The sequence below is a fragment of the Pseudoalteromonas sp. SG45-2 genome (genome assembly GCF_014164115.1).
Lineage (GTDB): Bacteria > Pseudomonadota > Gammaproteobacteria > Enterobacterales > Alteromonadaceae > Pseudoalteromonas > Pseudoalteromonas distincta.
In genome coordinates this window covers 1-57,671 of record NZ_JACJEO010000004.1, presented here as the reverse complement: position 1 = coordinate 57,671, position 57,671 = coordinate 1, and the positions used below count along the sequence as shown (strand labels likewise).

The window sequence follows — 57,671 nt, the reverse complement described above, 5'->3', positions numbered from 1 at the left end:
GGTTGAATTTAAAATAAAACTTTTATTTTATTTATATCTTACTGAATATTAACAGTAAAAATAAAACACCCTTGAGCATTAGACTAATGTCGCATTAATGACCAACTTATCAATTTAATCATAAAGCCAGCTTACAAAAACAGCCTAAGTAATTGAAATAATATAAAAATATATAAAACACGCTTGAATGATAAATACAGTTTACGTAAACGTTAACAAGCTGTTACGACTATGGTCTCAATTCAATATGTAACCAGCGTTGCTAAATTGGTAAGCGAAGATAAAAAACCACTCATCGCGATATTGCGGTGCTTAAAGGGGAAAACAAAAATGGCTTTTAAAGATGAAGAACAAGCAAAAGCTTATTGGGCAGAAAACATTTCGCTGTTATTTAAACTGTTAGCAGTGTGGTTTGTCGTGTCTTTTGGCTTTGGCATATTACTGGTTGATGTACTTAATGAAGTACGTTTTTTTGGGTTTAAACTTGGCTTCTGGTTCGCCCAGCAAGGCGCGATTTATACCTTTGTTGCTTTGATTTTTGTGTACGTTTTCAAAATGAATACGTTAGATAAAAAATACGGCGTAGACGAATAGGAGCTAAGCAATGGATGTTCAAACACTCACGTTTTTAATTGTTGGTTTAAGCTTTGCGCTTTATATCGGCATAGCAATATGGGCCCGAGCGGGTTCAACCAAAGAGTTTTATGTAGCGGGCGGCGGCGTACCTCCTCTTGCTAATGGTATGGCAACAGCTGCCGATTGGATGAGCGCCGCGTCGTTTATTTCAATGGCGGGTATTATTTCGTTTGCAGGTTACGATGGCAGTGTTTACTTAATGGGGTGGACAGGTGGTTATGTACTATTAGCCATGTGTTTAGCGCCTTACTTACGTAAATTCGGCAAGTTTACTGTGCCAGACTTTATAGGCGACCGTTACTATTCACGTACCGCGCGTTTAGTTGCTATTTTTTGTGCCATATTCATTTGTTTCACTTATATAGCAGGGCAAATGCGTGGCGTAGGCGTGGTATTTTCACGCTTTTTAGAAGTAGAAATTGAAACCGGTGTTTACATTGGCATGGTGATTGTATTCTTTTATGCGGTACTTGGCGGCATGAAAGGCATTACCTACACACAAGTAGCGCAGTATTGTGTACTTGTATTTGCATACCTTGTACCAGCCATTTTTATCTCGATGATGATGACGGGTCACTTCTTCCCACAAACCGGTTTTGGTGCCACATTAATTGGCAGCGACGGCGTATACGTACTTGATAAACTAGATGGCCTAAGTGCTGAACTTGGTTTTGCGCAATATACCGAAGGCTCTAAGAGCATGATTGACGTGTTCGCTATTACTGGTGCGTTAATGGTAGGTACTGCTGGTTTACCACATGTAATTGTACGCTTTTTCACTGTACCTCGCGTAAAAGACACACGTATTTCTGCTGCATGGACTCTTGTGTTCATCGCGATTGTTTATACTACTGCACCTGCGGTTGCAGCCTTTGCTCGCGTAAACATGGTTGATACTATTAATGGTAAAGACGGTAGCGGTACAGCTTACGCAGAAGCACCTGGATGGATTAAAAACTGGGAACGCACAGGTTTAATTACATTTGATGATAAAAACGGCGATGGCAAAATGTTCTACACGGTGGGTAAAATCACCGATCCGAACAGTGCTAACGAAGTAAATGTAGACCGCGACATTATGGTATTAGCAAATCCAGAAATTGCTAATTTACCAGCATGGGTAATTGCACTAGTAGCTGCTGGTGGTATTGCCGCTGCATTGTCTACAACAGCAGGTTTACTACTGGTTATTTCGACCTCCGTTTCGCACGATTTACTCAAGCGAACCCTCAAGCCCGATATTACCGACAAGCAAGAGTTACTTGCAGCGAGGTTGGCAGCCATGGTCGCTATTGTTATCTCCGCGTACTTTGGTATTAACCCGCCTGGATTTGTGGCATCGGTAGTGGCATTTGCCTTCGGCTTGGCGGCAGCGAGTTTCTTCCCAGCAATTATTATGGGTATATTCTCTAAAACAATGAACCGAGAGGGCGCAATTGCAGGCATGGTAACGGGTATTGGCTTTACCGCTGCTTATATTATCTTCTTCAAGTTTGTAAGCCCAGAGCTTAACAATCCTGAACATTGGTTTTTAGGTATTTCGCCTGAAGGTATTGGCTTAATTGGTATGATTATTAACTTTGTAGTAGCTGCAGTTGTTCTTAAATTTACTCAAGCTACACCTATTGAAATTCAAGAAATGGTAGAAGGTATTCGTAACCCTAAAGGGTCAGCTGAAGCGCACGATCACTAGGCAACATTTATAGATATAGTAAAAAAATATAAAGCACCCAAAGCCCGACTTTAGTCGGGCTTTTTATTTGTTTAATAAATAAGTACATTAGATTGGTACATCACCATTTAAAGAGCGAATACAATGAGTGTAGAACAACAAGGAATAGCCCAATACGTTTGTTTGCAAGCGCCTTTTACTATGCTTGATAGCAGCGCATGCGAATACTTTGTAAATCATCTTGATATTATTTACCTTACCCGCGAAAACCAAACTCAGTGGTTACAAAGTGAAAACCCTAAACTATTTTTAATTCGCTCTGGTTTGTACGACCTCGTTGATGGCAAGGGCGATGTTGTTACGCGCTTAGCGCAAGGTGACTATTTTGGTTTTCCGTCGCTATTAACCGGTGAGGCAATTCAAAATAGGTTAGAAGTACAAAAAGAGGGGATAGTGTATATGCTCTCTCAAACGCACTTTGATTTTTTACGCAGAGAATATAAATCGTTTGAGCAATACTTTGTACGCGCTCATGCTAACCGGTTGTTGTCATCGCATTATAAAAGTAAAAACGATAGCTGGTCGGAACGTAAAATATCAGAGCTGATGACGCGCACAGCAATTACGCTTACGCCCGATGCAAGTATTAGGCAAAGCGCTAAAAAAATGAAAGAGCATGGCGTATCGTCAATAATGATAACGCAGCACGCGCACTTAGTAGGGGTTGTGACCGACCGCGATTTACGCAACCGAGTACTTGCCGACGAGGTAGATCCACAAGACGCAGTAGGCAGTATTATGACCGCAAAACCTAAGTTTATATTTGAAAATAACCGGGTGTTTTCGGCGCTGCACTTAATGCTTAAATACAATATTCACCATTTGCCCGTGCTTGACGAAAACCATAACCCGATAGGGATGATAACCAGCACCGATTTACTGCGCCAACAAAAAAGTGACCCCGTACAGCTTATTGGGCGCATATATAAAGCGCACACTGTTACTGATTTGAAACGCTACGCTAAAGAAATTCCCGAACTTTTGCGTAGTTTTTCGTACAACATTGACGACATATCGCTAATTGGTAAATTACTCAGTGGTTTAACCGATGCGCTTACATCGCGCCTGATTCACTTATTTCAAGAAGAGCATGGCGCAGCGCCAACCAGCTTTAGTTTTATTTGCTTTGGCTCGCAAGCACGCGAAGAACAAACCCTGCATTCAGATCAAGATAACGGCTTATTACTCCCTAACGACTTAACCACCGAGCAACACGCTTACTTTAAAAGTATGGGGGAGTTTGTATGCGAGAATTTAGTTGAGTGCGGCATTAGGCGTTGCCCAGGTAATATTATGGCAAGCAGTGATGAGTGCCGTATGAGCGTAAACGACTGGAGCGAGCGCTTTTTTAAATGGATAAAAAGCCCCACACCCAATGCAATGCTTAACTGTAAGATATTTTTTGACCTGCGATTTATTGAAGGTTCAAACGCTTTATACACGGCTTTTTGCGAGCAACTAATTCGTATATCGCGTAACGAGTTATTCTATGCCGCAATGGCAACCGACATAAGCAGCAACAGCGTGCCAATTGGTTTATTTAATAAATTTAAAACCGAAAAAACAGATCAAAATAATAAATACATAGATTTAAAAAAACGTGGTGTCGTAATTATAAATGACATAGTGCGGTTATACGCTTTAAAAGCGGGTATTAGGCGCGCCAACACACAAGAGCGGTTGGACGCACTACTAAAACATAAACTGATCAGCAAAGAAGATATATACAACCTAAAAGACTGCTGGCGGTTCTTAACGCAGCTTCGTTTGAGTACACAAATAAACGAAGAGGGCTTACCGAGTAATTGCATTAACCCTAATAAATTAAACTCACTAGAGCGCCATCAACTAAAAGAAGCGTTTTATCTTGTTAAACAAGCGCAGCAAGCCGCCGCGTTTAAGTTTGCTCGCGGCAGTTTATAATGATGGATTACTAACATGGTAAAAAAGCTGCTCACTCGGTATTTAAAGCGCCGTAAATTACTAGGCAAAAATGCCTTACAACAACGTTACTTAGTGATTGATTTAGAGCTCACTGGGCTTGATGCAAAACAGCACGAAATTGTATCGGTAGCGTGGGTGATAATAGATAACCAATGTATAAAAATGAGCGAGTCGCAGCACCTTATAAATAAAAACGTAAAAAGCCTTGAGCAAAGCCCTGTTTTTCATGGGATTAGCGACGATGCTATAACAAAAGGACAGAGCTTGTGCAGTATATTAACGCAACTAAGCAGCCACTTTAGTGATTGTATTCTAGTGTTTCATAATGCCATGCTCGATTGGGGGTTTTTAAAAATAGCGCTTAAAAATGCCAATATAACAATACGGCCTAAACTCATAATCGACACACTGCATATTGAGCAAAAGCGCTTACTCCATCATTCAACTGAAATAAAACAAGATGATTTAACCCTTAATGCTTGCCGCACACGTTATGAGTTACCAAGCTATCATTTCCATCATGCACTGACCGATGCACAAGCCACCGCCGAGTTACTGCTAGCCCAGTGCCATCAAATAAGCCGTGGCAAAGAGTTAAAAGTAGGCGAGTTGACGTAGGTTGGCTGTAGGCGGGGCTTTATGCCGCGCGAGATAAACTCCCGCCTACAATAAAGAGCAGTTTACTTTTATTGTTATTCGTATAACTATAGGTACAGTTACGTAATCATTATTTACTAATTACTTCAAGGAACGAACATGAAACTCATCACTACTATTTTCTTAACCTTATTCCCACTTATCACTTTTGCTAATTCAAGCTTGCCTGCTAATCGCCATATTGCAGTGCAGGGTACTGCAGAGGTATTAGCAAAGCCCGATATGGCTAAGATTTCTTTTGAAGTAATAAGCTTTAAAGACAAATCACTTGATGCTAAACGTGATGTTGATGATCGAGTAAATTTGTTACTTAAAGGATTAAGCAAGTACGGTGTTAAGGAGACGGATGTTTCTGCTACAAGCCTGTTAACTTACAATGATGACGACAAGTTTAATGTCGAGAGCGGTACAGCAATTAATGCAGGATATGTAGCAACAAGAACACTTAAAGTAACATTAAGAAATATTGAAAAGTTGAATGATTTTATCGATTTTGCATTAAGTGTAAAAATTAATGAACTGACGAATATTGAGCTTATGTCTTCAAAAGCCGCGCAGTTAGAAGCTGAAGCAACACAAGGCGCAATAGATAACGCTATAGTTAAAGGGGGTAAGCTTGCTAAAGCATTTGGCGCAGAGCTTGGAAAAATTTACAGCATTAATTCAAATTCTAACCGTTCAAGTTATGGTTATGGCGCAGATAATTTTGAGAGAATAGTTGTAACCGGTTCTAAAGTTACTAGAAATCCATTTGAGCAAGGTAGATACCTGCAAGAAACTATTACATTTAAATCATCAATAAACGTGGTGTTTGATTTAGAAGTAAATGAATAAGTTAAAATTTTCATTTCAAATACATTTTCATAATGTAAGCTGGCTTTAAGTTTTTGATTAATTTGAAGGTAGCCATATTATGAGCGATGAAAGCAACACGTTAAAAGCACAAACTGAGGCAAAAGTAGCAGCAGGGCGCAAAGGTAATCCTGATTTTATGAAAGGTGTTGATGAAACGATTGCACAAGCAAAAGCGTTTCAACAAGGTGCTAATGCACTTGATTTAAACCAAATTGCACCAAGTTTTGAGTTACCAAATCAACATGGTCAATCGGTGCAGTTAACCGAGTTACTTGCTAAAGGGCCTGTGGTTGTTACTTTTTATCGTGGTAGTTGGTGTCCGTACTGTAATTTACAACTGAAAGCACTGCAGTCACGTTTACCTGAAATTCATGCTTTAGGTGCGCAGCTGGTGGCTATTAGCCCGCAAGTACCCGATGGCTCAATGAGCGAAAGCGATATAAGTAACATGGATTTTTTAGTGCTGAGTGATCAAAATGCCGATGTAGCAGCAAGCTACGGCGTAGCATGGCAAGTGCCCACATTTTTACTCGAGCATATGCGAGTAGACCGAGGCCTAGATTTAGAGTCGGTTAACAATGGCAATAGTAGTGTTTTACCGATCCCTGCCACCTTTGTTTTAGATAAACAAGGTAAAGTGACTTGGCGTTATGTTGATGTTGATTATCGTACTCGTTCTGAGCCAGAAGATATAATTAACGCTTTGAAAAATTTAGTATAAAAAACTTAATTTTAAAAGTCAGACCCCTTGAAGAGCTTGCAATGCCTAAGCTCTTCAACGTTAATTTAAAGTTTCTAATGCTTCCCTCTTATAATCAGATGCAAGGTCGATTACAATACAGACATCTAAAAGGCGTATTGCCTTTATCTGCACGCTAAAAGAGTGGATTTTATATTTCATGGCAATCAAACTTGCAATTAATGGTTTTGGTCGTATTGGTCGAAATATTGTCCGCGCGTTATACGAGTCTGGTTTGAGCAACGATATAAAAATTGTTGCGATTAACGAACTTGCTGATCCTGAAGCTATTGCTCATTTATTAAAATACGACACATCCCACGGTCGTTTTTCTTTTCCTGTAAAACTTGGTGAAGACACTATTAGTGTTGCAGGCGATACCATTGCACTTTTTTGTGAAGAAAACCCAATTGAATTACCTTGGCAAACGCTCGATGTAGACGTTGTACTTGAATGTACGGGTGTTTATCACTCGCGTGAACATGCGCAGTTACATATTACCGCAGGCGCTAAAAAGGTGTTGTTTTCGCATCCGGCCGATAACGATGTTGATGCTACGATTGTATATGGCATTAACGACGATGAGCTTAAAAGCGAGCACACAATTGTGTCTAACGGCTCGTGTACAACTAACTGTGTTGTGCCGGTTATTAAAGTATTAGATGATGCATTTGGTATTGAGTCGGGCGCTATTACAACGATTCATGCGTCGATGAACGATCAACAAGTGATTGATGGTTATCATCATGATTTACGCCGTACTCGCGCTGCAAGCCAATCAATTATTCCAGTTGATACAAAGCTCGCTCGTGGTATAGACCGTATTTTACCTAAATTTAAAGGCCGTTTTGAAGCCATCGCCGTACGTGTACCTACTATAAATGTCACGGCAATGGATTTAAGTGTAACGGTTAATACCGATGTAGATTTAAATGCAGTAAATAATGCACTTAAAGCACAAGCAAAAGACCGCTTAGAAGGTATTTTAAGTTATACCGAAGAGCCGCTTGTATCGGTTGATTTTAATCACGACCCACATTCTTGTATTATTGATGGCACACAAACACGTGTTAGTCACAAACGACTGATAAAGTTATTAGTATGGTGTGATAACGAATGGGGTTTTGCTAATCGTATGCTCGACACAGCGCGTGCTATGATGGCAGTGAATAAGTAATTTATTAATATAATAATTTTAAACGTATTTTTCAGGTTCAGTATCGTTAACTAAGGAGATGTTCATGTCGGTCATAAAAATGGCAGATTTAGATTTAAACGGCAAACGCGTATTAATTCGTGAAGATTTAAATGTACCAGTTAAAGCAGGTAAAGTGACGTCAGATGCGCGTATTCGTGCAGCACTACCTACTATTAAACTAGCCCTTGAGAAAGGCGCTAAAGTAATGGTTATGTCACACCTCGGCCGTCCTACGGAAGGGGAATACGATGAAGCGTTTTCGCTTGCACCTGTAGCTGATTACTTAAACGATGCCCTAGAGCAAACTGTACGCCTTGAAAAAGATTACCTAAACGGTGTTGATATTGCTGATAACGAAGTGGTTGTTTTTGAAAATGTGCGCTTTAACAAAGGCGAGAAGAAAAACGACGAAGCGCTATCTAAGCAACTAGCAGCACTGTGTGATGTATATGTAATGGATGCATTTGGTACGGCTCACCGTGCACAAGCGTCTACCCATGGTGTTGGCTTATTTGCCGATGTTGCATGTGCAGGTCCATTGTTATCGGCTGAGCTTGAAGCGTTAGGAAAAGCACTTGATAATCCAGCGCGTCCATTAGTAGCGATTGTTGGTGGTTCTAAAGTATCTACTAAGCTTACCGTTTTAGATTCACTTTCTAAAATTGTTGACCAATTAGTTACCGGCGGCGGTATTGCAAATACCTTTATTGCTGCATCAGGTAGCCCAGTTGGTAAATCGCTTTACGAACCTGATTTAATGGATGAAGCGAACCGTTTATGTGCAGCAGCGATTGCTAATAATGGTGAAATTCCGGTACCGACTGACGTAGTGGTTGGTAATGAGTTTTCTGAATCTGCTGTAGCTACACTTAAAGATGTAAGCGAAGTAACAAGCAATGATATGATTTTTGATATTGGCCCTGATACAGCGAGCAAGCTTGCAAAAATTATTGCAAATGCAGGCACTGTTGTATGGAATGGTCCAGTTGGCGTGTTCGAGTTTGACCAGTTTGGTAATGGTACTCGTGCTATTGCACAAGCAATTGCTAACTCAAATGCGTTTTCAATTGCGGGTGGTGGTGATACCTTAGCCGCAATCGATAAATACGGCATTGCCGATAAAGTATCTTATATTTCTACTGGTGGTGGTGCGTTCTTAGAGTTTTTAGAAGGCAAAAAACTTCCAGCAGTTGAAATGCTAGAGTCGCGCGCTAAGTAATTTTAGTGGCGTAAGGTGAGGGGGTAATAGCCCTCACCGACAATTAATTACTAAATACCTCTCACCCTAATTTAGTCGTTAATTTAGACGGAATATTACTGCAAAGCAGTGGTTTTTCGTGGCGTTGTTATAACGCCAAACTAACACATCCGTTCAAACTAGATGGTAGGGAACTACTGTCGATAAATTGGAGAATACCCAATGGCTTTAATCAGTATGCGACAACTTTTAGATCATGCAGCAGAGCATGGTTACGGCGTACCTGCTTTTAATGTTAACAATCAAGAGCAAATGCGCGCAATAATGGAAGCGGCTGACAAAACAAACAGCCCAGTAATCGTTCAGGGATCAGCTGGTGCACGTGCTTATGCTGGTGCTCCATTTATTCGTCATATGATTTTAGCAGCCGTTGAAGAATGGCCACATATCCCAGTTGTAATGCATCAAGATCACGGCACATCGCCAGGTGTGTGTCAGCGTTCAATTCAGCTTGGTTTTTCATCAGTAATGATGGATGGCTCGTTAATGAGCGACGGAAAAACCCCTTCAAGCTACGAATACAATGTAGAAGTAACGCGCGAAACTGTTGCGATGGCGCATGCCTGTGGCGTATCGGTTGAAGGCGAGCTAGGTGTACTTGGTTCACTTGAAACAGGTGAAGCTGGCGAAGAAGATGGCGTTGGCGCAGAAGGGTTATTAACAACTGATCAAATGCTAACAGACCCTGAAGAAGCGGCTGATTTTGTAAATAAAACACACGTTGATGCACTTGCAATTGCTTGCGGTACTTCACACGGTGCTTATAAATTTACTCGCCCACCAACAGATGACATTTTAGCGATTGATCGCATTAAAGCGATTCATGCCCGTATTCCTAACACGCACTTAGTGATGCATGGCTCATCTTCAGTTCCTCAAGAATGGTTAGAAATTATTAATCAGTACGGTGGCGAAATTCCAGAAACTTATGGTGTGCCAGTTGAGCAGATTGTTGAAGGCATTAAGTTTGGTGTTCGCAAGGTAAATATTGATACCGATTTACGTTTAGCATCTACCGGTGCAATTCGCCGTCATATGGCGCTTAACCCATCTAACTTTGATCCGCGTAAATACCTAGCTGAAGCTACAAAAGCAATGACAGAGATTTGCGTTGCACGCTATAACTCGTTTGGTACTTCTGGTCAGGCTAGTAAAATTAAGCCAATTTCACTTGATGAAATGCACCTTAAATACTTAAGCGGCGAACTAGACCCTAAAATTAGATAATAGATCAATTTATAATTGATCATTATTAGGGCCTGTTTATCTTTCGAGGTTGAATTTGCAGCAGTATGTTTGGTATTTAGGCAAGGCAGAGCCTATGCAGTGTGGTTATTCCCTATAAATAGGCGATAACGTGGAATAAATGCCAAACATGCGCTGCCCGAAGGGTTCTGCTTAGGGGCTATTTACTCTTTGTTGCCTACATGGATGTAGGTAAGGGGCGTGAGCAGGACGCGGAAGCTTTGCTCGGTTTTTACTTAGCCCGCTAGGTTACAAACCTCACGCCGCGATTAAATCGCCCCTAGATTGAACAAATTTTAATCATGAAAGGTCAACAGGCCCTAAGCCAGTAACTTTGTTGCTGGCTTTTTTAATGTCAGCCCTTTTTATATTACAGATTACGGTTTTTTGATCAGATCACTGCATTACCAACGCGGAATTTTGGGATCACGCATTTACTAACACAGCCTTTTTCGGATCATTACTTTACTAAGCCAAATACACTTTAATGCTATATATGGGTTCTGAGATAATTTGATCGTTATTTATTTGTACAAACAATCAACAACTTATGGCTTTGACTAGGTACAACTCTGATCTGAGGGTTGATCGGCTTGGTAAAAATCTGATCCTTTATTTGGAGCTTAGTAAAATTTAGATCTATTTTTGAACGTATTGTTTGTTACACAGGCGGGTTTGTTGATTTTAAAATGGCTTTAAAGCTACTTTTAAACGATCGATCTGTAAAAATGTCTTGGTTAGTAAAACAATGATCCCAGCTAGTTTGATATTGTTTAGTGGTTTAAATAGCGATACAAAAAAGATAATTTCAAAAAGTTAGCTATTACATAAATTTATCGTAAATCTCTTTTTATTACGTTAAATATTAAAAAGGTTTTAAAAATATGACGTTAATGAGGTTTTTTGTCACTAATTTGTGTTTTTTTTACCACCATTTTAATTTACACGTTACACTTTCATAAAAATGTCATACTTAGTCATAATAATGAAAACTAATTCGATAGCGTAAGAGATAAATTGGAATGTCACGTAAAGTACTAGTCGTAGATGACGAAGCTCCTATCAGGGAGATGTTGGTTTTTGTTTTAGAGCAAAATGGATTTCAAGCAATTGAAGCAGAAGATTACGACTCTGCTATTGCAGCTATGGTTGAACCTTACCCAGATATGGTTTTACTTGATTGGATGTTACCAGGTGGAAGCGGCATTCAAATTGCTAAAAAGTTTAAGCAAAACGAACACACCCGCCAAATCCCAATTATTATGCTTACAGCTCGCGGCGAAGAAGAAGACAAAGTACGCGGCCTTGAAGTAGGTGCAGATGATTACGTCACTAAGCCGTTTTCTCCTAAAGAGCTTATGGCACGTATTAAAGCGGTTATTCGTCGTGTATCGCCAACCTCATTAGAAGAAGCTATTGAAGTACATGGCCTGCGTTTAGACCCTATTTCGCATCGTGTTACCTCAGAAGGTAACGAGCTTGATATGGGGCCAACCGAATTTAGATTACTGCACTTTTTTATGACTCACCCAGAGCGTGTTTATAGCCGTGAACAACTGCTTGATCATGTGTGGGGAACTAACGTTTACGTAGAAGATCGCACGGTTGATGTGCACATTCGTCGCCTGCGTAAAGCAATTGGCCCACTTGGACATGACCGTTTGGTGCAAACAGTACGTGGCGCTGGGTATCGTTTTTCAAGTAAGCTGTGATCAGCTTAAAACTTAGCTAATGTGTAAAATACGCATGTATTACTACTCTAAGGTAAAGTGAGTGTATGTATCGAGTTGTTAATAAACAGGCGTTAGTTAAACGCCTGTTTATCTATTTTTTACCCTTACTATTAATTGGTGTGCTGGTTGGCGCGCCATTTTTGCTTTTATTTTTAGGATCTTTTTCCCTCCTTATTTGGCACTACCATCAACTTTATCGTTTGAGCGATTGGCTACTTAATCAACGCAGCTTTAATCCGCCAGAGGGTGAGGGGGCATGGGAGCAAGTGTTCGAAGGTATTTATCATCTCCAGCACCGTAATCGTAAAAAACGTAATGAGCTTGCAGATTTAATTCGTCGCTTTCGCGATGGGGCTGAAGCGGTACCTGATGCGGTTGTGGTATTACAAAACGATTTAAGTATTGTGTGGTGTAATCAATTAGCCCTTAAAGTGCTTGGTTTGCAGTGGCCTACCGATCATGGTCAGCGCCTTGATAATTTAATTCGCGAACCTAAGTTTGCTAAATACATGCACAAAGGCGAATTTGACGACGCGCTTGAGCTGGATAACGGTCACAGTATTGAGCAGGTGCTTGAGTTTAGGGTAATGCCATATGCAAGTACGCAACTTATGGTTGTGGTACGTGATGTAACGCGCTTAAAACAGCTTGAACAGATGCGTAAAGACTTTGTAGCCAATGTGTCGCATGAACTACGTACACCGCTTACAGTGGTTACAGGGTATCTTGAGATGATGGATGGCGACATGATGCCGCCGCCAGCAATGTGGAACAAAGCGCAAAATACCATGCTTGAACAATGTAAGCGCATGGATAGCTTAGTCAGCCAATTATTATCGCTTTCGCGTATTGAAGGTGCACGGCGCCAAGACAACGATAAAGCTATAAATGTACCGCAATTACTTGGTTATATTCACACTGAAGCAAACTCAATTAATCAAGACAAAGGCCACGAACTTATTTTTGATATTGATAAAACCCTTGATATTAAAGGCTCTGAGGATGAACTGCGTAGTGCGTTTTCTAATTTAGTATTCAACGCGATTCATTACACAAAACCAGGCGGTAAAGTAGAAGTTTGCTGGCAGCGCAAAAACAATAAAGCGTGTTTTAGTGTTACCGATAATGGTGATGGTATTGCGCCTGAGCATATTAACCGATTAACTGAGCGTTTTTATCGTGTTGATAAAGCTCGCAGTAGAACAACAGGTGGCTCAGGCTTAGGGCTCGCTATAACAAAACATGTGTTAACTCGCCATGATAGTAAATTAAATATTCGCAGTGAAGTTAACAAAGGATCGTGTTTTTCTTTTGAATTTTCAATAGATAAGATAGTTTCGCTGACTAAATAATTAAGCTAATAGGTCAAGTCATAAAAGTGTCATTTAAGAGTAATGTAACTGTCATGTACTCACTTTAGAGTGGGCAGCAGTTAGAAAATGGAACGAACAAACCGGAGAACTCTACATGAAATTTAAAAACTTAGTTGCCGCAATGGGTGTGGCTGTTACAACTTTCGTATCTGCACAAGCAGTTGCTCTAGACCAAAATATTCCTGAGTATCAAAAAATTAGTGGTGTTTCAGGCAACTTTTCATCAGTAGGTTCTGACACTTTAGCCAACATGATGACGTTTTGGGCTGAAGAGTACAAACGTATTTACCCAAATGTAAATATTCAGATTCAAGCAGCAGGTTCTTCTACTGCTCCACCGGCACTTACCGAAGGTACAGCTAACCTAGGTCCAATGAGCCGTAAAATGAAATCTAAAGAAATCGAAGCGTTCGAAAAACGTTACGGTTACAAGCCAACAGAAGTTCGCGTAGCTATTGATGCACTTGCTGTATTTGTACATAAAGATAACCCAATTGAAGGTCTTCGTATTGACCAAGTAGATGCTATCTTTTCATCTACTCGTAAATGTGGCGCACCAGAACAAGTTAACCGTTGGAGCGATGTTGGTCTAACAGGTGATTGGGCAGCTAAAGATGTGCAACTTTACGGACGCAACTCAGTATCAGGTACGTATGGTTACTTTAAAAAGAAAGCACTTTGTAAAGGTGATTTCCGTAATAACGTAAATGAGCAACCGGGTTCTGCATCAGTAGTACAGTCAATTTCATCTTCATTAAATGCAATTGGTTACTCAGGTATTGGTTATAAAACATCAGGCGTACGTACAGTACCGCTAGCTAAAAAAGGCGATAACTTTGTTGATGCAACACTTGATAACGTTGCACAAGGTAAATATCCATTATCTCGCTTTTTATACCTTTATGTGAATAAGCACCCAAACAAGCCGTTGTCTCCAATGGAAGCGCAATTCTTAAAAATGGTACTTTCAAAAGATGGTCAGCAAATTGTAGAAAAAGATGGTTATGTACCACTTTCTGCAAAGCTAGTAGAAACAGAACTTAAGAAGCTTGGTTTAAATTAATAAACTATAAGCAATAAAAAACCGCTCATTGAGCGGTTTTTTTGTGCCTAAAACTAAAAACTTTAAGGAATTAAATATTACCTAATTTTTCGGCTTGTGCTTTACATTGATTATAGCTCTCAACACATTTGCCAGAGCATACTTGTTGCTTTAAGCCCTCAGCAGTTGTTTGCTGTTCACAACTACTTTCACACTGGTAGTTTTGTTGAGCACACTGATTCATTTCAGGGTTTTCAACTTGGTTTTGACAACCTGCTAATAGTGCAAAAGTAAGGGCGACTACGCTTGTTTTTATTAAAGAGTGCATGCTTCTTATCCTTAAAATGGAGTCGCAATAATATTAAATTTCGACTTGGATATTGTCGATCAATCTAACACCACCAAAATAGGCTGCGGCTAAAATAACAAATTGAGTATCTTCGATTGTAGCAGTTTTTAATGTATCTCGTTGAGCAATCTCAAAATAGTCTGGTTTTAGGCCTGCTTGCTCTAAACTTTGTTTAGCTAAGCTTTCAAGTTTTACGAAGTCTTTCTCGCCACTTTTAAGTTGCTCAGCGCACGTATTAAGGGCTTTAAATAATACGGTTGCAGTCGCTTTTTGATCATCAGATAAGTAACCATTACGTGAGCTCATAGCAAGGCCAGAAACTTCTCGCATTGTAGGTACACCAATGACTTCAACCGGAATTGATAAGTCGCGTGCCATAGTTTTGATTACTTGTAGTTGCTGAAAATCTTTTTCACCAAAGCAGGCGTAATCTGGTTGCACTAAGTTAAATAACTTAGTTACGATTGTTGCAACACCTCTAAAGTGACCTGGACGTGAGCCACCGCAATAGCCTAATGAAATGTCAGGTACATCTACAAAGCTTTGTGCACCCAGTCCGTTAGGGTAGATTGTTTCTACACTTGGGGTAAATACAATATCAGTGCCTAGTTCAGCAAGGCCTTGTTTGTCTTCGTTTAGCGTACGAGGATAGTTATCTAAATCTTCGTTAGCACCAAATTGCATTGGGTTTACAAAAATACTTACAACGACTTTGTCGGCCAAGTTTTTTGCTTTTTCTACTAGCGAAAAATGCCCACGGTGCAAGTTGCCCATTGTTGGCACAAGCGCCACGCTAAGACCTGCTTGGCGCCATGCTTTAATTTGACTACGTAACGATCTGATTTCAGTTATTGATTGCATTATTTAAACTCATGTTCAGCGCTTGGAAATGCGCCACTTTTAACATCTGTACAATACTTTTGAACGGCTGCAGGCATATTGCCTGTTTCGAGCAAAAAGTTTTTAGAAAATTTAGGAATGTAACCTGCCGAAATACCAACCAGGTCATGCATTACCAGTATTTGGCCGTCAGTTAAGCTGCCTGCACCAATACCAATAGTTGGGATACTTAAAGCGTCTGTAATGCGTTTTGCCAGGGCACTTGGAATACACTCAAGTACTAATAATTGCGCGCCAGCAGCTTCAAGTGCTTTCGCATCATCAATCATTTTTTGTGCTTTATCTTCTTCGCGACCTTGTATTTTAAAGCCACCAAATACATGAACTGACTGTGGTGTAAGGCCTAAATGCCCGCAAACTGGGATACCTTGTTGAGTGAGTGCTTTAATGCTCTCGTAAAGCCACTCTCCGCCTTCAAGTTTAATCATGTTTGCGCCAGCGCGCATAAGCTCAGCTGCATTTTTACAGGTATCACTAACGCTTGAGTAGGTCATAAAAGGTAAGTCAGCAATTACAAATAATTCGCGGCTACCAGCGCGTACACAGCGGGTATGATATGCAATATCTTGATTTGTTACGCCAAGGGTGTCATCGCCGCCTTGTAGTACCATGCCCAATGAGTCGCCCACTAAAATAACTTCAACGCCGTTATCATGAAATAACTTTGCAAAACTAGCGTCGTAGGCTGTTAATGCAGTAATTTTGTTATTTTCTGCTTTCATTTTATTTAAAGTAGAAACGGTTATTTTAGACATAATATCCTCGCAGGCAAAAGCCTAGGTTAATTACAGAGGTAATTGTTGTAAGTCGTTGAGCGGTAAGTTATTTGCAATGGTTTTTAATGCAATGCCGCTAGGTAAAATAAGTTCAGGTGCAAGCTCTAATAGTGGGTAAACCACAAACTCGCGATCACTCAAACCATAATGAGGCACGGTTAAGCGCGCCGTATTTATAATTTGATCATCAAATAATAGGGTATCGATATCAAGTGTGCGTGGACCCCAACGCTCAGCTTTTCTTACTCGACCATGCTCAAGCTCAATACTTTGTGTTAAATCAAGTAATTGCTCTGGAGCAAGGGTCGTTTTAATACAGGCTACGGCATTGATATAGTCTGGTTGATCTTGTGGGCCCATAGGCTTACTTGCATAGTAATGCGATACGTTTACAAATTCACAATTAGGCAGCTTTTTAAGCGCAATTATCGCGTTATCAAGCTGCTCTTTTGGTGAGTTTAGGTTGGCACCTAAACCCAAATAAACACAATGCATGTTATTACTCAGTTGGCTTTTTAGTAGGGCGACGGCGCTTTCGCGGCTTAGGACCACCTTGATGACCTAAGCTTTTAACCATCTCTTTTTGGCCGTTTATATCTTTACTTAAGTATTGTGTCCACCACTGAGCAAGCTCTGTATGCTGAGTTTCGCCTGCATCTACGCGTAATAATAAAAAGTCGTAAGCGGCTTTAAAGCGAGGCTGTTGCGTTAGCCTGTATGCACGTTGGCCAGCACGTTTATCTAAGCGGTGCTGAATATGCCAAATATCGCGAGCACCTAAAGTAAAGCGCTTAGGAACAGCTATATGCTGTGAATTATCGCTTAGTACTTTATTCATTGCTTGTGCGAAAGCATCGTATTCAGATAGTTGCTCTTGGCTTTGAATTTTTTTAGTGCGCTCAAGCAGTGGGAACCAAAGTAGGGCAGCAAAAATAAACGCCGGTGTTACTTTTTTATCGGCATTAATACGCTTGTCGGTATTTTGAAACATTTGCTGAATAAGCGTGTGCTCTAAGCCACTTGGGTTTTTATCTAAAATTTTATCAAGTTCAGGAAAAAGTGAGCGGAATAAGCCGTATTTACGCAGCATTAAAAAGTTAGCTTCGGCCTTGCCGTTTAAAAACAGTTTAAGAATTTCTTCAAATAAACGTGCTGGCGGAATGTTATCAAGCAAGCTTGCAAGCTCGCTAATTGGCTTTTCACTTTTAGGCGCAATGCTCATATCAAGCTTAGTGGCAAAACGTACTGCACGTAACATACGAACAGGGTCTTCGCGGTAACGCGTTTCAGGGTCGCCAATAAGCTCGATTTGTTTAGCTTTAATTGCCGCTAAGCCGTTGGCGTAATCGTGAATACTAAAATCTTTAATTGAGTAATAAAGTGCGTTGATTGAAAAGTCGCGGCGCTCTGCATCTTCTTCAATACTGCCAAATACGTTATCACGTAGTAGTTGGCCCTCATTGCTTGATTGGCTTATTTGATTTTTGTCTTCTTGCGCTTCGTGGTGGCCACGCATTGTTGCCACTTCGATAATTTCACGGCCAAATACAATGTGTGCTAGACGAAAGCGACGACCTATCAGGCGACAGTTTCTAAATAGTTTTTTTACCTGATCTGGAGTTGCATTAGTAACTACGTCAAAATCTTTTGGCTGTTGGCCTAACAATATATCGCGAATACAACCACCAACAAGGTAGGCATCGTAGCCACCGTCTTTTAAGCGGTATAATACTTTGATTGCATTTGGGCTAAATTGTTTGCGAGAAATACCATGCTCACCACGAGTGACAACAATAGGTTCACTGCTTACAGAAGCGCTTTCGGCACTGGTATTCGGGCCGATTATTTGTCGGCAAAATTGAAAAAGCTTGGAAATAATAGTCTGTCTCCTAGAAGGTGTGATTGACTCTGCATCGCAATCAAAAGTTACAGCAAATAGGGCGGTTATAACCCAGTACAAGCTGTTTGACGTAATTAGCATATATTTAGGCGGCTATCATATACCAGCAGGGTTTAAAAATTAAGTTGATGTGTTGAAATTAAGCCGTTTTTAGCTATTTTATTTACTTAAATGTGTAAATTGGACTTTCTGGCTATGTGGATGTTGAGAAATTTGTATTTCGGATACTTGGGGGACCTGTTTTAAGCTAAAGTTTTTAATTCCCCAATCGATTAATTGTTCTATATTTAAGTCGCTTAAATCAGCTATAATAGGTAGCCCTAAAAATTCAAAAGCGCTAATTAAAGCAGGCTTTGGATTTTGCTTACAAATGGCGGGGGCATAATTTTGTTTAGATAGTTTAAAACCGGGTTTGGCAACCGCTAAAGGTAAATGAGCAAATTCAGGTACAGGGCTGTCGAGTTGTTTAAACAAACTAATTTGCCGAGCTGTTGGTTCAATTAAATCTGCGCCTCTTACAATTCGATTTATCCTTTGATCGATATCATCGACGACCACAACAAGTTGATATGCAAATAAACCGTCACTGCGTTTAATTAAGTAATCTTCGTGGGATAATGTACTATTTACCGATATATCACCTTGAATTAAATCACTAAATTGAGTCGTTGGATGTTGCTGAACTAAACGAAGCGCGCCGGATTGAGTATGATGATTAAGTGCTTTGCAATGCCCCTGATAAATACCGCCAATGGCTTTTATTTGCTTGCGAGTACAGGTGCAACCATAAACAAGGTTTTGCTCTAAAAGTGAGTGGGTAATATCTTGATATAAAGACAGGCGCTGTGTTTGGTATACAACAGGTTCATCCCAATAAAGGGCGTAGGCTTGTAAGGTATTTAGAATATCGGAGTCGGCGTTTTCAACCACGCGCGTAGTGTCAATGTCTTCAATACGAACTAACCATTTTCCTTGATTAGCTTTTGCATCTAGATAGCTACCCACAGCCGCTACAAGTGAGCCAAAATGTAATGGCCCAGAAGGAGACGGCGCAAAACGACCGCGATATTTACGCATAGGCGCAGTAACGGCTGTAGGAGACATAACTAACTAATAAGTTTTAATTAGCCGCGTCCAGATTGCTTTTCTTTGATTTCTGCAAGTGTTTTACAGTCTACGCATAAATCGGCAGTAGGACGTGCTTCTAAGCGACGTATGCCAATTTCGATGCCACAAGACTCACAAAAGCCAAAATCATCTTCTTTAATCAAATTAATTGTTTTTTCAATTTTTTTGATTAATTTACGTTCGCGGTCACGAGTACGAAGTTCTAAAGAGAATTCTTCTTCTTGTGCAGCGCGGTCAACTGGGTCAGGAAAGTTAGCAGCTTCGTCTTGCATGTGCGATTTAGTACGATCAACTTCGTTACGTAAATCGTTACGCCAAGTCTCTAAAATTGCTCTAAAATGAGCACGTTGTGCATCATTCATGTACTCTTCGCCTGGTTTTTCTTGGTATGGTTCTAAACCGGCTTGAGCCAATAAACCATGTTTCTTTTGGTCTGGCATAACTCTCTCCTAAATCCTTAATTTAATGCCTCAGCATTAGCCGGCGGTATAAATAACAGAATCTTATACCCTAGGCAAATTTATTTTTAATTAATCGAATTAGCTTCAACCATGCTTACTGAGTAAAAAAGTGTATTAATAGTTTATTTACACTTTTAATTAATTCACATATTCGCTTTCTAAAACTTGCCTTGTTATATGGGCAAAAGCTTTAAAAACAAGTTAATTTTAATAATTCACTTTTTACCACTTGCTATAATTAGAGTGCTTTGTAAATTACGCTTAGTTCAATCTCTTGGTTTATTACACTATTCTATAAATGCTATTCTTTTATGAAGTAAGACTCCATTAGCTGAAATTTTGGCTTTGTATGCTAATACTTCAACACCGGCTATTATTGCTTGGTTTAATAACGTGGCGTATTTTTTATCAATATGCGCAGCTGCACTTACGGTATTTATTCCCTCATGCAAAACAGCGAACAGTAATACTGCTCGGTGGCCTTGTTCGATCATTTCTATTAGTTCGCGAATATGCTTTTGTCCACGCACTGTTTGCGCATCAGGAAAGTAGCCTTGCCCGCTTTGTGGTGTATCTTCGCTTAATAATGTGACTGATTTAACTTCTACATAACAATTGGGCTTATTTTCGTCTGTGAGTAAAAAGTCGATACGACTGTTTTCGCTGCCGTACTTAACTTCGCTTTGCAATTGACTGTAGTCGAGTAGCTCGCTTATCACATTATTGTTTATTGCTTCTTCAACTACTTTATTAGCCACCGCTGTATTTATACAAATAAGCTGCGATAAGTTATTTTGCGTAAGCTCTAATGAATGCGGGTATTTTCGTTTTGCGTTATCGCTCGTTGAATAAAAAGCAGTAAAGCCTGGCTCAGCGCATCCCGTCATTTTACCTGTATTTGCACAGTGGGCGGTAAATTCGCTGCCATCACTTAATTGTAAATCAGCTAAAAAGCGTTTGTAGCGCTTTAATAATATGGCTGGTTGCAGCGCTGGCGTGTACTTCATAATAACTTCCAAAGCGTAAACACTGCTCAGCAGTGTGATTTATGTTATTTATCTCAAGCTGTTGGGAACTTAAGCGCTCTATAGTAAACTCGGTGGCACATTTAAGTGCAAGGGAATTCTAACATGAGTGAAAAATTTGTTGTTCAACTAAGCGAACAAGCAGCAGCGAGTCATTGGGGCGATAATGCGTCATTGTCTTTTAACGAGCGCGGTGCAACTGTTCATTTATCTGAGCAAGACACATTAAAAAATGTTCAAAAAGCAGGCCGTACTATTGCAAGCCAAGGCGTTAAAAATGTTGAATTAGCAGGTGATACTTGGTGTACAGAAAGCCAGTGGGCTTTTTACCAAGGCTTTGTAACACCAAAATCATTAAACGGTGTTGAGTTTGTTGATAACGCACAATCAGATATTAAAGAACTTGCTCACTTAAAAACGTCAGCAATTTGGGCACGTGAAATGGTTAACGGTACTGCCGATGACATATACCCAGAAAGCCTAGCTGAAAAAGCAGCTGAGTTTATTCAATCATTAGCGCCTGAACATGTAAGTTACCAAATTATTAAAGGTGATGCGTTACTAGAACAACAGTGGATTGGTATTCATGCAGTTGGTCGCGGTAGTGTTCGCCCACCAGTATTGCTTGAGCTTGATTACAACCCAACAGGCGACGAAAATGCACCAGTAAGTGCTGCGCTTGTAGGTAAAGGTATTACGTTTGACTCAGGTGGTTACTCAATTAAATCAAGCGAAGGTATGCTTGGTATGAAGTGCGACATGGGCGGCGCTGCAACAGTAACAGCAGGTTTAGCATTGGCTATTAACCGTGGTATTGAAAAACGTATTAAGCTGTTTTTATGTTGTGCTGAGAACTTAATTTCGGGTCATGCATACAAATTAGGTGACATTCTTACTTACAAAAATGGCACAACAGTTGAAATTGTAAACACGGATGCTGAAGGTCGCTTAGTACTTGCTGATGGCTTAATGGCAGCAGGAGAGACTGGCGCTCCACTTATCATTGATGCAGCAACACTAACTGGAGCAGCGCTTGTTGCTGTTGGCCAAGAGTACAATGCATTATTTGCACTTGATAAAGAACTTGCACGTGAAGTTGAAAGTTTTGCATCTCAAGAAATGGAAGCTGCTTGGCCACTGCCTCTTGAAAAATGGCATCAACAAAACTGCCCATCTCCTTATGCTGATACGGCAAATAGCCGTGCACAAAAGGGTGGCGGTTACGGCGGTGCATCGAATGCTGCAGGCTTTTTATCACGCTTTGTGCCAAACGATGGCAAAGGCTGGGTGCACATAGATTTAGCTGCTGCTTTTAACATGGGCAGTACAAGCCAATGGGCAGCGGGCGCAACAACTCAAGGTATGCGTACGGTTGCTCGTACCCTACAAGAAAAAGCATAATATTTACTAAATTATGCTTTTTACACTGAAAATAGGCACCTTTGGGTGCCTATTTTTTAATTTACAGGCAAGCAATTTTATTTCATTTGCGGTAAAATCCGTCGCCAATACCTGTTTGAGTTTAATTTTTGCTTAACTCTAAGCTGCGCTCAAATCTTATATCCACCACTGGGGTTTCTAATTATGTCAGATAAGTGCTACATCACAGCTCAACAGCTGCTTGAAGATTCGTTCCGCGTAGCGGCACAAGTATACCAAGATGGCTTTCGTCCTGATTTTATTATTGGTATTTGGCGAGGTGGTGCACCGATCGGTATTGCTGTTCAAGAATATTACGATTATAAAGGCATTGAGACTGACCACATTGCAGTACGTACATCGTCTTATTACGGTATTGGTAAACAATCTAAAGAAATTAAAGTCCACGGTTTGCATTACATTGTTGAGAACGCAAATGCAGGCGACTCATTATTAATTGTTGATGATGTATTTGACTCTGGTCGTAGTATTGTTGCATTAAAAGAAAAGCTTTCAGAGCTTATGCGCTTAAACTTGCCACGTGATATTCGTATTGCATGTCCGTACTACAAGCCAAAAAACTCAAAAGTAGACACTGTTCCAGATTATTATATTCATGAGTCTGAAGAGTGGTTAGTGTTCCCGCATGAACTATCGGGTTTAACACCGGATGAAATTATTGCAGGTAAATCTGATCTTGTGAAAATTCATGACATTTTGCTAGAGAAGTAATCAGTAATTTGTATAAATAGAAAAAGGCCGTTAAGGCCTTTTTTTATGGGTAAATTTTAAATAACTTAAAGTTGAGCAAAGCTATCTACGTATTCACTTAGCTTTGGTATATCGACTGCTTGTAAGCCATCGTTACTTCTAAGTACCAAGCCTTTTTCGACAAGTTCTGTAACAACACGTCTGTAAGCTCGCTCAGTGGTAGCAAAGCGTTCGGCTTCAGCATTTACAGTTGGATAGGCTCTAAGTAGCGTAGGGTTGTTGTTCTCGGCTCTTAGTAAGCAATCTTTGGCTATGTTGTAGCTCAATGGTAGTAGTAGCTTATCTAAATTGATTTTTTGGTTTTCCTGAAATTTAGCCGCAATAGTTTGTGCGGTGTATAAACTCAGTTCTGGTTTTTCAAGCAGCAGAGCACGCCAATGTCTTAATTCAATAAGATTATAAGTTACATCGCTAAAGCACGTTACCGTATAAATACACGGATTATTATTTAGCGCTTCTATTTCACCAATAAGGGTGTTGTTACAATCCAATTGTCCTAACAGCAGGCGTCGTCCATTACCTACGTCGTAACTAAACGACACAGTGCCACTGCGTACAAGCACAAGCTTGCTTAAAGGCTGATCTTGATGGATCAGAACTTCTTTTTTTGATTGTTGATAGCTACTACCGGCAAAGGTTAAAAGCTGATCAACAAGGTAACTAGAAAAATGGTATTGAAACATCAATGTGCTCTTCGGACATTTGTCCTATTTATTACATCTTAATGACGTTAGCATTAAGACACTAAGAATTTACGCTAACTTGCTACTAATATTATTAGCTTTGCTAATAGTATTATTTTACCTTCATTTCCCGTGTAATGATTTAAGAATTTGCTGGTATTTTCCGGCAAACTTTTTCAGGTTTTTAAGCAAGTTAGCTTTTTTATTTTGTTGTAACTTTGCAATACTTATAAGTGCCATAAGTTAGCAGTACATGTAATGCTAACCTAAAGGCTAGGAGAGAACAATTGAGTTGGGAATATTTAGGCTATATTGCATCAGCTTTATTGGTTGCATCGTTAACAATGACAGATGTAGTAAAACTGCGTTGGTACAACATGTTTGGTTGTATTGTATTTACTGCATACGGTGTTGCCATTGGCGCAGTACCTGTTATTTTTACCAACGGCTTATTGTCGCTTGTAAATTTATACCACATTATAAAAATATATCGCCAACCTAAAGTTGAAGACGCTAAAAGCTAAAATAAGTTATCTGCACAAATAAGTTAATGATTTCAATTAAAATCAAAACTTCAGTTTTTTGTGCATTCCGGCTTGAAGTGAATACAGATAATCTCATATCACTCTACATAACTTTTCTTTGAACCTTGCTGTAAGCTCTTACTTAAAAGATGATTACCTTAGGTTTTAATACGCCGAACGTTAGCTAAATTCTGTTCGCGGATAACAAACATATAAATAAGTGCTTCTAAAAATTCCATTAAAAAATCCGATAGCAGTAAACTGCTATCGGATTTTTTATCTGTTATACCAACCTGCTTATATATGAATCTATTTAATGCTTCAAAGCGCTTAAATATTTATGTAGGTTGTGGTATTTACGCTTTTTCTAAATCTTCAACGTCACCTAAGCCAGCGGTTAGTTCTTCAAGTAATTGCTTTATTTCCTCAGAAGCTAAAATAAAGTCAGCATCAAGTTTTAAAGCCATATCTTCTTTAGGAATATCTGCGTTCTCTTCTTTTAGAGTTTCAGAGTAACTTAAACGCTTGATAGAGCCATCGTTTTGCAGCATAAACTTAAGGCGTTCTTGCCAATCAAGTGCCAGTTTAGTTACGCGTTTACCACTTTCTAAGTGCGATTTAACCTCATCACATGCCAGATCATGGCCTTTTAGTTTTACTTGTGCACCGCTGTCGTCAGCTTCTTCAAGCTCAGCGTCAGAGCCAATAGCAAAGCCTTCTGGTGTACTAAAGTTAGTTAACCAATCAGTTAAGAATACATCTAGGTCGTAGTTAGCAAACGCAGGTACAACTGGGAGCGTTCCTAACGATTTACGAAGTAGTGCCAGTAGCTCTTCAGCTTTATTAAAGCTGCCACTATTTACAACCACCCAGCCATTTTCTTGGTCAATAAAGGCGAATTGTAAGCTCGACTTTTTAAATGCCTGGGGTAGAAGAGTATGAAGAATGTTTTCTTTTAATTCGTCTTTTTCTTTCTTTTTAACAGGGCGGTTTTCTTCGGCTTCTATCTGATCAATTTTCTCAGCAACTAGTTCGTTGATAACAGAAGCAGGGAGTACTTTTTCTTCACGTTTTGCGCAAACTAAAATACTTTTTTGAGAAAAATGCGATAGTGTTTCGCCATGCTTTCCAAACGCTTTCGTCCAACCAAATGTTGCAAGCTCTTGACCAGTACATGGGCGAAATAAATCTTGCTCTAATGCTTTATCAAAATCTTCTTGGGTGTATGAAACGTCTTGCTTAAAGCGGTAACAAATAAGGTTACTAAACCACATAGGGGAATTGATCCATTTGAAAAATTTGTCCAATCATAGCAATAAAAACAGCATCTCGAAATGACTGATTTGTTACTAGGGCGTGTTGAACTTTATGGATTGAAATTTGTTCAATCCAAGGAAGGTTAAATCGCAGCGCGAGGTTTGTAACCTAGTGGGCTAAGTAACTGCTCCTGCGTTACCCTACTGGCTTACACCCATGTAAGAATAAGTAAAAACCGAGCAAAGCTTCCGCGTCCTGCTCACGCCACTTACCTACATCCATGTAGGCAACAAAGAGTTAATCGTCCCTAGATCGAGCTCAAAGGGCAGCGCATGTTTGGTATTTATGCTGCGTTATCGCCTATTTATGGGGAATAACCACACTACATAGGCTCTGCCTTGCCTAAAAACCAAACATATTGCTGCAAATTCAACCACCAAAGAACAATACGCCCTAATAATTTAATGCATATACTTTTTTATTCATATTTATCAAAAATAGGCATTGGCTTAGCCATGTTCTTTGGAAATTGAATATAGTAACGCAGACCTTTACCAGGTTCACTCGTTGCATCAATAGATCCACTAAGAGTTTGTTTAACTAAATTAAACATTATATGGGTACCTAATCCGCTTCCGCCCTCATCGCGTTTAGTCGTAAAGAATGGGTCAAACAATTTTTTCAATTGCTCACTGGTAACTCCGTTACCGTCATCTTTGTAATCAATCGTTAAGTTAGTGTCATCTGCGCTTATTTTGATATCCATCACACCGTTGCTTTTACCTTCAAAGCCATGAATGAGTGAATTCATAATTAAGTTAGTAAAAATTTGGCTGATGGCGCCTGCCGGTAAATTTAAAACTAAATCATCAGGGCATTCTAATTTTATTGTATGGGATGTCTTTTTTAGTTTTGGATGCAGTGAGCGTATTACTTCGTTAGTGTAATCTTTAAAGTTAATAGTTCTTACAGCTTCACTGGCCTGATCGACCGCTATTTGCTTAAAGCTAGCAATAAGCTCTGAGGCTCTATCTAAGTTAGTGGTTAACAAGCTTGTACTTTGTTTTGCTTCGTTAATAAATTCTTCTAGTGCTTTTGGTGAAAGTGTTTTTTCACTATAAGCACTTTCGAGTTTATTTAAGCGTTCTTGCAAAAACGATATTGCCGTTACACCTATACCAATAGGGGTGTTAATATCATGCGTAATACCCGCCACAAGCCCGCCTAGTGCGGCCATCTTCTCTGTGCCCAATAAACGTTCCTGTGCAAGGCTTAATTCCTCTATATAACGCTGAGATTCAGTTTGTTTTGTAATTAGCTCTTGCTCTGTGCTGCGGCGTAAGTCTATTTCTTCAGTGAGCACAATTTTTTGCTTCTCAAGTTCGTATTTTTGCTGTTGTAATTCCATCATTGCTTGGCTTAAGTTTGATGTTTTACGGGCTACGTCTTGCTCAAGTTGTATGTTGTGATGATCGAGCTTTTCGTTACTAATAATAAGTTCTTTTTGGGTGTGCTCAAGCTCTTTTCTGTACTGAACCACTTTATCTATTAGTTTGTTAAACGACTGCTCCATTACTTTTAGTTCGTTATGCTCCTCTGTTTCTATTTCTATGTGTTGTCCTTCTAGCTCATCTAATTCTAGGTTTTCTAGTTGCTCAGTAAGCTCAGCTAAGGGATCTGTAAGAAGCTTTCTAAATGCCATTAAAAATAAAATGATTAAAAAGGTAGTTTTAATCATCGCATTACCAATCAAAAAGTAGATTGATACCATAATTCGGCTTAAAACAACTTCTCGGCTAGAGAACAAGGTAACGTCGCCCACTTGGGTAGCACGGCCAGAAAATTCAAAAATAAGTGGAAAGGTGTAACCAAACAGACCGGATTTCGCGTCTTCTAAAATAGCTTCTTCTTGTACTAACTGTTGGTTATATAGCTTATGTATGTCGAGCGAGCGCCCTAACTGTGAAATAATTTCGCCGCTGTCGTCTCGAACAATAATCCCTTCAATCATGGGAATGGCGAGTAAACCTTCTGCTGTTGTAATTGTTTGCTTGGTATTAAGCTCCCAAATTGCACGTGTTAAGCTACGACTAAAGGTTTTTTGTAATGTACTTAATTCATCACGTATATAGTCTTTAGTATTGAGATATTCAGCAAGCACCTGTCCGCAAGTCACTACGAAGGTAAGCAAAAAATAAACGGATAAAACGCTTGTTAGCAGCTTCTTAGAAAGGCTTTTTTGTAACATGAGTGACTTGTTCATCCTTTGTTATTTTTGTAACGTTACTATTGTAATTTAAAAGTTAGTCAATAAACCTCTAAAAATAAATAAAAAAGTTAAAATTTAATAAGATAAATCTAATTAAGTCGGTATGTAGTATTAATGTAATTAAACTCAGCTATGAATTAGTAAATTTGCTAGACGTTAAGTTTTGTAAGTTTGATTAGAATTTAGTTTCGTTCATCATATTTAAATGAGTTAATTCTATATTTATCATTGCATTGAATTATTAATGCGCTAAGTATTTAGATGCGTGTTAAAGTGTCCTGAGTGCAAAGAAAGATGGTCTTTTAATAACTTTGATGGTTGTGTAGTAGTAAACATGATGAAATTTTCGATATTAGTCTGTGATGATTCTGCTGTTGCTCGTAAACAAGTCGTGCGCTGTTTAAATGAGTGTATAGACGCAGATATACAACAAGCTATAAATGGAGCAAACGCCCTCGATCTTTTAAGAGCACAAAACTTTGATTTACTGTGCCTAGACCTCACCATGCCAGAGGTTGATGGTATACAAGTACTTGAAACTATAAAAACAGAAAAAATAGAGTGCTTTGTGTTGGTTATTTCTGCTGATATACAGGAAAAAATGAAGCAACGAGTCGCCCAACTTGGCGCAATTGATTTTATTGATAAACCTATTAATAAATCAAGCTTGAATGAAATATTGCATAAATTTGGCATTCATTAGGTTTTTTCATGTTAAAAAAGGCTGTTTTATCTTTTGATTTAGGGTTGACAGCATAGCCTTTGTTAAGGCAGTCTTAACATATGAAAACAATCAATCGCGTACTGACCATTATTATTACAACCATCATTCTTACTGGATAGTGGCATAGGTCGGTGCAACAAATTTAAAGGCCTGTGTTCACTTAGAACACAGGCCTTTTTTCGTTTTATGGGATGAGGAACATAAACAATGCGAGTTTTAAAATTTGGTGGGTCTTCACTTGCCGATTATGCATGCTTACAACAGGTAGCTCAGTTAGTTAAAGCACAGTTAAAAGATGAAATGTTATTGGTGCTTTCTGCTCCAGGTGGAATGACCGATTCGCTAGTTGCACTTGCAAGTGCTGCAGAGCAAGGCTTAGATTTTTCGCAGCAATGGCAAGCATTAGCGAGTCGTTGTGAAGGCTTAAAAGCTGACGTTGAAAAAAGTGGCGTAGTAGTTACAAGCTGGCCAGACCTAAGGGAACTTAAAAATAAATTAGATGGCGTGTCGCTTATACAGTGTTGCCCTGATCAAGTTCGCGCATTTGTAATTAGCTTTGGAGAGCGCGTTAGCGTTTCTTTAATGCAGGCTTTATTGAGCTCACAAGATGCAAGGTACTTAGAAGCAACAAGCTGTATTGCTTCAACTGGTGGCTACATTGATGCAGAAGCTGATTTAGTGGCAAGTAAAGCTCGCTTTCAAGCTGTGCTTAAAGAAAACCCTGCAACTATTTATATTATGCCTGGTTTTACGGCGAGTAATGATAAAGGTGAGCTTACGACGCTTGGCCGTAATGGTTCAGATTACTCAGCAGCTATTGCTGCGGCATGTTTAGAAGCTGAGATTTGCCAAATTTGGACTGACGTTGATGGCGTATATAGCGCTGATCCTCGCTATATTAAAAAAGCCACTAAAGTAGATTTTTTATCTTATAAAGAGGCGATGGAGCTTTCTTACTTTGGTGCAAAAGTACTTCACCCAAAAACAATTTTACCGTGTGCTAAAGCAGGCGTGCCATGTGAAATTAAAAATACGCATAACCCAGACGCACAAGGCTCATTAATTGGTAACGATTATTCATCTGATGAGCCCGTAAAAGCGCTTTCTAGCTTACAAGACCTTGCAATGTTAACTGTTTCAGGCCCAGGCATGAAAGGTAAAGTAGGCATGGCATCTAAGGTATTTAACGCGCTTGCTCACGATAACGTATCAATTGTATTGATCACGCAATCATCATGTGAATTTAGTATTAGTTTTTGTGTGCACGAAACAGACCTAGCACTTGCACTCGATGCGCTACAAACTGCATTTGAGCTTGAATTACAAGCAGGGCTTATTGAGCCTGTACAAGTACAACGTAATTTAGCCATTGTTACTTTAGTGGGCGACAACATGCGCGCACACCGAGGCTTAGCGGCTAAGTTTTTTGCATCGCTTGCACAAGCGCAAGTAAATATTGTGGCAATTGCACAGGATTCTACAGAAAGTGCTATTTCTGCGGTAATTGATGGTGAGTTATGTAATGACGCTGTAAAAATATGCCATGAAAACTTTTTCACGCATGTGCCGTCAATTGATGTGTTTTTACTAGGTTGTGGCTTAGTAGGGCAAGAGCTTATTAATCAGCTTGAACGTCAGCAAGCTTGGCTTGAAAAGCGTAATATTAAACTTAACTTGTATGGTGTTGCTAACTCTCGTCAATTACACCTTGATAACGAAGGCATCGCCTTTAGTGATTGGCAGCAAAAATTGGCCTCATCTGAGCAAGCATTTGATTTAAAATTAGTAGAGCAATTTGTTAAGCAAAACCACTTAGTGAATCCGGTATTAGTAGATTGTACATCTTCAGATGCACTTGCTGCGCAGTATGTAGACTTTTTAAATGCAGGTTTTCATGTGGTTGCAGCTAATAAAAAAGCGACAACAAGCTCATACACGTATTACCAAGATTTAATAGCTGCTACGCAAAAGAATAATCGTAAATTTTTATACGAAACTAACGTTGGTGCAGGTTTACCAGTAATCGATAACTTGCAGTCATTATTTGGTGCCGGTGATGAGTTACTAGAGTTTAGCGGTATTTTATCAGGCTCACTTTCGTATATGTTTGGCGCACTTCAAGATGGTTTATCACTTTCTGAGGCAACTATTAAAGCCAAAGAAAGCGGTTTTACTGAGCCAGATCCTCGTGATGATTTATCGGGTACCGATGTAGCACGTAAGTTACTGATCATTGCTCGCGAAGCCGGTATGAAGTTGGAACTAAGCGATATTGAAGTTGAGTCAGTATTACCACAAGGTTTTGCACAAGGTGATAGCGTTGATGAGTTTATGGCAAAACTACCAAGCCTAGATGCTGATTTTAATGACCGCATTCAAAGTGCTGCGAGCGAAGGAAAGGTACTTCGTTATGTAGGTACAATTAAAGAAGGTCACTGTAAAGTAGGTATTGAGGCTGTTGATGAAAAGCATGCGCTTAATGTAATTCGCGATGGCGAAAACGCGCTTGCTATTTTAAGCCAATACTACCAGCCACGTCCGTTTGTAATTCGTGGTTATGGTGCCGGCTCTGAAGTAACAGCAGCGGGTGTATTTGCTGATATTTTAAAAACACTATCGCGCTAGGAGCTCGTTATGATTGAAGTATATGCTCCGGCGTCTATTGGTAATTTTGCAGTGGGTTTTGATGCACTTGGCGCAGCGCTTGCGCCAATCGATGGTAGTTTATTAGGCGATGTAGCTGTTGTAAGTGCAGCACCAAGTGACGAATTTATTTGTACTGGCGACTACGCTCACAAGTTACCAAGTGATGCGAATGAAAACTTAGCGTACCAGTGTTTAGTACATTTTAGAGCGCATGTCGCGCCTGATATGCCAAGCGTAAAGCTCGAGCTTAAAAAGAATTTACCAATTGGATCTGGACTTGGTTCTAGTGCATGCTCGGTCGTGGCTACCTTTGCTGCCCTTGATAAGTTTGCACAAACTAACTTAAGTCAGGTTGAGCTTATTGAGCTTATGGCTGACTTTGAAGCTGTAGTGAGCGGTGGTCGTCATTACGACAACATCACGCCATGCTATTTAGGTGGTTTGCAATTAACAGGTGATTTAATCCCTGATAAATCGATTGCACTGCCTGTTGATGAAAATTGGTACTACGTTACTGCGTTCCCTGGTTTTTCACTCAACACTGCAAAAGCGCGCTCGGTTTTACCAAAAGAGTTGAGCATGCATGCAAGTGTTGAGTTTGCACAGCGTTTATCGGCATTTAGTAGCTTACTGTTGACTAATCGTTTTGACGATGCACTGAGCATAATGAAAGATGAAATAGCAGAACCTTACCGCGCACCGCTTATTAAAGGTTTTAGTGAAGCCAAAGCAAGCTTACCAGCGTTGGGCGCTGAAATAGTGAGTATTTCGGGCGCAGGACCTACCTTGTTTAGTGTATGTAAAACACTTGAAGCTGCAAAGCAATGCGCGCAGTGGTTAGAGGCAAATTACATTAACGAGCAAGGCTTTTGCCACATTTGTAAATTAGATAACGACGGCACGCGTCAATTAACAGTTTTATAGGATAGGTAGTCATGCAATTACATAATTTAAAAGATAGCTCACAAAAAGTGTCGTTCGTTGAAGCCGTAAAAACAGGTTTGGGTCGTAATCAAGGTGTGTTCTTCCCTGAATCCCTTGCCCCACTGTCCGATGTTGATGCTTTGCTTGATATGGACTTTGTTACACGCAGTGGCAAAATATTATCTCACCTAATTGGTGATGAGCTGCCTAGCGACACTGTGGCACAAATGGTTAAAAATGCATTTAACTTTCCAGTTAAGCTGGTGGAAGTTGAAGAGAATACATACTGCTTAGAGTTGTTTCATGGTCCTACGCTTGCGTTTAAAGACTTTGGTGGTCGCTTTATGGCTGAGTGTTTAGCGCAATTTAATAAAGATGAAAAAGTAACTATTTTAACCGCAACATCGGGCGATACTGGTGCAGCCGTTGCACATGCTTTTTATAACAAGCCGAATATCGATGTTGTCATCTTATATCCTAAAGGCAAAATTTCACTTGCTCAGCAAAAGCTATTTACTACGTTAGGTAACAATATTCATTGTTACGCAGTTGATGGCAGTTTTGATGATTGCCAAGAGTTGGTTAAAAATGCCTTTTTAGATGAAGAAGTTAAATCAACACTTGGGCTTAATTCTGCTAATTCAATTAATATTAGCCGTTTAGTTGCTCAGGTTTGTTATTACTTTGAGGCCATTGCACAACTACCAAAAGAAAAACGCGCAACAGCGCATATATCAGTGCCAAGTGGCAACTTTGGTAATGTATGTGCTGCAATGATTGGTGCGGTTATTGGCTTACCTGTAGGTAAATTAAGTGCAACAACCAACCAAAATGATACTGTGCCGCGCTTTATGCTTGATAAAACCTGGACGCCAAACGCAACACTTGAGTCGCTTTCAAATGCAATGGATGTAAGTAAGCCAAACAACTGGCCGCGTGTGCAAACAATGTTAGATAATAACTGGTTTAGCTACGATAATTTTTATTCAACTAGCGTAAACGAGGAAGACACGCAATCGGTGATGAAAAAAATTCAACAAACGGGTTATGTTGCAGAGCCTCACACTGCTATTGCGTACCAAGGTCTTGTTGAAAATCGAGCGCCTGGTGCAGCGGGCATCTTTTTAGCCACAGCTCACCCTGCTAAGTTTAAAGAAAGCGTAGAGGGTATTTTAAATATTGAATTAGGTATGCCAAAACCACTTAGCGACGCACTAGCAAAACCATGCCTAGCAAGCGATATAAAGGCCGATTACGACGCATTACGTACAGAAATACTTGCTAAACTTGGCTAAGTTAATTAATTCAAAAAGGCGGTTAAGCCGCCTTTTTTTATAACTTTAGGCTTTTAAATCTAGTGAGTTGCATTTACTAATTAAATGTAGGAAATAGCATTCATTTAAAATTGTTATGGTTTTATAAGAAAATATCATCTTAAAAAGTCTGTGAAATAGTTTCAATCCCTGTTTAAATATCCTCAACTTAAGAGCGTAGGCAAAGAGTCGTTTAAAGCGTACAATAAAGCCTCTAAAAAACACCATACACGTTGCCCTAGGAGACCCCAATGTTAGAACGTAGCATGAATATTTCGGATTTTGATCCAGAGTTATTTGACGCGATAAACAAAGAAACTGCTCGCCAAGAAGAGCACATTGAACTAATCGCTTCAGAAAACTACTGTAGCCCACGCGTACTAGAAGCGCAGGGTTCACAGCTTACAAATAAATACGCAGAAGGTTACCCTGGCAAACGTTATTATGGCGGTTGTGAGCACGTTGATGTTGTTGAGCAATTAGCAATTGACCGTGCTAACGAGTTATTTGGTTCTGACTACGCAAACGTACAACCACATGCTGGTTCGCAAGCTAATGCTGCTGTTTTTCTAGCGCTATTAGAAGCAGGCGACACTGTACTTGGTATGAGCTTAGCTCATGGTGGTCACTTAACTCACGGATCACACGTAAGCTTCTCTGGTAAGCTTTACAATGCAATTCAATACGGACTAGATGAAACAACGGGCGAAATTGATTACGCACAGGTTGAAGCACTAGCACTTGAGCATAAACCAAAAATGATTATTGGTGGTTTCTCAGCGTACTCAGGTATTGTTGATTGGGCTAAATTCCGTGAAATTGCTGACAAAGTAGGTGCTTACCTGTTTGTTGATATGGCTCACGTTGCAGGTTTAATTGCGGCAGGCGTTTACCCAAGCCCAGTTCCTCATGCACATGTTGTAACTACAACTACGCATAAAACACTTGCTGGTCCTCGTGGTGGTTTAATTATCTCTGCATGTGGCGATGAAGCAATCTATAAAAAGCTTAACAGCGCAGTTTTCCCTGGTGGCCAAGGTGGTCCTTTATGTCATGTTATTGCAGCAAAAGCAGTGGCATTTAAAGAAGCGCTTCAACCAGAATTTAAAGTATACCAAACACAAGTTGTTAAAAACGCAAAAGCAATGGTTGCTGTAATGCAAGAGCGCGGCTACAAAATCGTATCTGACAAAACTGAAAACCACTTATTCCTACTCGATTTAATCGATAAAGATATTACTGGTAAAGATGCAGATGCAGCCCTTGGTAACGCTAACATCACAGTTAACAAAAACTCAGTGCCAAACGATCCACGTTCTCCGTTTGTAACATCTGGTTTGCGTATTGGTTCTCCTGCAATCACTCGTCGTGGTTTCAAAGAAGAAGAATCAAAAGAGCTTGCTGGCTGGATTTGTGACGTACTAGATAACATCACTGATGAATCTGTGCAGGCGCAAGTTAAAGAAAAAGTAAAAGCAATTTGTGCAAAATTACCTGTTTACGCTTAATTGCATAAGCAGCAGTAATTTAGATCACATAGGCTAGGGGCCTGTTTATCTTTCGAGGTTTAATTTGCAGTAGTATGTTTGGTTTTTAGGCAAGGCAGAGTCTATGTAGTGTGGTTACTCCACACAAATAGGCGATAACGCAGCATAAATGCCAAACATGCACTGCCCTCGGGTTCGTCCTAGGGGCGATTTACTCTTTGTTGCCTACATGGATGTAGGTAAGGGGCGTGAGCAGGACGCGGAAGCTTTGCTCGGTTTTTACTTAGCCCACTAGGTTACAAACCTCGCGCCGCGATTAAATCACCCATAGATAGAACAAATTTAATCCTGAAAGGTCAACAGGCCCTATTTTTTTGCTAAGATAAAAGACCGCTATTTAGCGGTCTTTTTTGTTTTAAAACGGAAGTACCGAGCTATGCATTGTCCATTTTGTACCGCAAAAGATACTAAAGTTATTGACTCACGCCTTGTTGGTGGAGGCCATCAAGTTCGCAGGCGCCGTGAGTGCAACGACTGCCATGAGCGCTTTACTACATTTGAAGGCGCTGAACTGGTTATGCCTCGTGTTATTAAACAAGACGGCAGCCGCGAACCATTTAACGAAGATAAATTATTAAATGGCTTAAATCGCGCACTCGAAAAACGCCCAGTGAGCACAGAGCAAGTAGACGAAGTAGTGAATATAATAAAATCGCAGTTGCGTGCTACAGGCGAGCGAGAAATTTCAAGCCATTTGGTTGGTGAATGCATTATGGAAGCCCTCAAAAAGCTCGATAAAGTAGCGTATGTAAGATTTGCCTCTGTTTATCGCTCGTTTGAAGATATACGCGAATTTGGCGAAGAAATTGCCCGCTTAGGGGAGTAACAATGCAAAGCCAAGTTCCTTTTACTGAACATGATGAAATGTATATGGCACGCGCCATAGAACTTGCCAAAAAAGGCCGGTTTACTACCACACCTAACCCTAATGTTGGCTGTGTTTTAGTTAAAAATAATCAAATAATTGGTGAGGGTTTTCATCAATTAGCAGGTCAAGGCCATGCAGAAGTAAATGCACTGGCTGTCGCTGGAAAAAATGCACAAGGTGCAACGGCTTATGTAACGCTTGAACCGTGTAGTCATTATGGCCGTACGCCACCGTGCGCCGAAGGCTTAAAAGCTGCCGGTGTGGTAAAAGTAATTGCTGCTATGGTTGATACAAATCCACAAGTTGCTGGCAAAGGCCTTAAAATACTGAGCGACGCGGGTATTGACGTTGCTTACGGGTTACTCGAATCACAAGCTCGCGCACTTAACGTTGGCTTTTTTAAGCGTATGGAACAAGGCTTACCTTATGTGATTTGCAAAATGGCAGCGAGTATTGATGGTAAAACGGCGCTTAAAAATGGGCAAAGTAAGTGGATCACAAGTCCTGCTGCTCGACAAGACGTACAATTATACCGAGCGAAAAGCTGCGCTATTTTAACCGGTGCCGATACAGTGCTAGTAGACGATGCTAAACTTAATGTGCGACTAAGTGAGCTGCCTTGCACACTGCCTACTGATTTGCCGCTTCGCCAGCCCGTGCGTGTTATAATTGACTCTCAAAACCGTTTAACACCTGACCTTGCTTTATTTGAAATCCAAAGTGATGTAATAATATTTACGACTAAGGTTGATAAATCATTGCAATGGCCGCATTTTGTAAAGCATATTGAAGTTAGTGAAAGTAACGGTAAAGTTGATTTACAAGCCGTTTTAGAAAAACTTGGGCAACTGCAGTTTAATAATGTTTGGCTTGAAGCTGGCGCAACACTTGCTGGTAAAATGACAGAGCTTAATTTAGTTGACGAGTTTGTTTTTTATTTAGCGCCTAAACTAATGGGCCATGATGCAAAAAGTTTAGTTAATTTTCCTGAATTGACGAGTATGCAGAACACCGTTGATTTAACATTTAATGAATGTGCGCGCATTGGTGACGATTTACGTATCACCGCGTCAAAACTCATTAAAATCACTTAATAAAAAGAGTAGTGCTATGTTTACTGGGATAATAGAAGCCACAGGCAAAATTGCTTTATTACAAAAAAAACAAGGCGACTTAGCCATTCGTATCCAAAGTACTGATCTTGATATGACAGACGTAAAGTTAGGTGACAGCATTGCAACTAATGGTGTTTGCTTAACTGTAGTTGATAAACATATTGATGGTTTTAGTGCGGATTTATCTAATGAGACGATTAGTTTGACCGGTTTTGCTCACTATGCTTTAGGACAAACGGTGAATCTTGAAAAAGCCATGCAACCTGTTTCTCGTTTAGGCGGTCATTTAGTGTCTGGCCATGTTGATGGTATCGCAACAATTACAAGTATTACAGCAAACGCCAGAGCAACAGAATATTGGCTTACAACTGACGAAAATTTAATGAAATACATTCCTTACAAAGGTTCGGTATGTATTGATGGTATAAGCCTGACAGTAAACGCTGTAGAGGGTAATAAATTCAAATTAACAATTGTCCCACACACGAGTGAGCAAACCACAATTGCTCATTTTAAAGTAGGTACCCAAGTTAATTTAGAAGTCGATCAAATTGCACGTTATTTAGAGCGCCTTATAAAGGGGGCAGAGCAACCAACGGGCTCTGATATTTCGATGAGCTTACTCGCTAAAGCGGGTTTTATTAAATAACGAAACTGACAACTTACACGAGCAAATTTATGAATTTACACAGTGCGCAAGAAATCATCGACGATATTAAAGCCGGTAAAATGGTTATTTTAATGGATGATGAAGATAGAGAAAATGAAGGCGATTTAATAATAGCTGCTGAGCATATTAGCGCAGAAGCGATTAATTTCATGGCTACCCATGGCCGTGGTTTAATTTGTTTAACCATGACGCAAGAGCGTTGCGAGCAACTTGATTTACCGTTAATGGTTAAAAACAATGGTGCAGCATTTTCGACTAACTTTACAATGTCGATAGAAGCATCAAAAGGTGTTACAACCGGTATTTCAGCAGCAGATAGAGCGCGTACAGTGCAAGCGGCTATAGCTAAAGGCGCAGTCCCAAGTGATATTGTTCAGCCTGGACATATTTTTCCTATTATGGCGCAACCTGGTGGCGTATTAACTCGCGCAGGACACACTGAAGCTGGCTGTGATTTAGCGCGTTTAGCTGGACTTGAAGCATCATCTGTTATTGTTGAAATACTTAATGCTGACGGCACTATGGCACGTCGCCCTGATTTAGAAGTTTTTGCGAAAGAGCACGATATTAAAATTGGCACCATTGCTGATTTAATCGAATACCGCAACTTAAACGAAACAACAATTGAGCAAGTAGCAAAATGTAAGTTACCAACTGTTCATGGTGAATTTGATTTAGTTACTTACAAAGACACAATTGACGGCCAATTACATTACGTATTGCTCAAAGGCGATATAAAAGATCAAGAGCCGACAAATGTACGTGTACATTTACAAAGTACCTTTAACGATATTCTACTTTCAGACAGAAGTGCTGACCGTAGCTGGGGCCTTTCTGAAGCAATGGCTTATATCGCTAAAAATGAAGGTGCTTTAGTTATTTTAGGTAAGCAAGAAAGCACTGAAGAGTTAGAGGCAACTGTGAAAGCATTTGCAGCAGCTGATGCTGGCGAAAGCGTTACGCCACGTAAATTCAAAGGTACATCTCGTACTGTTGGCGTAGGTTCGCAAATACTTGCCGATCTTGGAATTAAACAAATGCGATTAATGAGTCGCCCTAAAAAGTACCATGCACTTTCGGGCTTTCATTTAGAAGTTGTTGATTACGTTGAGCCACAATAAGCATCACGCTTAAACTAGGCTATTATTTTATTTTTATGGTATGATGCGCAGCAATTTTTGCGCAATCGCAACCGCTTGAACTTATTTTTAGGGTTATCAAATGAAAATTATTGAAGGTAATAAGTACGCTCCAGGCAAAAAATTTGCCATTGTCATTTCTCGTTTTAATGACTTTATTGGTAGCAGCCTCCTTGCAGGTGCTGTTGATGAGCTAAAACGCACAGGTGGCGTATCAGATGACGACATTACCGTTATTTATGTGCCAGGCGCGGTAGAATTACCTTTAGCGGCTAAACGCGTTGCGGCAAAAAAAGAGTATGATGCAATCATCGCATTAGGCGTAGTGATCAGAGGTGGTACACCACACTTTGACCTAGTTGCTGGCGAATCAAACAAAGGTCTTGCGCAAGTATCACTTGAGTATGATATCCCGGTTGCATTTGGCGTATTAACCACAGAAAGCATTGAACAAGCAATTGAGCGTGCTGGCACCAAAATGGGCAATAAAGGCGGCGAAGCTGCTTTAGGCGCGCTTGAAATGGTTAATGTGTTAGATAAAATTTAAGTTTAAGGAATTTTTGTGAAACCAGCAGCAAGACGTAAAGCACGTATCTTAGCACTCCAAGCCGTTTATTCTTGGCAAATAAGTGGCAATTTAATTGCCGATATCGAACAACAAATGTTGATCGAAACAGACGTTACTAAAATTGATGTTGAATACTTTAAAGATCTAGCGACGGGTGTTGCTGTAAATTACAAGCAACTAGACGAAGCTGTATCACCACATTTAACACGTCCGTTTGATGACTTAGATATGGTTGAGCGTGCAATTTTACGTTTAAGCAGCTATGAGCTTAAGTTCCGTGAAGACGTACCTTATAAAGTTGCTATTAACGAAGGTATTGAGCTGGCCAAAATTTTTGGCGCTGAAGACAGCCATAAATTTGTAAACGGTGTACTTGATAAAGCTGTTAAGCATTTACGCAAGTAAGTAAACCGTTAAAGAGGGGAGCCGGCATAGGCCGGCTTTTTTGTGTATGAAGGAATTTGAATTAATTAACCGCTACTTTAAAGGTCGCGGTATCACCCGTCGTGATGTAAACCTAGGTATAGGGGATGATTGCGCTTTAGTAACCGTTCCACAAAACTGCCAACTTGCCGTTACAACAGACACTCTTGTTGCTGGCGTACACTTTTTTGATGATATTTCCCCTCGTGCATTAGGTCACAGAGCGCTTGCTGTTAATTTAAGTGATTTAGCGGCCATGGGTGCTGAGCCAACTTGGGTTTCAGTTGCGTTAACTTTGCCAAGTATTGACCCACAGTGGATTGAAGAGTTTACTGATGGCATGCATGAAATTGCTGAATATTTTAATGTGCAGATTATAGGTGGCGATACAACTCAGGGCCCACTAACCATCACTATTTGTGCGAAAGGGACTGTACCCGAAGGTACTGCACTTCGTCGTAGTGGCGCAAAAGTGGGTGATTGGATTTATGTTACGGGTCCGCTAGGTGACGCTGGACTTGCAATTGAGTCTCGCAAACAAGGTATAAGTATTGAGCCAGAGCATTTAAAGTACGTAAATAAACGCTTTGACTTTCCAACCCCACGTGTTGCTGCAGGGCAGGTATTACGAGGCCTTGCATCATCGGCTATCGATGTGTCGGACGGCTTAATCGCTGATTTAAGTCATATACTCGATATGTCACAAGTAAGTGCAGTGGTGAATATTGAAAGTATTCCAACTTCAGATGCGATGCAAGCAAGCCTTGATTTTAATCAGCAGCTGCCATTTATTCTCAGTTACGGTGATGATTACGAATTAATTTTTACGGTCCCTGATAGCAATAAGAGTATGTTAGAAATAAAGCTACGCCAGTATGGTGTAGATGCAACATGCATTGGCCAAGTTAAAAGTGGCGATGGCCAAATTGAGCTTTTACACAACGGTGAAAAGTTTGATTTTGAACCGCAGGGTTTTGAGCACTTTGCAAAGGAGCTGGTTTGAACAATAACCGCAAGTTTAATTTAAAGCGTCCACATCAGTTTTTTGGTCTGGGCTTTGGGACTGGGCTTGCCCCTAAAGCGCCCGGTACATTTGGTACATTTGCTGCCTTGCCATTCATTTTTATGACCATGTATTATCCGTTATGGCTGCAAATTGTATTTGCCGTTGTGATCAGTATATTTGGTATATGGGCGTGCGGTAAAACGGCTGATGATTTAGGCGTGCACGATCATCCTGCTATTGTATGGGATGAAGTGGCGGGTTATTACATCACTATGATTGGCGCAGCACTTAACTGGCAAACATTACTCGTAGGTTTTTTGTTATTTCGCTTTTTTGATATAGCAAAACCCGGCCCAATCCGTATGCTAGACAAACGAGTGCATGGCGGTTTAGGTATAATGGCCGACGATATACTTGCGGGTATTTTTTCGCTTATATGTTTACAAGCGTTAATAAAAGTGGGTTTACTGCCCTTTTAATTTTTATATTTGATTTGTTTAACTAGGTGGCAGCAATATGATGCGATTTTTACTGGTTTGTGTACTTATGTTGTGCGCGACGCCAAGTTGGGCTTCAATTACTGATTACGTAGTTAAGCAATGGAATATAAAAGATGGCCTACCGTCGCAATCACTTAAAAGTGTTGTGCAAGATCAGCAAGGCTATATGTGGCTTGGTACGCAATTTGGTTTAAGCCGTTTTGATGGTACAACATTTACAAATTACAACACGCAAAATAGTCCATTCTTGCCTAGTAATGGTGTTAATAAGCTTTTAGTCGATTCTAGTGGTTTGTTATGGGTAGGCACTAAAAGTGGCTTGGTAGTTATTAACCCAGCCACATTTGCAGCACAAGAATTTAATATTAAAGGTCCAGTAAGGGATATTCTTGAGGACTCTAAAGGTAGCATATGGATTGCGGCCAACGGCTTATACTATGTAGATAGAGGGCAAGTTGATTTACGCACTGAAGTAAATGGTCCTCTACCTATTGTTAATGCTACTGTGATCACACAAATAGTTGGCTCTGTTAGCCAAATGGCACTCTCTCCTGAAGGCATTTGGCTGGTTAATGATCGTCATTTATTACGCCTTACAAAAAACTCATCAGATTTTTCTAAACTACGTTTAGAGCTTACCGCAAAAATATCTTTACCAGAGCGCCTAGCGCAAACCATAGTGCACGATTTATCATTTTTAAATGGTAATTTGTATATAGCTTCTGAGCTAGGTGCATACTTTTTAGATTTAGATGACGAGCTAAGACCTTTTCCTCTACCTAATGCAAATAACTCAGCCGTTTATAAGTTTATGAGTGATACCGATGGTGGCTTGTGGGTTTCGACCTATGGACGCTTATTATTCAGAGATAAAACCGGTGAGTGGCAATGGGTAGAGCCTAGCCAACTCGATCAAAGTATATGGTTTGCTGATATTTTTAGAGATGATAAAAATAACGTTTGGTTAGCAAGCTTTAGTGAAGGCTTGTGGCTTGCTCATGAAGGGCGAGTCGAAAGGCATTCAGCAGTTTCAAATATGACCGAATCTGTTATGGCTATTAGCCAAGCACCCGATGGTAAACTGTGGGTTGCGAATAAAAGCGGCATTGGTTATTTCGATTTAGATAAAAGTTTTATTAATTTAGTCCCAAGTAGTAAATATGGATACGCATCAGTACACGATCTACAATTTGATGGTGAGCGATTATATATAGCCACAGGGCGCGGCTTATTTGTTTTTGAAAACAAGACACTTTACACCGTCCCTGGTCGAGCACTTCGCGATAATCCGGTATTTGCAATAAGTCGCTCTAGTAAAGGCGGCTTTTGGATTGGTACCGGACGCGGTTTATATCGATTAAATTATGCTGGTTTAACGCCTTTTGCCTATAACGCTTTTTTAGGTAGTAAGTTTATTACCTACGTATTAGATAAAACAAACTTTGGTGTGATTGGTACTAGTAAGGGCGCATATTACTTTACAGACCGTGGCATTGAAAAAATTGGCGACCAAACAACACTTGAAAGCGCATACGTAACTAGCGTGCTACATATAGATGGCGTGGGTATTTTAATAGGCTCTCTTAACGATGGGCTTTTTTACAGAAGTACGCAAGGGCAATGGCGTCAGCTCGATGCAGCTAATGGTTTACCGTATGGTTCTATATTTAGCCTAGAATATGATGAAAAGTTAAAGCATGTTTGGGTAAGCACCATGAAAGGTGTTTACAGAATGCCTGTAGAGCAATTTAAAACAGAAATAAAAAGCTTAAAAGTTGAAGAAGTAATTTCATCTTTTGACCGTCAACTTGATGGTAAAGCGAATCAATGTTGTAGTGGACTTGGGCATGATGCGGTAGCAGACACCGGAAATTCTATTTGGTACCCAAGCTTACAAGGTGTTGTTGAAATACCTAAAAATGTAGAGCTATTTGGTGTGCTTGCATTAAAGCCAACAATAGAGACAATAACAACGCCACTTCGTCATTTAACTACCGCTGCGCTTGGTAAAAAACCATCATTAGAAACAGACGAGCGTGATATAACGCTAACTTACACAGCTATTGATTACTATGCACCAAACAGCATTGAATTTAGATATAAACTAAGTGGCTTAGATAGTGACTGGCGCTATGCAAATACGCGACGTGAAGCTATTTATACTAACTTGCCTCCTGGCTCGTTTTTGTTTCAATTAGAAGCTAAGCGCCAAGGTGAAGACTGGGCTAAAGCGCAAGATGTAGAATACGGTTTTGTAGTGCCTGAGCGCTTTGACGAAACAATTTACTTTAGGCTTTTAATTACCAGTGGTTTTATTTTGCTTTTTTATCTCATTTTTTGGGTGTTTAGAGCACAAGAACGCAGAAAACAAGAAGCATTAGAGGGCTTAATCACTGAGCGTACCTTAGAGCTTCGCCAAGCTAATGATAAATTAGGCCAAGTGAATTCACAGCTTAAATTAGTGAGTCACTCAGATGAGCTAACAGGGCTACGTAGCCGCCGCTTTTTGTTTGATCAACTCCCTAAAGATATTGAGCACTTTCAACGTAATTCACAGTCGCTGCAGGCACAAGGTAAGTCACTGGTGCTGGTAATTATTAACTTTGATAACTTCAGCCGTATTAACGATGCGTATGGCCCAATTGCAGGTGATAGCTGCTTACAGCAAATGGCTGCATTGTTAAATTCGCGTACGCAGGGCTCTGACTATGTGGCACGTTGGAGTGGTGATGAGTTTTTATTATTATTACGTGACTTTAAATGCAATAAAATAGATAGCTATGCCTCAGAACTTTGTAAAGTAATAGCGGCTAATTCGTTCCAATTACCAAATGGAAAAACAACTAATATCACGGCATCAATTGGTTGGTCATTTTATCCATTACCTTTACTAGGCGGACAGGTAATTAGCTGGGAAACCTCTATTAACTTAGCAGATATAGCACTGCATCAAGTTAAAAAGCGCGGTGGTGATGGTGTGGCTAATATTACGTTTGATGATCAGCTCGATGCATTTGAGTTTGAACAAAACTCTAATGTTGATCAGCAATTAGGTATTTTACAAAGTAATGGCTTGGCAGATATAAAAGTGTGGATGCGATAATGCCCGACCAAGGTTATTGGTCAGGCATGGTGAGGTTAACTCTATTTGTTAAGCCAAGCTGGTAATATTGCAATCGACTCAGGGGCTGTAAATGCCGTACTGGTATCGGCGCTTATATCACCGCCTGCACTGCTTAAAATATTATTAAATCGCATAACCACATTATTTGACTTCTCAGCTACGTATAAATCTGTTCCGGTATACATAATATCAACAGGGTTACCCAGTAGGGTATTTGGACCGCTAATAGTGGTACTTATGTTTACCAAGCCCGATGCAGTTGCTACGTTATTCAATACGTATATTTTGCCATCGTCAGCAACTGCTGCGCTACCAACATCAGAGAGTATTAGCGAGCCACTTAGCGAGTCGTAGTCGATGCCGTGCATGTTGCTTGGTGCTGCTACTGCTGTACCTGCATTTGCTGGCGTTATAAGCCTATCCTCAACTGCAATATTAGTACTACCAGCCATTAGTTTGCTTTTAACTTCGTCAAATACAGCAACGGTTCCATTTGTTAGTGCTACAAAAGCTCGATCAGTGTTTGCATCGTAATCAACATCCCAAGGGCGAGCATCGTTTGCAAACGTAAGCGTCATTAATGGGCTTGCATCCCCTGTGGTGCAAGTTGAAAATATTGAAATGCTTGGAGTATCTGCATTATTTTCTGCAACTAAAATCATACCGCTATCAGAAGCCACATCAAGACCTTTAGGAGATATAAGGCCTGTATTCGAACCAGTAATAATGCTGTCTTGGTTCGTATTATAAGTTTGCCCATCTCTGTTTATTGCCACTTTATTTGAAATAACAATACCGCCAATTGAGGTTGTACTGTTATCGAACGTTGTATAACTATTACCCGCTTTATCAAAAGTTACACTTTCGATAGTTTGACTTGCATTATAGTTGCCAATTTCTGTGTTAAGTTGTGAACTTAATCGACTAATTTGCCCAGTTGTTTCACCTGCAGTGCCCGGATTACTACTTACAGCAACACCTAGCAGCGCCATATTAGCGGTATCACTATCTGAAATATCAGCCATCTCATTTTGTATACCCAGTTTAGTAATTGACTCAGGTTTAATTGTTGAGGTAACTAAATCAGGAGTGATATCGCCGCTCTCACCTGAAAATATATTGCTGAACACAAGAACAGCATCATTTGATTTTTCAGCTACACGTAAGTCACTACCTTCAAGGCTAATATCAACTGGGTTACCAAGCATTGTTGCTGGACCGGCAATACTTCGTGCAACGCTTACTAAGCCCTCTGCAGTTGAAGCATTATTAATTACAAATAACGAACCATCGGTTGCGTCTGAGGCACTGCCTACATCAGACAAAACAAGTTTATTAGTATTTGAGTCATAAACAATGCCGTGAATATTTACAGATATTTGCGTGCCATCATTATTACTTGGAGTAATTGTGCGGCTTGGCATTGCGGCAAATTCACCACCAACAAAATTATCATAAACGGCTACATCACCATTTGTTAGTGCTACATAAAGGCGGTCGTTAGATTCATCATAATCAACATCCCACGGCGCCGCTTCTGTAATAGTTGTGCCTAAAGGCGCTGCATCGCCCGCGGCTGTAGCGCCAAAAGTCGTTACTTGCATTGCGCCAAAGTCAGCAATAAAAACAAGGCCACTCTTTTGTGCTACAGCTATTCCTTTAGGGTTTACCAGTGTTGTGTTAGTACCTGTTATTTCGCGATCTGTATTAGCTGTATAGGTTGCGCCGTCACTACGATTTGCAAGCTGGCAAATAGTTTTAATACTGCCATTTTCGCTGTCGCTTGCTTGCAATAAATTACCTAAGCTATCAAATGCAACGCCTTCGTTAGCTGTTGTATTAAAGGTTTTTAGTTTAGAGGCGTTTTGGTTAATTAAATCGATAGTGCCTGTATTGCTCTCGCCATTGTTTGCCAAAATTAATGTGGCTGATGCAAAACCAGGGTTGCCATTTGTACCGTCGGTACCGTTTTGTCCATCGGTGCCTGCAATACCATCTACGCCGTTTTCACCATCGTCTGAGCTACAGCCTGTAATGCCGATTAATACTGCAAGTGTTAAAGCTGAAAAACTAAGCGTGTGTTTAAGTGTGTTTTTTTGTGTTGAATGAGTTGTTAAATTAGCTTTATTCATCATTTTTACCTTTTAAATATTCCATCAAATGTAGGTAAATAACGCGCTTGCTCATAAGGCATAGACTAAGCGGCACTGATTATTTACATGTTAACCTCATATCAATAACGGCTATAAAATGAAACTGGATGCAAAAAAGTTAAAATTAAAAACAAAAAAAGGAGCCTTGAGGCTCCTTTTTAATAAACTAAGTAAATAGCTTAAGCGATAAACGCCTTAATAGCGTTTAATATTCCTTGCTCGCCTAATCCCATTTCATCGTGCATTTCATCTTGCGTGCCGTGTTTAATAAACTCATCAGGAATACCTAAGTTAAGGATATTAATATCAGCTTTTTGCGTTGCCAAGTATTCATTAACTGCAGAGCCGGCACCGCCAGCAATCGCGTTATCTTCAAGCGTAACAAAGGTATCGTGGCTAGTAGTAAGCTCATTTAAAAGTGCAGTATCAAGTGGTTTAATAAAACGCATATTAACAAGCGTTGCATCTAATTCGTTAGCTGCAAGCTGGGCGTTTTCAAGTAATGTACCGAACGATAAAATGGCAATTTTACTGCCTTTCTTAATTGTATCTGCCTTACCTATTTCGAGCAGTTGCATAGTGCTTTCAATGTCTGCAGTACCTGCGCTACCTCGAGGGTAACGAACTGCAACAGGGCAGTTTTCTTTATAACCGGTGTATAGCATTTGGCGGCATTCGTTGGTGTCGCTTGGTGCCATAATTACCATATTTGGAATACAGCGCATAAAGCTTAAATCGTACGCACCTTGGTGAGTTTCACCATCGGCTCCAACAATACCAGCGCGGTCAATGGCAAATAATACAGGTAAGTTTTGCAGTGCAACATCATGTATTAATTGGTCATACGCACGTTGTAAAAAGCTCGAGTAAATAGCAACAACAGGTTTTAAACCTTCACAAGCAAAACCAGCTGCTAAAGTAACAGCATGCTGCTCTGCAATGGCCACATCAAAGTATTGATCTGGAAACTCTTTAGAAAAACGTACCATGCCAGAGCCTTCGCGCATTGCTGGCGTAATAGCCATTAACTTGCTGTCTTGCTTTGCCATGTCGCATAACCAATCGCCGAAAACTTTTGAAAAAGTAGCAGCGCTAGGTTTAGATTTAGGCAGGCTAGTTGTGCTCGGATCGAATTTTGGTACACCATGGTAGCCAATAGGATCGGCTTCAGCCGGTTTGTAGCCCTTACCTTTTTGCGTTTTTATATGTAAAAGCTGTGGGCCTTTTAAATTACGCATATTACGCAATGTATCTACAAGCATGTTTACATCGTGACCATCAATTGGGCCTATGTAATTTAGGCCTAATTCTTCAAAGAAGGTCCCCGGGATCATCATGCCCTTAATGTGCTCTTCCATTTTACTGGCAAGTTGCTTTACCGGAGGCACACCTGAGAGTAACTTTTTACTGCCTTCACGAATGTTAGTATAAAAGCTACCTGATAAAATTCGGGCAAAGTGATTTGTTAATGCGCCAACATTTTCTGAAATCGACATTTCGTTATCATTTAAAATAATAAGCATGTCTGATTTTACATCGCCTAAATGATTCATCGCTTCAAATGCCATGCCTGCGGTGATAGCTCCGTCACCAATAATGGCTACAGATTTTCGACCTTTGCCTTCTTTTTGGGCGGCAATAGACATACCTAAGGCAGCTGAAATAGAGGTGCTTGAATGACCTACGCTAAACGTATCGTATTGGCTTTCATCGCGAAAAGGAAAAGGGTGCAAACCGTCTTTTTGGCGAATAGTGTGCATTTGGTCGCGACGACCTGTAAGGATTTTATGTGGATAAGCTTGGTGACCCACATCCCAAACTAGGCGATCGTCTGGAGTGTTATAAACATAATGTAGCGCAACGGTTAGTTCAACCGTCCCTAAACCAGACGCTAGATGACCGCTACTTTGCGATACTGAGTTGAGTAAATAATCGCGCAGCTCATTGCTAAATGCAGGGAGTTTGTCTTGCGCTAAGTCACGCAATTGGGCTGGCTCGTCAACCAAATTAAGTAATGGATACTTGCTACTATCAAGTGTCATGGTTTTATATATATCCTTCGCTAACATTAATTCATTCAAAGCTTTTACGAATAATTAATGTTGAGTAATAATGTCAGTGCTAATTGCAATACGTATGAGCAAAAATTAGTGGTCACGCTCAATTAGGTAATTTGCTAGCGACGCAAGAAGTGTTGTGTCAGCATCTATATTTGCCAACGCTTCATGGGCTTGTTGTATTAAATTTTGCGCCTTTTCTTTAGCGCCTAGCATACCTAATAACGCCGGATATGTCGCTTTATTCGCGGCAATATCGGAGCCTTGTGGTTTACCTAAAGTAACCGTATCGCCTTCAACATCTAAAATGTCGTCGTGTACTTGAAACGCCAGCCCTATAGCATACCCAAAAATGCTTAAATTTTCTAAGGTTTGTTGATCTGCCTTTTCACTGCACAGTGCACCAAGTGTAATTGCACAATTAATTAAAGCTCCGGTTTTTAGCTTATGTATTCGCTCAAGCTCTTGTACGGTAATTACTTTATCTGTTGCTGCTATGTCAAGACCTTGTCCGCCTACCATGCCCTCAAGGCCTGATGCGTTGGCAAGCGTAGCAATCATTTTTACTTGTGTTTGCGACGAGCATGTAAATTTGTGATTCGCAATAAGCTCAAAGGCGAGTGTTTGTAGGGCATCACCGGCTAAAATTGCATTTGCCTCGCCAAATTCTATGTGGCAAGTAGGGCGGCCACGGCGTAAGTCGTCATCGTCCATAGCGGGCAAATCATCATGAACTAGCGAATAGCTATGGATACACTCAATTGCAGCTGCAAGTACATGTAAGTCTTGCTGGTTTGCACCGAGCATTTTACCTGTGGCATAAACTAAAAATGGACGTAATCTTTTACCGCCATTAAATAATCCATACTGGGTGGCGTTCTTGACTGTTTCTTCAGTATCGAGAGACTGTTTAAAATGCTGTTGTAAGGTCGCTACTACATCTTTTTGAGCACGTTCGATATAATTATTTATGCTCACAGCTATTCCATATCATTATCAAAATTCGTAAGAACTGACTTTTCGCCATTCCCCATCAAAATTGATACTTTTTGTTCTGCTTGCTGTAATTTACCTGATGAAGCACTTGCTAATGCAATTCCACGCTCAAATTGCTTTAACGATTGCTCAAGCGATAAGTCACCTTGTTCCATGTCACTAACGATTGTAGATAATTCTTCTAGTGCTTGTTCGAAACTTAAGTTTTCAGGTTTTTTAGTCGCCATCTTTATTTCAGCTTACATAATAAATTTAGGGGTCAATTTTAGGGGGAATGCTAAACTAGGTCAAAGGATGATATTGGTTTTTTACCTTTATAACGTTAAATTATATTTCAAGTGTATTAATAAAGCCTTAATAGCGGTCTGTTAGTTTAATAAATCAATTGATAATTAGGTAGCCCTTATAACTTGATCTAAAATAGTGCTAAAGGCTGCTTTTTATGTTTATTTATAAAAATGGCTTAAGCAATTCAATATGTTGCCGATAAGCAGTTAATAATAAAAGTTTATGATAAGGCCATTAAGCATGAAACTTCTGGAGGAAATGTGGATTTAGCAACCATAATCGGGATCCTAGGCGCAATTGGCTTAATTGTCATGTCTATGTTTATGAGTAGTAGCGGTGAAATGGCTATGTTTGCCGATGCTCCTTCTAGTGTAATTGTATTTGGTGGTTCACTTTTCATTGTTTTATCAAATTTCACCATGTCGCAGTTTTTGGGTATAGGTAAAGTTGTTGCTAAAGCGTTTATGTTTAAAATTGAAACGCCAGAAGAACTTATTGAAAAAGCAGTAGAACTTGCTGATTCAGCTCGTAAAGGGGGCTTTTTAGCACTCGAAGAAGCTGAAATCCCAAATCCATTTATGCGCAAAGGCGTCGACATGCTTGTTGATGGCCATGACGCAGATGTTGTTCGCGCCACACTTCAAAAAGACATCTCTTTAACCACTACTCGACATGAAATGGGTGCAGGCTTATTTAAGTCATTAGCCGATATTGCACCAGCAATGGGAATGATTGGTACTCTAATTGGCTTAGTTGCAATGTTATCTAACATGGATGACCCAAAAGCAATTGGCCCGGCAATGGCGGTAGCGCTTTTAACAACTTTATATGGTGCGTTTTTAGCCAATGTTGTGGCAATTCCTATTCAGGTAAAACTTGAACTGCGTAAAGACGAAGAAGCTATGAATCAGCGTTTAATTTTAGATGCTATTTTAGGTATACAAGATGGCCAAAATCCAAAAGTTATCGAAGGTATTTTGAAAAATTACTTAGCTGAATCTAAACGCAAAGTAGATACCGAGGAGTAATTATGTCTGATCAAGAGTGCAAATGCCCACCACCAGGCCTACCAGCATGGATGGGAACGTTTGCCGATTTAATGTCACTGTTAATGTGCTTTTTTGTACTCTTGCTTGCGTTTTCAGAAATGGATGTACTTAAGTTTAAACAAATTGCGGGCTCTATGAAGTTTGCTTTTGGTGTGCAGAATAAAATTGAAGTAAAAGATATCCCTAAAGGTACCTCTGTTATTGCTATGGAGTTTACCCCAGGCAAACCAGAGCCAACCCCAATAGAAACCATTCAGCAGCAAACAGTCGAAATGACTCAACAAATGTTAGAGTTTCAGGCTGGAGATGAAAGCTCAGCTGGCGGCAGGCAAGAACAACGCGGGGATAAACGTGGTGGCGAATCTCGTAGTACTTCTCAAGAGCAATCGTCAGAGCAAGCAACTTCAGCGGCCGATCAGGAACAAACTAACGAGCTCGTTAAAAAAATCGCGCAGCAGCTTGAAAAGCAAATAATAGATGGTGCAATTGAGCTTGAATCTTTAGGGCAGCAAATAATTATTCGTATTAGAGAGAATGGTTCATTTCCTTCGGGTAGTGCATTTTTACAACCTAAGTTTAAACCCATAATTCAAGATATTGGTGTACTGTTAAAAGATGTACCTGGCGAAATAACTGTATCTGGCCATACCGACGATTTTCAGGTATCGAATGAGCTATATATTAATAATTGGGACTTATCGTCAAAGCGAGCTGTAGCTGTAGCAAGCGAGCTGCAAACGGTGCAAGGGTTTGATAAAAACCGCATGATGGTAGTGGGGCGAGCTGATACTCGTCCACTTGTTCCAAACGATTCAAATGAAGATCGCCGAAGAAACCGTCGAGTAGAAATATCAATCCTGCAAGGTAAGGCTAAAGAGTCTGCTCCTATTGATGTGCGCTAAGTTATTGCTTGTGTTATATTTCACTATGTTTGTTTTGATTTAAGGTACTTAATTGCCTTAAGTATCTTGGCAATTTCGTCATTTTAGCTTACAGTACATTTCCTTAACATATGTAATGGAGTGCCTGTGAAAATAATCAATAAATATTGCGACATGCCGGGTAATGGTGATGGTACTGATGACGATAAAAAAACAAAATAGGGCAGAGTATTTTGCCTGAATGGTTTTTATATATTGTTAGTATTTTAAGCAAAAGCTGGGTTTTAATGCTAAGTCCGGCTATTTTTATATTTTTTGTATTTAAAGATCGCCTAGCCTTTCGATTTGTATTACTTACCGCAGCTTTTTTCCTCTTTGGTAACCTAACTGCTTCAAGCCTACGAGCGTTTGATGACATTTATATTTATCGTTATTTAGTTTGGGCGATCACAGATATTATTTGGATGGCACTTATAGCTTACTGGGGTATAAAGGATAAAGTTTATTTATGGCAATGTGTTATTGGGCAACTAGTTGTTATTGGCGCACCTATATTACAACTATTCCGATTAGTTGACCGCCATTTGTGGGATTTAGCTTACAGTACCGTTATTTATCAGACCCTAATGCCATTTATCAATATTGCCACGGTGGTTGTATGCTATTTACCTTTAATTATCCTTTTCACTAAGCAAGGTAGTGTAAAGTCAAAAATAGAAAACTCCCCACCTTCAATATAGCTGTGCTAAACTACTGTTTATATAAACAGTGAGTGAGCGACTCCCATGAAACTCTACATTGCAGAAAAACCATCACTAGGCAGAGCAATTGCTGATGCCTTACCAAAACCACATAAAAAACATGATGGTTATATAGAAGTCGCTAATGGCGATTGTGTATCGTGGTGTATTGGGCATTTGCTAGAACAAGCAGAACCCGATGACTATGATGAGCGCTTTAAAAAATGGCAGTTTGAACACTTACCTATAATACCTAAACAGTGGAAGTTAAAAGCCAAAACCAAAACTCGCAAACAGCTCACTGTTTTAAAAAAATTAATTAAACAGGCCTCGCAACTTATTCACGCTGGCGATCCAGACCGTGAAGGCCAGCTACTAGTCGATCAAGTAATAGAAGAAGCCAAAATAAGTCAGGCTAAAAAGCAGAGTACGCAACGTTTACTCATTAGTGATTTAAATTTGTCCGCAGTAAAAAAATCACTGGGTACTATGCGTTCTAATCGAGATTTTATTCCGTTAAGTGTATCTGCTTTAGCGCGCTCTCGTGCTGATTGGCTATTTGGTATGAATTTAACGCGTGCATACACACTAGCAGGGCAAAAAGCAGGGTTTGGTAATGTACTTTCGGTAGGGCGAGTACAAACCCCTATTTTAGGTCTTGTTGTTAATAGAGATAACGAAATAGCGAACTTTGTATCTAAGCCTTTTTACGATGTATTGGCGCATTTGCTTACTCCTGATAATCAACCATTCATAGCTAAGTGGGTTCCAAGCAAAGCATGTGAGCCACATCAAGATGAAGAAGGGCGAATACTTAACAAAGCTCTTGCAGAAAACGTTGCTTCACGTATTACAAAGCAAAGTGCTGAGCTTACTTTACTCGACCAAAAACAAAAAAAGCAAAGTGCTCCATTACCTTATAATTTATCTGCTCTGCAAATAGATGCTGCTAAAGCATTTGGTATGCCAGCTCAAAAAGTATTGGATATTTGCCAAATACTTTACGAACGTCATAAACTAATTACTTACCCACGCTCAGATAATCGTTATTTACCTAAAGATCACCATCAAGAAGCATCTGCTATTTTAAAGGCAATAAGTGCAAATGGGGGGCAAAGCAGTGAATTAGTAAACGGGGCTGATGTAAAAAAGCATAGTAAATGTTTTAACGATTCAAAAGTAGCTGCCCATCATGCCATTGTGCCTACGGCTAAGCAGTTAAAGTCAGCGAGTTTGAGCGGTGACGAAGCAAAGGTATATCAATTAATAAGCCGTCATTACTTAATTCAGTTTTATCCCGACTATATATATAACGAAACTAAAGCTGAGGTAATTATTGCTGGTGGGCTTTTTAAGGCAAATGCAAAGCAAGATGTAAGCTTGGGTTTTAAGGTGTTAATGGGTAAATCTGAATTAAAAGATGAAGCCTCGCTACCTCCTTTAACAAAAGGTATGCCTCTTTTTTGCGATAAAGGCGAAGTAGTCGAAAAGCATACATCACCCCCTGCTTATTTTACCGATGCCACATTGTTGGCTGCGATGACGGGCATTAGCCGTTATGTTAAAGATCCACAAATTAAAAAAGTATTAAAAGACACTGATGGTTTAGGTACGGAGGCAACACGTGCGGGAATAATCGAGTTGCTATTTAAGCGGCGTTTTTTAAAACGTGAAGGTAAGTCAATTAGAGCGACCGAAACGGGACTTGCTCTTATTAGCGTATTACCACAAGGTTTAGCGAGTCCTGATTTAACCGCAAAGTGGGAGTCGAGCTTAGGTGATATTGCACAGCAGGCAATGAGTTATCAGCAATTTTTACAGCCTTTACTTGCTGACCTAAATGGGTTTGTTCAATTAGCAGCAAACTGCGATAGCAATGCATTTGCGAAGTTACCAAAAACCTCACCTAAAAAACGTTTTGCTAAACGAGGTGGAAAAGCGACCTTTAAAAAGTCGAGTTATAAAAAAAGCTCTGTTGCTAGTTAGCAACAGAGCTTTTTTATTAAACGATATTACTCAACCTGAACTCTGTTTGAGATAGATTTATTATCCAGAATTCAGGTTACTTATTAAATAAAGCAACAGCAGCGTTACTCATTGCTTTTATTCCAGTAGGAATAGCAACTTTATAATCTGGTGCAAATTTACTAGAGTGTAGAGAAGGGAGTACCTCACCTGTTTTTATTGAATCTGCATATTGTGCTTGGTTTACGCCTCCTAGCCAAAAGAGGGTGATAGGGATATTTTCATCGGTGCGCCCGTATAGGCCAAAATCTTCACCCGCCATTACAGCTTGTGTTTCAAGTACATTAGTATCGCCAATTGCGCTGGCAATAGAGTTTCTAACAATGTCTGTTTGTGCAGGGTTATTATAAGTAGATGGAATCGATTCATCTTCATGTACATATATTACAGGGTAGTTAGATTCATTTAAGCCAGCACTTTGTGCAATACCTGCGGTGATTCGTTTTATTGCTGCTATTTGAGCGCTTCTTACATCGGGGTTATAGCTTCTAAGAGTGAGTTGTAGTTTTACTTCATCCGAAATCACATTATGTTTTGAGCCACCATGAATAGACCCCACTGTAATCACAGAAGGCTCAAGCGGTGAAAGCTCTCGGCTTGTGATTGTTTGCAAAGCAAGTACAGTGCGTGCAGCTATAACCACTGGGTCTATAGTTGTATGAGGGTAAGCACCATGACCACCTTTACCTTTAATTGTAATATCGACAGAATCTACACTTGCCATCGTGTATTCATTTTTCATTGATACCTTACCAGCGGGGACGCTAGCGCTTACATGTAAAGCAATTATATGATCAGGTTTTGCATATTTACTAAATAGTCCTTCGCTTAACATCGCTTTAGCACCCCCACCTACTTCTTCTGCAGGCTGTGCAACCATCATTAATGTACCTTGCCACTGTTTTTTATGAGCAATTAACTGCTCTGCAGTTCCAATAAAAGAGCTCATGTGGATATCGTGGCCACAGCCGTGCATTACACCTACTTTTGCACCGTGCTCGTCTATTACTTTGACTTTTGAGGCATAGGATTTTCCTGTTTGCTCAATAATAGGTAAGCCATCAGTATCAGTGCGGATCATTACTGTCGGCCCCTCACCATTTTTATAAATACCAACTACTCCAAAGCCACCTACATTACTTGTTACTTTAAAACCCAGCTGAGTTAATCTATCTGCTATCTTTTTACCTGTTTTTTGTTCGTGATAAGAAAGCTCTGGGGATTGGTGTAAGTCGAGGTAAAACTTTTCAATAGCTGGCATGGCTTTGCTTAAATTCAAATCGAGTCCATTTGCTTGTACTAATGGGCTTGCTAATAAAAGTATTGCACTTAGGTAAGTTAATTTCATATTTTCCCTTATTGTTGAATATGTATACCGAGTGATTTAGGTATATGACTTGTAATTATTATGTTCACCACCATATAAAAACCTAAATAGACGAATATGGCAATCAATTCAATGAGCAACATAGTTAGTATTAATGCGCAAAACCTTCAACAAGTACTCGGTGAAACATCACAACAAAAATTGGTGTTGCTTAACTTTTTCTCTCCTCAAAGTCCTGACTGCATCGGACAGGCTGCAATTTTAGATAAAGTAGCAGCAGAAAATGCAAGCTATATAGTAGTAGCAAACTTAGATTGCGATGCAGAACAAGCACTCGCTTCTCAACTTGCGCAACAAGTTGGTCTGCAAACACTGCCTACGCTTGTATTATTAAAAGACTCCGCACCAGTAGATTTACTTGCAGGTGTTCAAAGCGAAGCGCAAATACGCGAAGCCCTAGCAAAGCATTTACCTGCGCAACAAGACTTACTATTAGAGCAAGCAAAGCAAGCGTTATTAAAGTCAGATTTAAATGCTGCATTTAATTATGCAAAGCAAGCTTATGAAATAGACAGCGGTAATGCACGTATCAAGTTAGTGCTAGCAGACATATGTATTCAAATTCACAAGGTAGATGAAGCGCAAGCGCTTATAAATACAATAGATGCACAAGAGCAAGATGCTTACTTTAATAATATAAAAGCAAAATGCGAAGCCGCGCTTGAAGCAAAAGATTCACCAGAGATTAAAGAAAAGCAACAACAAGTAGAAAAGTATCCAAATGACTTAGAATTAAAAGAAGAGCTCAGTATTTTACTTAATGAAGCAGGCAGAAAAGAAGAAGCATTGGATGTACTGTTTACAGTTCTCCAAAAAGATCTGAACTTCAACGAAGCAAAACCAAGCTTTTTAGCCATTATTGCCTCTTTACCTGATGGCGACGCACTCGCAGCTAAGTATCGTCGCAAGTTATACAGTATTTTATACTAGGGTCTGTTGCTCTTTGCGGATTGAAATTTGTTCAAACTAGGGGGTGTTTAATCGCGGCGCGAGATTTGTAACCTAGTGGGCTAAGTAAAAACCGAGTAACAAAGAGTAAATAGCCCCTAGGAAGAACCCTTTGGGCAGCGCCTGTTTGGCATTAATGCTACGTTATCGCCTATTTATGGGGAGTAACCACACTACATAGGCTCTGCCTTGCCTGAATACCAAACAGGCTGCTGCAAATTTAACATTGAAAGATAAACAGACCCTAGATTCTAATAACTATTACTTTTGAGAAGCACCTAAATAAGGTGCTTTTTGCATTTTTAAGGTTTTAATTAATATCTTTAGTATGGTTTAGCTATGTAAAAACAAGAGTTATCAACAGGGTTTTGTGGGTAACTTGTGTTTATCGTGTGTGCTTGCTTGGGGCTTAATTTTAATTACTATTTTATGCAAATAACGCTTGCGTAAAATCCGCCGCTCCCTATAATGCGACCCCACTGAGACGGGATATGGCGACGCGCAGCGGACGAAGCATAGCGAGGCACGAAATGCTCAGAGAGTTAAATAAAACTTCGGTTTTAAATCTTCTAAAAAGAAAATTTAAAACAAAGTGTTGACTCGAAAAATAAAGGGTGTATTATTCGCATCCCTTGAGACGCTAAAGCGACTCAAAACGTTCTTTAACAATATAAAGCAATCATCTGTGTGGGCACTCGTACAGATT

Annotated in this window: 50 protein-coding genes; 34 read left to right on the top strand and 16 right to left on the bottom strand. The window is 39.9% G+C overall.

What is annotated here, in order from left to right; all coding sequences use genetic code 11:
* Positions 1 to 330: 330 nt before the first annotated feature.
* The 12 genes from H5116_RS03565 to H5116_RS03510 all read left to right on the top strand — a co-directional run bounded on the left by H5116_RS03565 (position 331) and on the right by H5116_RS03510 (position 14,433).
* On the top strand, positions 331 to 594 hold the full coding sequence (locus H5116_RS03565) for a DUF4212 domain-containing protein (protein ID WP_002961535.1): 264 nt from the start codon (positions 331 to 333) through the stop codon (positions 592 to 594).
* Positions 595 to 604: 10 nt separating this feature from the next.
* Complete coding sequence (locus tag H5116_RS03560; RefSeq protein WP_182715572.1) at positions 605 to 2,329, top strand: sodium:solute symporter family protein; 1,725 nt, start codon at positions 605 to 607, stop codon at positions 2,327 to 2,329.
* A 123-nt stretch (positions 2,330 to 2,452) separates the two neighbouring features.
* The gene (locus H5116_RS03555; protein WP_182715571.1) at positions 2,453 to 4,291 is read left to right on the top strand and encodes a DUF294 nucleotidyltransferase-like domain-containing protein; all 1,839 of its coding nucleotides are present in this window, start codon (positions 2,453 to 2,455) and stop codon (positions 4,289 to 4,291) included.
* A 15-nt stretch (positions 4,292 to 4,306) separates the two neighbouring features.
* A complete protein-coding gene (locus H5116_RS03550; RefSeq protein ID WP_182715570.1) occupies positions 4,307 to 4,930 on the top strand; it encodes a 3'-5' exonuclease in 624 nt (207 codons plus the stop codon).
* 138 nt (positions 4,931 to 5,068) lie between these two features.
* Positions 5,069 to 5,803, top strand: a complete 735-nt coding sequence (locus H5116_RS03545) for an SIMPL domain-containing protein (RefSeq protein WP_007587181.1) — start codon at positions 5,069 to 5,071, stop codon at positions 5,801 to 5,803.
* Positions 5,804 to 5,882: 79 nt separating this feature from the next.
* Positions 5,883 to 6,545: a peroxiredoxin-like family protein gene (locus H5116_RS03540; protein WP_182692797.1), complete on the top strand. Its 663-nt coding sequence runs from the start codon at positions 5,883 to 5,885 to the stop codon at positions 6,543 to 6,545.
* 178 nt (positions 6,546 to 6,723) lie between these two features.
* Positions 6,724 to 7,740 (top strand): erythrose-4-phosphate dehydrogenase, encoded by a 1,017-nt coding sequence (gene epd, locus H5116_RS03535; protein WP_182715569.1) that lies wholly within the window; start codon positions 6,724 to 6,726, stop codon positions 7,738 to 7,740.
* 64 nt (positions 7,741 to 7,804) lie between these two features.
* Positions 7,805 to 8,980, top strand: a complete 1,176-nt coding sequence (locus H5116_RS03530; RefSeq protein ID WP_002961525.1) for a phosphoglycerate kinase — start codon at positions 7,805 to 7,807, stop codon at positions 8,978 to 8,980.
* Positions 8,981 to 9,181: 201 nt separating this feature from the next.
* Positions 9,182 to 10,246, top strand: coding sequence for a class II fructose-bisphosphate aldolase (gene fba / locus H5116_RS03525; protein ID WP_002961523.1), 1,065 nt, complete (start codon positions 9,182 to 9,184; stop codon positions 10,244 to 10,246).
* Between the two features lie 1,040 nt (positions 10,247 to 11,286).
* Positions 11,287 to 11,976, top strand: a complete 690-nt coding sequence (phoB, locus tag H5116_RS03520) for a phosphate regulon transcriptional regulator PhoB (RefSeq protein ID WP_006791869.1) — start codon at positions 11,287 to 11,289, stop codon at positions 11,974 to 11,976.
* Between the two features lie 65 nt (positions 11,977 to 12,041).
* Positions 12,042 to 13,349 (top strand): phosphate regulon sensor histidine kinase PhoR, encoded by a 1,308-nt coding sequence (gene phoR / locus H5116_RS03515; protein WP_002962688.1) that lies wholly within the window; start codon positions 12,042 to 12,044, stop codon positions 13,347 to 13,349.
* Positions 13,350 to 13,464: 115 nt separating this feature from the next.
* Positions 13,465 to 14,433 carry a PstS family phosphate ABC transporter substrate-binding protein gene (locus H5116_RS03510; RefSeq protein WP_002962686.1) on the top strand — a complete coding sequence of 323 codons (969 nt, stop codon included), beginning with the start codon at positions 13,465 to 13,467 and terminating at the stop codon, positions 14,431 to 14,433.
* 70 nt (positions 14,434 to 14,503) lie between these two features.
* Here H5116_RS03510 and H5116_RS03505 read toward each other — a convergent pair whose 3' ends face one another.
* The 8 genes from H5116_RS03505 to sfsA form a co-directional block, all read right to left on the bottom strand.
* Entirely contained in the window at positions 14,504 to 14,740 is a 237-nt protein-coding gene (locus tag H5116_RS03505; protein ID WP_002962684.1) for a hypothetical protein, read from the bottom strand.
* Positions 14,741 to 14,773: 33 nt separating this feature from the next.
* A complete protein-coding gene (panC, locus tag H5116_RS03500; protein ID WP_138489570.1) occupies positions 14,774 to 15,622 on the bottom strand; it encodes a pantoate--beta-alanine ligase in 849 nt (282 codons plus the stop codon).
* On the bottom strand, positions 15,622 to 16,416 hold the full coding sequence (panB, locus tag H5116_RS03495) for a 3-methyl-2-oxobutanoate hydroxymethyltransferase (protein WP_002962679.1): 795 nt from the start codon (positions 16,414 to 16,416) through the stop codon (positions 15,622 to 15,624). The genes panC and panB overlap by 1 nt, the downstream gene beginning before the upstream one ends.
* 30 nt (positions 16,417 to 16,446) lie before the next feature.
* Positions 16,447 to 16,932, bottom strand: coding sequence for a 2-amino-4-hydroxy-6-hydroxymethyldihydropteridine diphosphokinase (gene folK, locus H5116_RS03490; protein WP_024597168.1), 486 nt, complete (start codon positions 16,930 to 16,932; stop codon positions 16,447 to 16,449).
* A gap of 4 nt (positions 16,933 to 16,936) precedes the next feature.
* Positions 16,937 to 18,418 carry a polynucleotide adenylyltransferase PcnB gene (gene pcnB / locus H5116_RS03485; RefSeq protein ID WP_002962675.1) on the bottom strand — a complete coding sequence of 494 codons (1,482 nt, stop codon included), beginning with the start codon at positions 18,416 to 18,418 and terminating at the stop codon, positions 16,937 to 16,939.
* A gap of 78 nt (positions 18,419 to 18,496) precedes the next feature.
* Entirely contained in the window at positions 18,497 to 19,441 is a 945-nt protein-coding gene (gluQRS, locus tag H5116_RS03480; protein WP_182715568.1) for a tRNA glutamyl-Q(34) synthetase GluQRS, read from the bottom strand.
* Between the two features lie 20 nt (positions 19,442 to 19,461).
* Positions 19,462 to 19,905, bottom strand: coding sequence for an RNA polymerase-binding protein DksA (dksA, locus tag H5116_RS03475; RefSeq protein WP_002962671.1), 444 nt, complete (start codon positions 19,903 to 19,905; stop codon positions 19,462 to 19,464).
* Between the two features lie 308 nt (positions 19,906 to 20,213).
* Complete coding sequence (gene sfsA / locus H5116_RS03470; RefSeq protein WP_182715567.1) at positions 20,214 to 20,933, bottom strand: DNA/RNA nuclease SfsA; 720 nt, start codon at positions 20,931 to 20,933, stop codon at positions 20,214 to 20,216.
* 123 nt (positions 20,934 to 21,056) lie between these two features.
* Here sfsA and pepB point away from each other — a divergent pair, with 123 nt between their 5' ends.
* On the top strand, positions 21,057 to 22,352 hold the full coding sequence (gene pepB, locus H5116_RS03465; RefSeq protein WP_002962668.1) for an aminopeptidase PepB: 1,296 nt from the start codon (positions 21,057 to 21,059) through the stop codon (positions 22,350 to 22,352).
* 183 nt (positions 22,353 to 22,535) lie between these two features.
* Positions 22,536 to 23,102, top strand: coding sequence for a phosphoribosyltransferase (locus H5116_RS03460; RefSeq protein ID WP_002962666.1), 567 nt, complete (start codon positions 22,536 to 22,538; stop codon positions 23,100 to 23,102).
* A 65-nt stretch (positions 23,103 to 23,167) separates the two neighbouring features.
* Here the strand turns inward: H5116_RS03460 and H5116_RS03455 are convergent, their stop codons facing one another.
* Positions 23,168 to 23,824, bottom strand: a complete 657-nt coding sequence (locus H5116_RS03455) for a Crp/Fnr family transcriptional regulator (RefSeq protein WP_002962665.1) — start codon at positions 23,822 to 23,824, stop codon at positions 23,168 to 23,170.
* A gap of 287 nt (positions 23,825 to 24,111) precedes the next feature.
* Here H5116_RS03455 and H5116_RS03450 point away from each other — a divergent pair, with 287 nt between their 5' ends.
* The gene (locus H5116_RS03450) at positions 24,112 to 24,348 is read left to right on the top strand and encodes a YgjV family protein (protein ID WP_002962663.1); all 237 of its coding nucleotides are present in this window, start codon (positions 24,112 to 24,114) and stop codon (positions 24,346 to 24,348) included.
* A gap of 356 nt (positions 24,349 to 24,704) precedes the next feature.
* Here the strand turns inward: H5116_RS03450 and rdgC are convergent, their stop codons facing one another.
* Together rdgC and H5116_RS03440 are read right to left on the bottom strand one after the other, a co-directional pair.
* On the bottom strand, positions 24,705 to 25,622 hold the full coding sequence (gene rdgC / locus H5116_RS03445; RefSeq protein WP_002962662.1) for a recombination-associated protein RdgC: 918 nt from the start codon (positions 25,620 to 25,622) through the stop codon (positions 24,705 to 24,707).
* A 461-nt stretch (positions 25,623 to 26,083) separates the two neighbouring features.
* Positions 26,084 to 27,853, bottom strand: coding sequence for a sensor histidine kinase (locus H5116_RS03440; protein ID WP_024596296.1), 1,770 nt, complete (start codon positions 27,851 to 27,853; stop codon positions 26,084 to 26,086).
* Between the two features lie 355 nt (positions 27,854 to 28,208).
* On the opposite strand from H5116_RS03440, the gene H5116_RS03435 reads away from it, so the two are divergent.
* The 14 genes from H5116_RS03435 (at position 28,209) to H5116_RS03370 (ending at position 44,420) form a co-directional block, all read left to right on the top strand.
* A complete protein-coding gene (locus tag H5116_RS03435) occupies positions 28,209 to 28,577 on the top strand; it encodes a response regulator (protein WP_024596295.1) in 369 nt (122 codons plus the stop codon).
* Between the two features lie 228 nt (positions 28,578 to 28,805).
* Positions 28,806 to 31,223 (top strand): bifunctional aspartate kinase/homoserine dehydrogenase I, encoded by a 2,418-nt coding sequence (gene thrA / locus H5116_RS03430; RefSeq protein WP_182715566.1) that lies wholly within the window; start codon positions 28,806 to 28,808, stop codon positions 31,221 to 31,223.
* Positions 31,224 to 31,232: 9 nt separating this feature from the next.
* Positions 31,233 to 32,168 (top strand): homoserine kinase, encoded by a 936-nt coding sequence (gene thrB, locus H5116_RS03425; RefSeq protein WP_182715565.1) that lies wholly within the window; start codon positions 31,233 to 31,235, stop codon positions 32,166 to 32,168.
* A gap of 11 nt (positions 32,169 to 32,179) precedes the next feature.
* On the top strand, positions 32,180 to 33,463 hold the full coding sequence (gene thrC / locus H5116_RS03420) for a threonine synthase (RefSeq protein WP_039490421.1): 1,284 nt from the start codon (positions 32,180 to 32,182) through the stop codon (positions 33,461 to 33,463).
* Positions 33,464 to 33,732: 269 nt separating this feature from the next.
* Positions 33,733 to 34,989 (top strand): serine hydroxymethyltransferase, encoded by a 1,257-nt coding sequence (glyA, locus tag H5116_RS03415; RefSeq protein ID WP_002961763.1) that lies wholly within the window; start codon positions 33,733 to 33,735, stop codon positions 34,987 to 34,989.
* Positions 34,990 to 35,404: 415 nt separating this feature from the next.
* Positions 35,405 to 35,854, top strand: coding sequence for a transcriptional regulator NrdR (gene nrdR, locus H5116_RS03410; protein ID WP_002961761.1), 450 nt, complete (start codon positions 35,405 to 35,407; stop codon positions 35,852 to 35,854).
* 2 nt (positions 35,855 to 35,856) lie between these two features.
* Positions 35,857 to 36,990, top strand: a complete 1,134-nt coding sequence (gene ribD / locus H5116_RS03405) for a bifunctional diaminohydroxyphosphoribosylaminopyrimidine deaminase/5-amino-6-(5-phosphoribosylamino)uracil reductase RibD (protein WP_024596292.1) — start codon at positions 35,857 to 35,859, stop codon at positions 36,988 to 36,990.
* A 16-nt stretch (positions 36,991 to 37,006) separates the two neighbouring features.
* Positions 37,007 to 37,660, top strand: a complete 654-nt coding sequence (locus tag H5116_RS03400; protein WP_024596291.1) for a riboflavin synthase — start codon at positions 37,007 to 37,009, stop codon at positions 37,658 to 37,660.
* Between the two features lie 29 nt (positions 37,661 to 37,689).
* The gene (gene ribBA / locus H5116_RS03395) at positions 37,690 to 38,802 is read left to right on the top strand and encodes a bifunctional 3,4-dihydroxy-2-butanone-4-phosphate synthase/GTP cyclohydrolase II (protein WP_024603846.1); all 1,113 of its coding nucleotides are present in this window, start codon (positions 37,690 to 37,692) and stop codon (positions 38,800 to 38,802) included.
* Between the two features lie 100 nt (positions 38,803 to 38,902).
* Positions 38,903 to 39,367 (top strand): 6,7-dimethyl-8-ribityllumazine synthase, encoded by a 465-nt coding sequence (gene ribE, locus H5116_RS03390; RefSeq protein ID WP_002961753.1) that lies wholly within the window; start codon positions 38,903 to 38,905, stop codon positions 39,365 to 39,367.
* Positions 39,368 to 39,382: 15 nt separating this feature from the next.
* Positions 39,383 to 39,793: a transcription antitermination factor NusB gene (gene nusB, locus H5116_RS03385; protein WP_002961751.1), complete on the top strand. Its 411-nt coding sequence runs from the start codon at positions 39,383 to 39,385 to the stop codon at positions 39,791 to 39,793.
* 46 nt (positions 39,794 to 39,839) lie between these two features.
* Complete coding sequence (gene thiL / locus H5116_RS03380) at positions 39,840 to 40,814, top strand: thiamine-phosphate kinase (protein ID WP_024596289.1); 975 nt, start codon at positions 39,840 to 39,842, stop codon at positions 40,812 to 40,814.
* Positions 40,811 to 41,296, top strand: coding sequence for a phosphatidylglycerophosphatase A (locus H5116_RS03375; RefSeq protein WP_182196916.1), 486 nt, complete (start codon positions 40,811 to 40,813; stop codon positions 41,294 to 41,296). The genes thiL and H5116_RS03375 overlap by 4 nt, the downstream gene beginning before the upstream one ends.
* A gap of 37 nt (positions 41,297 to 41,333) precedes the next feature.
* The gene (locus H5116_RS03370) at positions 41,334 to 44,420 is read left to right on the top strand and encodes a ligand-binding sensor domain-containing diguanylate cyclase (protein ID WP_002961745.1); all 3,087 of its coding nucleotides are present in this window, start codon (positions 41,334 to 41,336) and stop codon (positions 44,418 to 44,420) included.
* A gap of 41 nt (positions 44,421 to 44,461) precedes the next feature.
* On the opposite strand, the gene H5116_RS03365 is transcribed toward H5116_RS03370, so the two are convergent.
* The 4 genes from H5116_RS03365 to H5116_RS03350 all read right to left on the bottom strand — a co-directional run bounded on the left by H5116_RS03365 (position 44,462) and on the right by H5116_RS03350 (position 49,874).
* Positions 44,462 to 46,573 (bottom strand): hypothetical protein, encoded by a 2,112-nt coding sequence (locus H5116_RS03365; protein WP_154903652.1) that lies wholly within the window; start codon positions 46,571 to 46,573, stop codon positions 44,462 to 44,464.
* A 200-nt stretch (positions 46,574 to 46,773) separates the two neighbouring features.
* Positions 46,774 to 48,636: a 1-deoxy-D-xylulose-5-phosphate synthase gene (gene dxs, locus H5116_RS03360; RefSeq protein WP_182715564.1), complete on the bottom strand. Its 1,863-nt coding sequence runs from the start codon at positions 48,634 to 48,636 to the stop codon at positions 46,774 to 46,776.
* 105 nt (positions 48,637 to 48,741) lie between these two features.
* A complete protein-coding gene (ispA, locus tag H5116_RS03355; RefSeq protein ID WP_182694442.1) occupies positions 48,742 to 49,629 on the bottom strand; it encodes a (2E,6E)-farnesyl diphosphate synthase in 888 nt (295 codons plus the stop codon).
* Positions 49,630 to 49,631: 2 nt separating this feature from the next.
* The gene (locus H5116_RS03350) at positions 49,632 to 49,874 is read right to left on the bottom strand and encodes an exodeoxyribonuclease VII small subunit (protein ID WP_002961738.1); all 243 of its coding nucleotides are present in this window, start codon (positions 49,872 to 49,874) and stop codon (positions 49,632 to 49,634) included.
* Between the two features lie 321 nt (positions 49,875 to 50,195).
* Between H5116_RS03350 and pomA the strand changes: the two genes are divergently transcribed.
* The 4 genes from pomA (at position 50,196) to H5116_RS03330 (ending at position 54,591) form a co-directional block, all read left to right on the top strand.
* Positions 50,196 to 50,963, top strand: coding sequence for a flagellar motor protein PomA (gene pomA, locus H5116_RS03345; RefSeq protein ID WP_024597197.1), 768 nt, complete (start codon positions 50,196 to 50,198; stop codon positions 50,961 to 50,963).
* 2 nt (positions 50,964 to 50,965) lie between these two features.
* Positions 50,966 to 51,886, top strand: a complete 921-nt coding sequence (locus H5116_RS03340) for a flagellar motor protein MotB (RefSeq protein WP_024597196.1) — start codon at positions 50,966 to 50,968, stop codon at positions 51,884 to 51,886.
* Between the two features lie 212 nt (positions 51,887 to 52,098).
* Positions 52,099 to 52,605 carry a hypothetical protein gene (locus tag H5116_RS03335; RefSeq protein WP_182715563.1) on the top strand — a complete coding sequence of 169 codons (507 nt, stop codon included), beginning with the start codon at positions 52,099 to 52,101 and terminating at the stop codon, positions 52,603 to 52,605.
* Between the two features lie 45 nt (positions 52,606 to 52,650).
* The gene (locus H5116_RS03330; RefSeq protein ID WP_182715562.1) at positions 52,651 to 54,591 is read left to right on the top strand and encodes a DNA topoisomerase III; all 1,941 of its coding nucleotides are present in this window, start codon (positions 52,651 to 52,653) and stop codon (positions 54,589 to 54,591) included.
* A 76-nt stretch (positions 54,592 to 54,667) separates the two neighbouring features.
* On the opposite strand, the gene H5116_RS03325 is transcribed toward H5116_RS03330, so the two are convergent.
* Entirely contained in the window at positions 54,668 to 55,978 is a 1,311-nt protein-coding gene (locus H5116_RS03325; protein WP_149606414.1) for a M20 family metallopeptidase, read from the bottom strand.
* 111 nt (positions 55,979 to 56,089) lie between these two features.
* Between H5116_RS03325 and H5116_RS03320 the strand changes: the two genes are divergently transcribed.
* Positions 56,090 to 56,947, top strand: a complete 858-nt coding sequence (locus H5116_RS03320) for a tetratricopeptide repeat protein (protein ID WP_182715561.1) — start codon at positions 56,090 to 56,092, stop codon at positions 56,945 to 56,947.
* The last annotated feature ends 724 nt before the right edge of the window (positions 56,948 to 57,671 follow it).

Bases quoted from the DNA above. Each gene is read 5' to 3' on its own strand.
- H5116_RS03530 (WP_002961525.1), top strand. From the start codon at position 7,805: ATGTCGGTCATAAAAATGGCAGATTTAGATTTAAACGGCAAACGCGTA.
- folK (WP_024597168.1), bottom strand. From the start codon at position 16,932: ATGCATTGTGTTTATTTGGGTTTAGGTGCCAACCTAAACTCACCAAAA.
- H5116_RS03565 (WP_002961535.1), top strand. From the start codon at position 331: ATGGCTTTTAAAGATGAAGAACAAGCAAAAGCTTATTGGGCAGAAAAC.
- H5116_RS03455 (WP_002962665.1), bottom strand. From the start codon at position 23,824: ATGTTTCAATACCATTTTTCTAGTTACCTTGTTGATCAGCTTTTAACC.
- H5116_RS03325 (WP_149606414.1), bottom strand. From the start codon at position 55,978: ATGAAATTAACTTACCTAAGTGCAATACTTTTATTAGCAAGCCCATTA.
- H5116_RS03560 (WP_182715572.1), top strand. From the start codon at position 605: ATGGATGTTCAAACACTCACGTTTTTAATTGTTGGTTTAAGCTTTGCG.
- H5116_RS03460 (WP_002962666.1), top strand. From the start codon at position 22,536: ATGTCAGATAAGTGCTACATCACAGCTCAACAGCTGCTTGAAGATTCG.
- H5116_RS03550 (WP_182715570.1), top strand. From the start codon at position 4,307: ATGGTAAAAAAGCTGCTCACTCGGTATTTAAAGCGCCGTAAATTACTA.
- nrdR (WP_002961761.1), top strand. From the start codon at position 35,405: ATGCATTGTCCATTTTGTACCGCAAAAGATACTAAAGTTATTGACTCA.
- H5116_RS03350 (WP_002961738.1), bottom strand. From the start codon at position 49,874: ATGGCGACTAAAAAACCTGAAAACTTAAGTTTCGAACAAGCACTAGAA.
- H5116_RS03400 (WP_024596291.1), top strand. From the start codon at position 37,007: ATGTTTACTGGGATAATAGAAGCCACAGGCAAAATTGCTTTATTACAA.
- ribE (WP_002961753.1), top strand. From the start codon at position 38,903: ATGAAAATTATTGAAGGTAATAAGTACGCTCCAGGCAAAAAATTTGCC.
- H5116_RS03555 (WP_182715571.1), top strand. From the start codon at position 2,453: ATGAGTGTAGAACAACAAGGAATAGCCCAATACGTTTGTTTGCAAGCG.
- H5116_RS03505 (WP_002962684.1), bottom strand. From the start codon at position 14,740: ATGCACTCTTTAATAAAAACAAGCGTAGTCGCCCTTACTTTTGCACTA.
- H5116_RS03340 (WP_024597196.1), top strand. From the start codon at position 50,966: ATGTCTGATCAAGAGTGCAAATGCCCACCACCAGGCCTACCAGCATGG.
- H5116_RS03365 (WP_154903652.1), bottom strand. From the start codon at position 46,573: ATGAATAAAGCTAATTTAACAACTCATTCAACACAAAAAAACACACTT.
- dksA (WP_002962671.1), bottom strand. From the start codon at position 19,905: ATGCCAGACCAAAAGAAACATGGTTTATTGGCTCAAGCCGGTTTAGAA.
- H5116_RS03440 (WP_024596296.1), bottom strand. From the start codon at position 27,853: ATGTTACAAAAAAGCCTTTCTAAGAAGCTGCTAACAAGCGTTTTATCC.
- H5116_RS03370 (WP_002961745.1), top strand. From the start codon at position 41,334: ATGATGCGATTTTTACTGGTTTGTGTACTTATGTTGTGCGCGACGCCA.
- dxs (WP_182715564.1), bottom strand. From the start codon at position 48,636: ATGACACTTGATAGTAGCAAGTATCCATTACTTAATTTGGTTGACGAG.
- glyA (WP_002961763.1), top strand. From the start codon at position 33,733: ATGTTAGAACGTAGCATGAATATTTCGGATTTTGATCCAGAGTTATTT.
- H5116_RS03320 (WP_182715561.1), top strand. From the start codon at position 56,090: ATGAGCAACATAGTTAGTATTAATGCGCAAAACCTTCAACAAGTACTC.
- pepB (WP_002962668.1), top strand. From the start codon at position 21,057: ATGAGTGAAAAATTTGTTGTTCAACTAAGCGAACAAGCAGCAGCGAGT.
- H5116_RS03540 (WP_182692797.1), top strand. From the start codon at position 5,883: ATGAGCGATGAAAGCAACACGTTAAAAGCACAAACTGAGGCAAAAGTA.
- H5116_RS03435 (WP_024596295.1), top strand. From the start codon at position 28,209: ATGATGAAATTTTCGATATTAGTCTGTGATGATTCTGCTGTTGCTCGT.
- ribD (WP_024596292.1), top strand. From the start codon at position 35,857: ATGCAAAGCCAAGTTCCTTTTACTGAACATGATGAAATGTATATGGCA.
- thrC (WP_039490421.1), top strand. From the start codon at position 32,180: ATGCAATTACATAATTTAAAAGATAGCTCACAAAAAGTGTCGTTCGTT.
- H5116_RS03330 (WP_182715562.1), top strand. From the start codon at position 52,651: ATGAAACTCTACATTGCAGAAAAACCATCACTAGGCAGAGCAATTGCT.
- thiL (WP_024596289.1), top strand. From the start codon at position 39,840: ATGAAGGAATTTGAATTAATTAACCGCTACTTTAAAGGTCGCGGTATC.
- pcnB (WP_002962675.1), bottom strand. From the start codon at position 18,418: ATGCTAATTACGTCAAACAGCTTGTACTGGGTTATAACCGCCCTATTT.
- gluQRS (WP_182715568.1), bottom strand. From the start codon at position 19,441: ATGTCTCCTACAGCCGTTACTGCGCCTATGCGTAAATATCGCGGTCGT.
- rdgC (WP_002962662.1), bottom strand. From the start codon at position 25,622: ATGTGGTTTAGTAACCTTATTTGTTACCGCTTTAAGCAAGACGTTTCA.
- thrB (WP_182715565.1), top strand. From the start codon at position 31,233: ATGATTGAAGTATATGCTCCGGCGTCTATTGGTAATTTTGCAGTGGGT.
- panC (WP_138489570.1), bottom strand. From the start codon at position 15,622: ATGCAATCAATAACTGAAATCAGATCGTTACGTAGTCAAATTAAAGCA.
- H5116_RS03545 (WP_007587181.1), top strand. From the start codon at position 5,069: ATGAAACTCATCACTACTATTTTCTTAACCTTATTCCCACTTATCACT.
- phoR (WP_002962688.1), top strand. From the start codon at position 12,042: ATGTATCGAGTTGTTAATAAACAGGCGTTAGTTAAACGCCTGTTTATC.
- epd (WP_182715569.1), top strand. From the start codon at position 6,724: ATGGCAATCAAACTTGCAATTAATGGTTTTGGTCGTATTGGTCGAAAT.
- phoB (WP_006791869.1), top strand. From the start codon at position 11,287: ATGTCACGTAAAGTACTAGTCGTAGATGACGAAGCTCCTATCAGGGAG.
- thrA (WP_182715566.1), top strand. From the start codon at position 28,806: ATGCGAGTTTTAAAATTTGGTGGGTCTTCACTTGCCGATTATGCATGC.
- panB (WP_002962679.1), bottom strand. From the start codon at position 16,416: ATGTCTAAAATAACCGTTTCTACTTTAAATAAAATGAAAGCAGAAAAT.
- ribBA (WP_024603846.1), top strand. From the start codon at position 37,690: ATGAATTTACACAGTGCGCAAGAAATCATCGACGATATTAAAGCCGGT.
- H5116_RS03510 (WP_002962686.1), top strand. From the start codon at position 13,465: ATGAAATTTAAAAACTTAGTTGCCGCAATGGGTGTGGCTGTTACAACT.
- fba (WP_002961523.1), top strand. From the start codon at position 9,182: ATGGCTTTAATCAGTATGCGACAACTTTTAGATCATGCAGCAGAGCAT.
- sfsA (WP_182715567.1), bottom strand. From the start codon at position 20,933: ATGAAGTACACGCCAGCGCTGCAACCAGCCATATTATTAAAGCGCTAC.